This window comes from Spirosoma arcticum (assembly GCF_054779955.1).
The window spans coordinates 1-57,671 of the sequence record NZ_BAAGXG010000012.1 but is presented as its reverse complement, the minus strand read 5'-3'; the positions used below and the strand labels follow the sequence as shown (position 1 = coordinate 57,671).

General features: G+C 55.1%; 54 protein-coding genes (1 of these 54 running past the window's edge). 38 read left to right on the top strand and 16 right to left on the bottom strand.

Annotated elements, in window-relative coordinates:
* From ACYVHB_RS23945 to ACYVHB_RS23925, 5 genes are all read left to right on the top strand, one after another.
* Nucleotides 1-711, top strand: partial view of a class I SAM-dependent DNA methyltransferase gene (locus ACYVHB_RS23945; protein ID WP_461054339.1) — the 3' portion only. Its footprint begins 78 nt before the window's first position; the window shows 711 of its 789 coding nt (coding positions 79-789); the start codon falls outside the window, past its left edge; it ends in the stop codon at nt 709-711.
* Between the two features lie 32 nt (nt 712-743).
* Nucleotides 744-1,334, top strand: a complete 591-nt coding sequence (locus tag ACYVHB_RS23940; protein ID WP_461054338.1) for a riboflavin synthase — start codon at nt 744-746, stop codon at nt 1,332-1,334.
* A 120-nt stretch (nt 1,335-1,454) separates the two neighbouring features.
* Nucleotides 1,455-2,228 (top strand): PASTA domain-containing protein, encoded by a 774-nt coding sequence (locus tag ACYVHB_RS23935; RefSeq protein WP_461054337.1) that lies wholly within the window; start codon nt 1,455-1,457, stop codon nt 2,226-2,228.
* A 33-nt stretch (nt 2,229-2,261) separates the two neighbouring features.
* Complete coding sequence (locus ACYVHB_RS23930; protein ID WP_461054336.1) at nt 2,262-4,100, top strand: T9SS type A sorting domain-containing protein; 1,839 nt, start codon at nt 2,262-2,264, stop codon at nt 4,098-4,100.
* Between the two features lie 13 nt (nt 4,101-4,113).
* Nucleotides 4,114-4,407: a rhodanese-like domain-containing protein gene (locus ACYVHB_RS23925; RefSeq protein WP_461054335.1), complete on the top strand. Its 294-nt coding sequence runs from the start codon at nt 4,114-4,116 to the stop codon at nt 4,405-4,407.
* A 54-nt stretch (nt 4,408-4,461) separates the two neighbouring features.
* Here ACYVHB_RS23925 and miaA read toward each other — a convergent pair whose 3' ends face one another.
* Nucleotides 4,462-5,367: a tRNA (adenosine(37)-N6)-dimethylallyltransferase MiaA gene (gene miaA, locus ACYVHB_RS23920; RefSeq protein WP_461054334.1), complete on the bottom strand. Its 906-nt coding sequence runs from the start codon at nt 5,365-5,367 to the stop codon at nt 4,462-4,464.
* Nucleotides 5,368-5,586: 219 nt separating this feature from the next.
* Between miaA and ACYVHB_RS23915 the strand changes: the two genes are divergently transcribed.
* Nucleotides 5,587-6,204 (top strand): hypothetical protein, encoded by a 618-nt coding sequence (locus tag ACYVHB_RS23915; RefSeq protein WP_461054333.1) that lies wholly within the window; start codon nt 5,587-5,589, stop codon nt 6,202-6,204.
* A gap of 36 nt (nt 6,205-6,240) precedes the next feature.
* On the opposite strand, the gene ACYVHB_RS23910 is transcribed toward ACYVHB_RS23915, so the two are convergent.
* On the bottom strand, nt 6,241-7,050 hold the full coding sequence (locus tag ACYVHB_RS23910) for an outer membrane beta-barrel protein (RefSeq protein ID WP_461054332.1): 810 nt from the start codon (nt 7,048-7,050) through the stop codon (nt 6,241-6,243).
* A 6-nt stretch (nt 7,051-7,056) separates the two neighbouring features.
* Nucleotides 7,057-8,400, bottom strand: coding sequence for an SGNH/GDSL hydrolase family protein (locus ACYVHB_RS23905; RefSeq protein ID WP_461054331.1), 1,344 nt, complete (start codon nt 8,398-8,400; stop codon nt 7,057-7,059).
* 225 nt (nt 8,401-8,625) lie between these two features.
* Between ACYVHB_RS23905 and lysM the strand changes: the two genes are divergently transcribed.
* The 6 genes from lysM (at nt 8,626) to ACYVHB_RS23875 (ending at nt 16,045) form a co-directional block, all read left to right on the top strand.
* The gene (lysM, locus tag ACYVHB_RS23900) at nt 8,626-9,099 is read left to right on the top strand and encodes a peptidoglycan-binding protein LysM (RefSeq protein ID WP_461054330.1); all 474 of its coding nucleotides are present in this window, start codon (nt 8,626-8,628) and stop codon (nt 9,097-9,099) included.
* Between the two features lie 225 nt (nt 9,100-9,324).
* Nucleotides 9,325-10,716, top strand: a complete 1,392-nt coding sequence (locus tag ACYVHB_RS23895; protein WP_461054329.1) for an OmpA family protein — start codon at nt 9,325-9,327, stop codon at nt 10,714-10,716.
* A 17-nt stretch (nt 10,717-10,733) separates the two neighbouring features.
* Nucleotides 10,734-10,997, top strand: coding sequence for a hypothetical protein (locus tag ACYVHB_RS23890; RefSeq protein WP_461054328.1), 264 nt, complete (start codon nt 10,734-10,736; stop codon nt 10,995-10,997).
* Between the two features lie 95 nt (nt 10,998-11,092).
* Nucleotides 11,093-11,974 (top strand): S1 family peptidase, encoded by an 882-nt coding sequence (locus tag ACYVHB_RS23885; protein ID WP_461054327.1) that lies wholly within the window; start codon nt 11,093-11,095, stop codon nt 11,972-11,974.
* A 54-nt stretch (nt 11,975-12,028) separates the two neighbouring features.
* Nucleotides 12,029-12,823: an alpha/beta fold hydrolase gene (locus ACYVHB_RS23880; RefSeq protein WP_461054326.1), complete on the top strand. Its 795-nt coding sequence runs from the start codon at nt 12,029-12,031 to the stop codon at nt 12,821-12,823.
* 18 nt (nt 12,824-12,841) lie between these two features.
* On the top strand, nt 12,842-16,045 hold the full coding sequence (locus tag ACYVHB_RS23875) for a T9SS type A sorting domain-containing protein (RefSeq protein WP_461054325.1): 3,204 nt from the start codon (nt 12,842-12,844) through the stop codon (nt 16,043-16,045).
* 15 nt (nt 16,046-16,060) lie between these two features.
* Here the strand turns inward: ACYVHB_RS23875 and ACYVHB_RS23870 are convergent, their stop codons facing one another.
* From ACYVHB_RS23870 to ACYVHB_RS23860, 3 genes are read right to left on the bottom strand one after another with little or no spacing between them, the layout of a single operon-like run.
* Nucleotides 16,061-16,993, bottom strand: a complete 933-nt coding sequence (locus ACYVHB_RS23870; RefSeq protein WP_461054324.1) for a TIGR01777 family oxidoreductase — start codon at nt 16,991-16,993, stop codon at nt 16,061-16,063.
* A complete protein-coding gene (locus ACYVHB_RS23865; protein WP_461054323.1) occupies nt 16,990-17,754 on the bottom strand; it encodes a thiol-disulfide oxidoreductase DCC family protein in 765 nt (254 codons plus the stop codon). Before ACYVHB_RS23865 ends, ACYVHB_RS23870 begins: the two co-directional genes overlap by 4 nt.
* A 46-nt stretch (nt 17,755-17,800) precedes the next feature.
* A complete protein-coding gene (locus ACYVHB_RS23860) occupies nt 17,801-18,301 on the bottom strand; it encodes a GbsR/MarR family transcriptional regulator (protein WP_461054322.1) in 501 nt (166 codons plus the stop codon).
* A gap of 138 nt (nt 18,302-18,439) precedes the next feature.
* Between ACYVHB_RS23860 and ACYVHB_RS23855 the strand changes: the two genes are divergently transcribed.
* The 17 genes from ACYVHB_RS23855 to ACYVHB_RS23775 all read left to right on the top strand — a co-directional run bounded on the left by ACYVHB_RS23855 (nt 18,440) and on the right by ACYVHB_RS23775 (nt 34,301).
* The gene (locus ACYVHB_RS23855; protein ID WP_461054321.1) at nt 18,440-18,658 is read left to right on the top strand and encodes a hypothetical protein; all 219 of its coding nucleotides are present in this window, start codon (nt 18,440-18,442) and stop codon (nt 18,656-18,658) included.
* Nucleotides 18,659-18,923: 265 nt separating this feature from the next.
* Nucleotides 18,924-19,472, top strand: coding sequence for an enoyl-CoA hydratase-related protein (locus tag ACYVHB_RS23850; protein WP_461054320.1), 549 nt, complete (start codon nt 18,924-18,926; stop codon nt 19,470-19,472).
* Entirely contained in the window at nt 19,432-19,692 is a 261-nt protein-coding gene (locus ACYVHB_RS23845) for a hypothetical protein (RefSeq protein ID WP_461054319.1), read from the top strand. The genes ACYVHB_RS23850 and ACYVHB_RS23845 overlap by 41 nt, the downstream gene beginning before the upstream one ends.
* Nucleotides 19,689-20,189, top strand: a complete 501-nt coding sequence (locus ACYVHB_RS23840) for a hypothetical protein (RefSeq protein ID WP_461054318.1) — start codon at nt 19,689-19,691, stop codon at nt 20,187-20,189. Before ACYVHB_RS23845 ends, ACYVHB_RS23840 begins: the two co-directional genes overlap by 4 nt.
* Before the next feature lie 60 nt (nt 20,190-20,249).
* Nucleotides 20,250-21,557 (top strand): AMP-binding protein, encoded by a 1,308-nt coding sequence (locus ACYVHB_RS23835; RefSeq protein ID WP_461054317.1) that lies wholly within the window; start codon nt 20,250-20,252, stop codon nt 21,555-21,557.
* Nucleotides 21,558-21,634: 77 nt separating this feature from the next.
* Entirely contained in the window at nt 21,635-22,399 is a 765-nt protein-coding gene (locus ACYVHB_RS23830) for a 3-hydroxyacyl-CoA dehydrogenase (RefSeq protein ID WP_461054316.1), read from the top strand.
* A gap of 36 nt (nt 22,400-22,435) precedes the next feature.
* Complete coding sequence (locus tag ACYVHB_RS23825; protein WP_461054315.1) at nt 22,436-22,729, top strand: hypothetical protein; 294 nt, start codon at nt 22,436-22,438, stop codon at nt 22,727-22,729.
* Between the two features lie 12 nt (nt 22,730-22,741).
* A complete protein-coding gene (locus tag ACYVHB_RS23820) occupies nt 22,742-23,611 on the top strand; it encodes an amidohydrolase family protein (RefSeq protein ID WP_461054314.1) in 870 nt (289 codons plus the stop codon).
* Between the two features lie 8 nt (nt 23,612-23,619).
* Entirely contained in the window at nt 23,620-24,627 is a 1,008-nt protein-coding gene (locus ACYVHB_RS23815; RefSeq protein ID WP_461054313.1) for an aminotransferase class V-fold PLP-dependent enzyme, read from the top strand.
* A 9-nt stretch (nt 24,628-24,636) separates the two neighbouring features.
* Nucleotides 24,637-25,215, top strand: coding sequence for a MarC family protein (locus tag ACYVHB_RS23810; protein ID WP_461054312.1), 579 nt, complete (start codon nt 24,637-24,639; stop codon nt 25,213-25,215).
* 62 nt (nt 25,216-25,277) lie between these two features.
* Nucleotides 25,278-25,658, top strand: coding sequence for a hypothetical protein (locus tag ACYVHB_RS23805; protein ID WP_461054311.1), 381 nt, complete (start codon nt 25,278-25,280; stop codon nt 25,656-25,658).
* Between the two features lie 31 nt (nt 25,659-25,689).
* Nucleotides 25,690-26,400, top strand: a complete 711-nt coding sequence (locus tag ACYVHB_RS23800) for a 16S rRNA (uracil(1498)-N(3))-methyltransferase (protein WP_461054310.1) — start codon at nt 25,690-25,692, stop codon at nt 26,398-26,400.
* Entirely contained in the window at nt 26,397-27,056 is a 660-nt protein-coding gene (locus ACYVHB_RS23795; RefSeq protein WP_461054309.1) for a DUF4159 domain-containing protein, read from the top strand. Before ACYVHB_RS23800 ends, ACYVHB_RS23795 begins: the two co-directional genes overlap by 4 nt.
* 102 nt (nt 27,057-27,158) lie before the next feature.
* Entirely contained in the window at nt 27,159-27,971 is an 813-nt protein-coding gene (locus ACYVHB_RS23790; protein WP_461054308.1) for an acyl-CoA desaturase, read from the top strand.
* A 403-nt stretch (nt 27,972-28,374) separates the two neighbouring features.
* Nucleotides 28,375-29,262 carry a hypothetical protein gene (locus ACYVHB_RS23785; protein WP_461054307.1) on the top strand — a complete coding sequence of 296 codons (888 nt, stop codon included), beginning with the start codon at nt 28,375-28,377 and terminating at the stop codon, nt 29,260-29,262.
* A 58-nt stretch (nt 29,263-29,320) separates the two neighbouring features.
* Nucleotides 29,321-32,665, top strand: coding sequence for a SusC/RagA family TonB-linked outer membrane protein (locus tag ACYVHB_RS23780; RefSeq protein WP_461054306.1), 3,345 nt, complete (start codon nt 29,321-29,323; stop codon nt 32,663-32,665).
* 103 nt (nt 32,666-32,768) lie between these two features.
* Nucleotides 32,769-34,301 carry a RagB/SusD family nutrient uptake outer membrane protein gene (locus ACYVHB_RS23775; protein ID WP_461054305.1) on the top strand — a complete coding sequence of 511 codons (1,533 nt, stop codon included), beginning with the start codon at nt 32,769-32,771 and terminating at the stop codon, nt 34,299-34,301.
* A 77-nt stretch (nt 34,302-34,378) separates the two neighbouring features.
* Here ACYVHB_RS23775 and ACYVHB_RS23770 read toward each other — a convergent pair whose 3' ends face one another.
* The 3 genes from ACYVHB_RS23770 to ACYVHB_RS23760 form a co-directional block, all read right to left on the bottom strand.
* Nucleotides 34,379-34,906: a 5' nucleotidase, NT5C type gene (locus ACYVHB_RS23770; protein WP_461054304.1), complete on the bottom strand. Its 528-nt coding sequence runs from the start codon at nt 34,904-34,906 to the stop codon at nt 34,379-34,381.
* Nucleotides 34,903-36,453, bottom strand: a complete 1,551-nt coding sequence (locus ACYVHB_RS23765) for a dihydrolipoamide acetyltransferase family protein (RefSeq protein WP_461054303.1) — start codon at nt 36,451-36,453, stop codon at nt 34,903-34,905. The genes ACYVHB_RS23770 and ACYVHB_RS23765 overlap by 4 nt, the downstream gene beginning before the upstream one ends.
* A gap of 101 nt (nt 36,454-36,554) precedes the next feature.
* Nucleotides 36,555-37,805 (bottom strand): competence/damage-inducible protein A, encoded by a 1,251-nt coding sequence (locus ACYVHB_RS23760; protein ID WP_461054302.1) that lies wholly within the window; start codon nt 37,803-37,805, stop codon nt 36,555-36,557.
* 197 nt (nt 37,806-38,002) lie between these two features.
* On the opposite strand from ACYVHB_RS23760, the gene ACYVHB_RS23755 reads away from it, so the two are divergent.
* From ACYVHB_RS23755 to ACYVHB_RS23740, 4 genes are all read left to right on the top strand, one after another.
* Nucleotides 38,003-38,791: a DUF4197 domain-containing protein gene (locus ACYVHB_RS23755; RefSeq protein WP_461054301.1), complete on the top strand. Its 789-nt coding sequence runs from the start codon at nt 38,003-38,005 to the stop codon at nt 38,789-38,791.
* Between the two features lie 74 nt (nt 38,792-38,865).
* Nucleotides 38,866-39,216: a gliding motility protein GldC gene (gldC, locus tag ACYVHB_RS23750; RefSeq protein WP_461054300.1), complete on the top strand. Its 351-nt coding sequence runs from the start codon at nt 38,866-38,868 to the stop codon at nt 39,214-39,216.
* 9 nt (nt 39,217-39,225) lie between these two features.
* Nucleotides 39,226-40,368: a thioredoxin family protein gene (locus tag ACYVHB_RS23745; protein ID WP_461054299.1), complete on the top strand. Its 1,143-nt coding sequence runs from the start codon at nt 39,226-39,228 to the stop codon at nt 40,366-40,368.
* Nucleotides 40,369-40,559: 191 nt separating this feature from the next.
* On the top strand, nt 40,560-42,206 hold the full coding sequence (locus tag ACYVHB_RS23740; RefSeq protein WP_461054298.1) for an FAD-dependent oxidoreductase: 1,647 nt from the start codon (nt 40,560-40,562) through the stop codon (nt 42,204-42,206).
* Nucleotides 42,207-42,412: 206 nt separating this feature from the next.
* Here ACYVHB_RS23740 and ACYVHB_RS23735 read toward each other — a convergent pair whose 3' ends face one another.
* From ACYVHB_RS23735 to ispG, 5 genes are all read right to left on the bottom strand, one after another.
* Nucleotides 42,413-43,048 carry a hypothetical protein gene (locus ACYVHB_RS23735; RefSeq protein ID WP_461054297.1) on the bottom strand — a complete coding sequence of 212 codons (636 nt, stop codon included), beginning with the start codon at nt 43,046-43,048 and terminating at the stop codon, nt 42,413-42,415.
* A gap of 432 nt (nt 43,049-43,480) precedes the next feature.
* The gene (locus ACYVHB_RS23730) at nt 43,481-44,035 is read right to left on the bottom strand and encodes a tetratricopeptide repeat protein (protein ID WP_461054296.1); all 555 of its coding nucleotides are present in this window, start codon (nt 44,033-44,035) and stop codon (nt 43,481-43,483) included.
* A 67-nt stretch (nt 44,036-44,102) separates the two neighbouring features.
* Entirely contained in the window at nt 44,103-44,453 is a 351-nt protein-coding gene (locus tag ACYVHB_RS23725) for an MmcQ/YjbR family DNA-binding protein (RefSeq protein WP_461054295.1), read from the bottom strand.
* Nucleotides 44,454-44,488: 35 nt separating this feature from the next.
* Complete coding sequence (locus ACYVHB_RS23720; RefSeq protein WP_461054294.1) at nt 44,489-44,677, bottom strand: DUF6728 family protein; 189 nt, start codon at nt 44,675-44,677, stop codon at nt 44,489-44,491.
* Nucleotides 44,678-44,758: 81 nt separating this feature from the next.
* Nucleotides 44,759-46,786, bottom strand: a complete 2,028-nt coding sequence (gene ispG / locus ACYVHB_RS23715) for a (E)-4-hydroxy-3-methylbut-2-enyl-diphosphate synthase (protein WP_461054293.1) — start codon at nt 46,784-46,786, stop codon at nt 44,759-44,761.
* Between the two features lie 253 nt (nt 46,787-47,039).
* Between ispG and ACYVHB_RS23710 the strand changes: the two genes are divergently transcribed.
* Nucleotides 47,040-47,330: a hypothetical protein gene (locus ACYVHB_RS23710; protein ID WP_461054292.1), complete on the top strand. Its 291-nt coding sequence runs from the start codon at nt 47,040-47,042 to the stop codon at nt 47,328-47,330.
* Nucleotides 47,331-47,345: 15 nt separating this feature from the next.
* Here the strand turns inward: ACYVHB_RS23710 and ACYVHB_RS23705 are convergent, their stop codons facing one another.
* Nucleotides 47,346-49,112, bottom strand: coding sequence for an ABC transporter ATP-binding protein (locus ACYVHB_RS23705; RefSeq protein WP_461054291.1), 1,767 nt, complete (start codon nt 49,110-49,112; stop codon nt 47,346-47,348).
* A gap of 235 nt (nt 49,113-49,347) precedes the next feature.
* On the opposite strand from ACYVHB_RS23705, the gene ACYVHB_RS23700 reads away from it, so the two are divergent.
* Nucleotides 49,348-50,901: a DEAD/DEAH box helicase gene (locus tag ACYVHB_RS23700; RefSeq protein WP_461054421.1), complete on the top strand. Its 1,554-nt coding sequence runs from the start codon at nt 49,348-49,350 to the stop codon at nt 50,899-50,901.
* A gap of 91 nt (nt 50,902-50,992) precedes the next feature.
* Nucleotides 50,993-52,099, top strand: coding sequence for a Gfo/Idh/MocA family protein (locus tag ACYVHB_RS23695; RefSeq protein WP_461054290.1), 1,107 nt, complete (start codon nt 50,993-50,995; stop codon nt 52,097-52,099).
* 144 nt (nt 52,100-52,243) lie between these two features.
* On the opposite strand, the gene ACYVHB_RS23690 is transcribed toward ACYVHB_RS23695, so the two are convergent.
* On the bottom strand, nt 52,244-52,984 hold the full coding sequence (locus ACYVHB_RS23690; protein WP_461054289.1) for a hypothetical protein: 741 nt from the start codon (nt 52,982-52,984) through the stop codon (nt 52,244-52,246).
* Nucleotides 52,985-53,146: 162 nt separating this feature from the next.
* Between ACYVHB_RS23690 and ACYVHB_RS23685 the strand changes: the two genes are divergently transcribed.
* Together ACYVHB_RS23685 and ACYVHB_RS23680 are read left to right on the top strand one after the other, a co-directional pair.
* Nucleotides 53,147-56,227: an amidohydrolase family protein gene (locus ACYVHB_RS23685; RefSeq protein WP_461054288.1), complete on the top strand. Its 3,081-nt coding sequence runs from the start codon at nt 53,147-53,149 to the stop codon at nt 56,225-56,227.
* A 6-nt stretch (nt 56,228-56,233) separates the two neighbouring features.
* Nucleotides 56,234-57,535 carry an amidohydrolase family protein gene (locus ACYVHB_RS23680; RefSeq protein WP_461054287.1) on the top strand — a complete coding sequence of 434 codons (1,302 nt, stop codon included), beginning with the start codon at nt 56,234-56,236 and terminating at the stop codon, nt 57,533-57,535.
* Nucleotides 57,536-57,671: the final 136 nt, after the last annotated feature.

The following is a 57,671-nucleotide window of genomic DNA, read 5'->3' as shown; positions in this document are numbered from 1 at the left end:
CGGGTCGAAGCGGCTTTGCAGCAACACTTTGGTAATCGTCGGGACGTCCGGATTCTGGACGCAGGCTGTGGTACGGGTGGCCTGCTGAACTTCCTGCGCCAACGGGGCTACACGGACCTGCACGGTATTGATGGCTCGGCCGATGCGGTCGCCTTCTGTCAGGAACGTGACTTGCCCGTTACGTTGGTAAATCTGGATAAATTCGCTGATTATGCCCCACAAATGCAGTACGACGCTATCGTCTGCAATGATGTGTTTTGTTACTTTAACGACGCCAATTTAACGCGTTTGGCGAATCAGTTTGCCCAACGACTCAAACCAACGGGCGTTTTGATTAGTAATAACAACGCATTTGCCGTGTTTCGGGGACAGCATGATTTGGCCGTGGGTAGTACGCGCCGGTTTGTGCTGTCCGACCTCAAACAGCTTTTGGCACCGGCAGGGCTTTCAGTTCAGGTTGCCACATACTGGAGTCTGGCGCTGGCGCCCCTAATTCTGCTCATGCGGCAGTGGCAGAACTGGCAGTTACGAACGGGTTGGCACAAGCCGGACGAGGCTCACTCGGACGTCTACATGCCCCCCGTCTGGCTCAACGAAACACTCTATCGCGTCGTCCGGGCCGAACAAAAACTGCTTCCCCGAACCCCATTTGGCAGTTCGCTGTTTATGGTAGTCAGTCGGTCAGTTAGTGCTGACGCATCAACTCACTAACTGACCGACTGACCAACTCACTAACTGTACTCATGTTCACTGGAATTATTGAAACGACCGGCCTTGTGTCGGCAATTGAACCGGCAGGCACCAACCTGACCTTCCGCATTGAATCGGTACTGGCGGCTGAATTGAAAATTGACCAGAGCGTCAGCCACAATGGTGTTTGCCTGACCGTGACGAGTGTTGCCAATGACAGCTACACCGTGACGGCCGTTGACGAGACGCTCAAAAAGACGAACCTCGGCCGGATTCAGCGTGGTGACCGCATCAACCTCGAACGTTGCATGCCCGCCAACGGCCGCTTCGATGGCCATATCGTGCAGGGGCACGTCGATCAGACGGGCGTGTGTACGGCGGTGCAGGACGTGGACGGAAGCTGGCTCTTTGATTTTGAGTACGCTGACGAATCCGATAATGTGACGGTTGAGAAAGGGTCCATTTGTATCAACGGGGTCAGTTTAACCGTTTTTAACTCACAACCCGACCGGTTCCGGGTCACGATCATTCCATACACCTACGAACACACCAATTTTCGTAATCTCAAGCCGGGTGACACGGTGAATCTGGAATTCGACATCGTGGGAAAGTACCTCAAAAAAATGCTGGCGGGATACCGGTAAGCAGTTGCGGATTCTGCTACTTTTGTGGAAGTGAGGTCAAAGGAGTAATAGGAATAAGGGGTAAGTAGCCTCTCCTTTACACCTCTACCCCTTACTTCCTACACCTTTTTCTATTGTTGAATGGCTAAAATCAGCACCCGATCCTTTCCTGACCTGCTGATTCACGTCGGCCTTATTCTGGCCTTAGTGACTGCGCTGTTTCTGGCGTTTTTCTTCGTTTACCTGCCCTTCACCACCAACCACGGCCAGACTATCACCGTACCGGACGTAACGCGCCTGAGTCTCGACGAACTGCAAAACATTCTGGACGACCGGAATCTGCGCTACGAAGTCAGCGACTGCACGTTTGTGGCCGGAGCGCAGCCGCTCACCGTCATTCAGCAGTACCCACGGGCCAATATGAAGGTGAAAGAAGGGCGCAAAATTTACATCACCATTACCCGGCGGGTGGCCCCCATGGTGGCGATGCCCCAGCTCGTTAGCCTGACTTTCCGCAGTGCCGAACTGAACTTGAGGTCGCTGGGGCTGGACGTGGGCGATAAAGATTACGTGCCGGACGTAGCCAAAAACGCCGTTCTCCGTCAGTTGTACAATGGCAAGGAAATTGCGGCCGGAACGTCCGTACCGAAAGGGGCTAAAATTGACCTCGAAATTGGCGATGGCTTAGGAAATACGATGTTCGACATTCCCGACGTTGTAGGATTGCAAATTGATGAGGCTGAAGCGGCAATTCGTGGCTCCAACCTGAAGATAGGCACCCGAATTCCCGTTGATGATCCCGAAAAAGAGGTTGGTACGGTCGTTCGGCAACGGCCCGAAGCGCGGTCGGGCGAACGAATTCGGGTGGGCGAAACAATGGATTTGTGGGTAGTAGGACCGGTTGATCCGGATTGATAAACAGCGCGTCCCGCCGGGGCGGGATACTAAATGACACTTGCTTTACCTGATCGGTCGACTATAAACGGGGCCAGACGCTTCCTGGCCGGGATGGCACTCTGTCTTTGCTGTTGCTTTGCCTGGCCCACTCTGGCCCAAACATCGCTTGGTCTGCCGTTCTTCGATGACTTTTCGACCATTACACAGTCGCCCGGCACTGCCCGGCCCGATCCCGCCCGCTGGCAACCCGGCAGTGGCGTGTACCTGAACAATACGATGTCCATCAGTCACCCCACGGTCGGGATGGCATCGTTCGATGGGCTGGCTGCCAACGGCTTGCCTTACGTGCGTAATAACCAGTTTGCGCAGGGCTACACCGACACGCTGGCATCGCTGCCAATCAACCTCGCGGGTCTGGCAGCGGCCGATTCGGTTTACCTGAGTTTTTACTGGCAAAGCCGGGGACTGGGCGAATCGCCCGACGTTGGGGACTCGCTGACGGTGCAGTTTCAGGACCGCACCGGCACCTGGCAAACCGTTTGGCGAATGGAGGGTGGGGTGGTCAATAACAACTTCGTGCAGGCGTTTATTCCGGTCATTTCGGCCGCTTATCTGCACGGTACGTTTGCGTTTCGGTTCCGGGCCTACGGGCGCGAGTCGGGCCCGTTCGACACCTGGAACATTGACTACGTGTACCTCAACCGCGGCCGCTCCCGAAACGACCGGTTTGTGAAAGACGTAGCCGTGCGGCAGCCCCTCAGCCCATTGCTGAAACGCTACACCGCCATGCCCCTGACGCAGTACGTCGTCAATCCAGCCGCCGAAACGGCCGACTCCGTCACAACGGACATCAACAATCTGTTCGATAATTTCAACTTCACCACCTTCCGTTTCACCATACGTGATGAGGTGTCGGGGCGCGTTGTGCAGGACGATCCGCAGACAAACACGACCCTGATTCCGTCGTTGAGTTCGCAGCGGAAGCGCATCCGACCGGCGCCCGTTACTGATTTTGGTACGGCGACGCGGGCGGTGCTGCGCTACAAAGTCGATCTGCTCACGACCGACGACCAGAACCCGTCGATTCCGGGGGTGAACCTCCGCCGAAACGATACGATTTCGACCCAAGCTGTGCTGGACGACTATTACGCTTATGACGATGGTACGTGGGAGTTTGGCCTACAGATTGGGCCGCGCGAGCGGGTAGCCGTGCGCTACATCCTGAACAAGCCCGATGTTATTTCGGGTGTCCGGGCCGTTATCGTGCCGTTTCGTACCAACCAGCTTGGTCAGCCGTTTGTGCTGAGTGTGTTCAGCAACAGCAACGGCCGCCCCGGAACGGCCATTTATCAGAAATCGTTTGCCACGCAGTACGGCCCGTTTCGCAACGGCTTTGTCGACTTCAAATTCGACCGGGGCGTTGCGGTGAGCGATACGTTTTACGTGGGTTACCAGCAGATCAGCACCAGCGACACGACGTTTCTGAGGTTGGGGTTAGACCGGAACAGTCCGTTTGGCCAGCAGATTTTTTACAATGGCGGCAGTAATTGGGAGCAAAATCAGGGTTCGGCTGCGTTGAACATCCAGGGCGCGTTTATGCTCCGGCCCGTGATGGGTGGCACCGCTTCGAGTATCATTACGGCAACACCCGAACCTAAACCATTGACCCCGCTGCATGCTTATCCGAACCCCACAACAGGGCTGATTCAGTGGGATTCGCGCCTGACCCGTTTAGACGTGATGAGCGTTGGCGGGCGGCTGCTGTATTCAATCGAACCCGGACGCGGGCAGCAAACGGCCGACGTGAGTCATTTGCCCGACGGCATGTATCTACTCCGGCTTACTGAAGGTGACCGGGCAGTCGTGCAGAAATTGATTATCTATCACTGACCAACCAACTGATATGGATATTACCGTACAGGAACTAAAAGAGCGCATCGACAAAGGTGAAACGCTCAACCTGATCGACGTTCGCGAACCGAACGAATACGAAGCCGACAACATCGGCGCCACCCTGATTCCCCTCGGCGATTTGCCCTACCGGTTAGATGAACTCGACGGTTTGCAGGACGAAGAAGTAATCGTGCACTGTCGTTCGGGTAGCCGCAGCGCAATGGCCCAAACCGTTTTGGAGCAGAATGGCTTTAACAACGTCCGCAACGTTACCGGCGGCATGTTGGCCTACCGGAAACTGTAGGGAGTAAAGAATGTACAATGAGTAATGTGTAATGAATAATGGCTCTTATGGCACCTAATTACTCATTGTACACTCTCTTGTTATCCGTTCAGTTAAGTTTTCATCCTCCGCCCCAAACCATCGGTAATTGCTCTGGTTACGAAACCACGTTAGTTGGCGCTTGGCGTACCGACGCGAGTTGCGTTTGAGCAGACGAACCATCTCGTCATAGTCATATTCGCTGTTGAGGTAGGGAAATACTTCCTGATAACCAACTGTTTGCAGGGCGGGCAACTGCCGGAAGGGTAGGAGCGAGCGCACTTCATCGATCAAACCAGCCGATAGCATGGCATCCATGCGGGCGTCGATGCGGGCGTAGAGTTCGTCGCGCGGGCGGTCGAGTGCAATCAGCACCGACCGGAAAGGACGCTCGGCCGGTTGTGCCCGGCGAAACGATGAATACGGCTCTCCCGACGTCAGGCACACCTCCAGCGCCCGCGTCACCCGAATGGGATTTTGCAAATCGGCCGTTTGGGCGTAAACCGGGTCCAACCGGCGCAACTCGGTTTGTAGCGACGCCAGACCGTTCTGATTCAAGCGGGTCAGTAGCTGCTGCCGCAGCGCCGGGTCCACCGGCGGCAGGTCGTCAAGACCCTTGCAAACGGCGTTGATGTACAGGCCCGTTCCGCCCGATAAAATAACGACATCATGTTGCTCAAATAATGTTGTCAGCACGGCTAAGCACTCTCGTTCGTAGCGCCCGGCGTTAACGGGGTCCTGTATGCTGTGCGAGTTGATGAAGTGATGCGGTACACCGGCCATCTCGTCGGGTGTGGGTTTGGCCGTACCAATGTTCAGTTCGCGGTACAGTTGCCGCGAGTCGGCCGAGACGACGTCCGTTTGCAGCCGCGTTGCCAGACGAACGCAAAGTTTAGTTTTCCCAACGGCCGTTGGACCGGCTATGACGAGTAACGTTTTCAAAGGAGCGAATACGGGTGTTAACGACGCAAAAATAGCTTCTTCCGGCAGGTTAACAGGAGCCAGTTTTGTGCCCCGTCAGACGAAAAAAGGCCAGAGCGCTCTGTAATGCTCCGTTACCATCATTGGTCATTTTGGGGAGCCAAGTGTAATCCGCTATTAATGTTGAATTAACTATTTTCGGCTTGCCGTCGTTAGTCAAATCAGTATTCCGATAATTCGATGAGAATCAGCGTGTGCTGCGTGTTCATGGGTGCGTTTGGGTTGCTCTCGCTGCGAGGTAACCTGCCCGACTATGCCGGTGGAAATGTGCCCGTGTGGTCACGTCCCATAACGAACTCGCTTACGCTTACCCACGGATTGTACAGTAAATCGCTGCGTTACAACGTGTACACCTTCACGATTAGCGGTGCCGACACCGGGGCTGTTCGTGACCTGACTATAAACGCGTACCGGGGTTTGCTGCTGCTGACCAAGTTTGGGGTCCGGGTCGATGGGGCCGTTGTTAATGCTGAGGTTGCTGATCTGGACAACAATGGTTTTCCCGAATTATACGTCTATTGTACCAGTGACGGCAGTGGCTCATTTGGGCGGGTACACGCGTGGCAATTTCTGCTCGAACGCAAAGCAGATATTACGCTCGCTGGCTGGACACTGCCTAAGGATAGTGGCTATATGGGGCACGACAGCCTGTGGATTGAGCGCGACATTCTGTGCCGCAAGTATCCTATTTACCAGTCTGGCGACGCTAACACCGGGCCAACCGGCGGGACGCGCATGGTGCGCTATCGACTTAAACCGACAGGCCTCAAATTTACGCTTGTCGCGCAGCCAGACTAAGGTGGTATTTTCTGGCAGCGGCCGAGGCATACAGGATCAGAAGATTTTGTATGCCAGCGAAACGGTGGCAATGCCCAGAAAGCCGGTGATGTTATTGTCGTTGTAGACACCCCCAACCGGCACCGCATACCGAATGTCGACGTCTAAGGACTTGACCGGTGAGAAACCCGCCCCCACCTCCAGCGCGTAGGTGAAATCGCTTACTTCGAGAATCCCGGCTTCGAACTTGTTGCGCAGATTCGTAACGCCGTTCGATGCGGGGATGGGTGTTTCGGGGAAGCCAATCGTTGAATTGCCATTGAGTTGCCCGGCAGTGACGCGCTTTGCTTCGGCTTTTTGAACAAATATGAAGTTGGGGCCCGCGTAGGCTCGCACCCGCCCACCCATGAACCGTTTGCCAAACAGAATGGGTACGTCGATGGCTTCCAGCACCGACTCCGAAGTAATGTTGAGCGACGCGTTGATGAGACCCGGCAACACGCTCACGGGCAGCGCGTTGGCAATAATCGGATTGGCATTCACGTCTAAAGTGACATCGGTCTTTTGCTTTAGCACAAATCGGTTGTAGGTCACCTCGGCTTGGATAAAGAACGTACCAACGTTTTTACGCGCCCACAAACCTCCCGAATACCCAAAGCCAATTCCGTTGCTCTTGTTGGTAAGCGCGGGCACTTCAACACCCAACGTGCCAACCTGCTGCGTCGGAATTTTAGTGAAGCCGTGCGTAAACGTCGCTCCCCCTCTAATACCGAACTCAAGACCGGCAGCGGGAGTGGACGTTTGAGCCATAGCGGGCGTCGCGCTCATCAGGAGCAGCGCGGCTAAGGAAAGTTGACTGATTTTCATGCGTGATTATTGCTGCAACAGGACGCGACGGTAGTTGCCGGGATTAACGGGTGGGACGGTTGAGTTGTATTTAGCGTTGATGCTTTTGATAATTTCGTTGGCCATCAGGGCGTATCCGGCGGGCGTCAGGTGCAGGCCATCGAGGCTATAAACGCCCCCCTGTATGTAGCTGCCCGTGTAGGTAATGCCGTTCTGCACCAGACCCGCAGCCGAGGTGATCTGGCCGAGAATTCCGTTTGGATCAACGTAAGCAGCTCCTCTTGCCTCGGCCTGGGCTTTCATAACTCCGTTGAACTCCGCAATTTTTGCATTCAGCGTAGCTACTTCGCCCGCATCCAGCACGTACTGCGTTGGGAGTGGATTAACCGTGCTTAACCCGTAGAGGCCCCTTTGATTACCGGCCGTAACTGTACCAATTTTCGCATACTCCAGCGCGTTTGGCAACATCAGCAAATCGCCCGGCTGCGTGGGCCGAACACCGGTGGTTGTCTGGATGACCAGCGCCGTGGCGACCGGTACCGGATTCACCAATAAGTTGATTTGCGCCACGGCAAGTGGTACCGTCACGGTCGTGAAATAAGGTGAGGCTGTAATGTTGGGAATACCAACGACGACCCCTTTTCTCCCCCCTTCGGCCAACTTATTCATAATGGCGGTGAAATTGGTCGTAAAAATCGCGGTTGGCGTTGGTGAGATGGCACCCCCCGTAGTCGCATACTGAAGCACGTCGTTATTGCCCAGCCAGCACGAGAAAAACGTAGCGCCGTTGAGGTTGTCGCTGGCATACTGGAAATACGTCATTCCTGGATTAGCCAGTAAGCGCTCGAAATACGGGTTTCCCTGCGTAGAGCCGTAACCAACCGTTAATAAGTCAGCCACCCGAATGCCCGGCACGCCGAGGTTCTGATTAGCAGTCGTAAACTTCGTTAACAGTGGCGTACCGTTGTCGGTTGTGCCGCCCCGACCGGCACCCGCTGGTACCTGTGCAATGGAGGTGATAAGGCTGATTGGATTAGCTGGATTCGGTACGCGGATTAGTTTAGCGTACCCCGAACCGGCGGCCTGTGCTTCCGTAAACAGCGGTTGCACAAAATCGCCCCCGCCAACGGTCCTGAACTGTCCAGCCAGAATGTTGGGATACGAATTGAGCTGACCATCGCGGTACAGGCCAGCATCGGCAAAACCGGCCGTCAGCGAGTTGCCAACGGCGACATATTTGGCAAAATCGGCATCGCCTTTCGAGAGCGTGCCCGTGGCTGCGTTGGGGTCAACGTCGGCGTTGGTGCAGGCCGCTATACCAACGAGCGTCGTCAGTAGTAGCCCCCACCGAAATCGTACAGAAAAGTGCATGCTGAATTGAATGATACGTGAAGAAGTTTATCCTAAACGGGTACCTGCAAGAACGTATAAATAACCCGTTTGTGCGGAAGAAGTTGGTTTGTATGGACTAAATAGTAGGGTTGCTCGATTGAAATAACCCTAAACATTCACACCAGCAGCGGGTTGTTTAAGGTGAAAAGGTTGGCGTACCTGCCAATTAGTTATCTCAAGTTTCACTAAAACTATACTAAATCAATGGGCCTTTTATCATTTTTCAAGGGTGTTGGCGAAAAGATTTTCAACAAGGATCAGGTAGCTGCACCAGCCGATCCGGCGCAGGCCGAGAAGGTAGAACCCGTTCGGGCGCAGGCATTACTCGATCACGTAAAACAGCTTGGCTTAGCTTATAACAGTCTGACTGTTAAAACTAAAGGAGACACGGTTACGTTGATTGGTTCGGTGAAGTCGCAGGAGGACGCCGAGAAAATTGCCCTCGCCGTTGGTAACGTAGAAGGCGTTGAAGCCGTAGACAATCAATTAGACGTGGCAGAACCCGCTGCGGAAGGTAAATATTACACCGTGAAATCGGGGGACTCCCTGTCGAAAATTTCGCAGGAAGTGTACGGTGATCCGGCCAAGTATGGCGTCATCTTTGAAGCTAACAAGCCGATGCTGAAAGATCCCGACCTGATTTACCCAAACCAGGTGCTGCGGATTCCGCAACTGTAAAGAAGAGAGTCGTAAAGTCGTAACGGGCCGCCCGAGCGGTCGAAGAACGGGGCCGTCGGTGCGGTCGTAAGTGGCTGACGTAAGTTCTGCTCTCGCGTCAGCCACTTACGACCGCACCGACGGCCCCGTTACGACTTCACGACTCTCTTCTTTACAACTTTCTAACTTAGGTATAACATTCCCCCGGATGGCTGGGTTAACAGCCTATCAACCAACGTAGCAAACATGGCCGTTCATCTATTAACGCTCCTGAAAGAACAGTTTACCCCTGGTGTTATCGACCTGCTTAGTCGGGAACTGAACGAATCGCCTGTCAACACACTCAAAGCTGTTAATGGGTCGCTGCCCACCTTGTTGGGCGGTTTGACCCGGCGGGTTCAGGCATCGGGCGGGGCGTCGTCGATAATTGGTCTGCTGGAGAAAGGGGATTATAGCAGCACACCACTCGATGTTAGCCAGGTGGTCGATGAACACCAGCAAACGGTTGATACCGTCACAGCCGGACGTGGTTTTTTAGGGGAAGTTTTTGGGGATAAACTCTCCGGTACGACGGAATTGATTGGTGCGTACAGCGGAACAAAACCGCAGTCGACTCTGACGATTCTGGGGTTAGCGGGGTCAGTCCTGATGGGTGTGCTGGGGCGACAGCAACAGGAAAACGGCCTGACGGCCCACAATTTATCAACGTTGCTGCTGGGGCAGGCCACCGAGTTCCGGAATGCCGTGCCGGGTGGTCTGGATGGGGTTGGAAACCTGCTGGGTTTTGACGATCTGCAAACGCCCGCCGGGCCGCAAACCGAAGTGCAGGGAGCCGACAATTTTAGCGGCACCATCATTAATCCCAATATTCCGAAAAGCGCCGAGGGCGACCGTCGGCAGGAAAACGTACGGTGGCTTCGCTGGGCCATGGTCGCGATGGGCATACTGGTGGCAGCCCTGATCGTTCAAAAATGCAGCGAAAATCAGAACAGTAACGATGGAATCAGCACTGATTCGACCGCCCGCGTTGAATCCAATGAGGTAGAAGACACGTCAGCCGCTACGAAACAGAGCATCCGGGACGCCAATGGTCAGGTGGCCGATTCCACCGCGCCGGGAGCACTTGGCATCCGCGATTCGTCGCAAACGAGCCGTTCTGAAACGGGTTCTCAAACCGACGCCCCAACCGTTCGGACGCAGGTCGAACTGCCCGGTGGTCGCAAGTTGAGCCTGACCGAAAATTCGTTCAACGCACAGTTAGCCCGGTTCTTAGGCAGCAAACCCAAAAATCCGGAGCGTACGTTTACCTTCGACAACCTGACGTTCGAGACCAATTCGGCCCGCATCACGGCGCAGTCGCAGCCCAACGTTAATGACCTGATCGAAATCATGAAAGCCTATCCCGGCCTGAATATCCGCGTGGAGGGCCACACCGACAATACCGGCAGTGCCGATGCCAACCGCACTCTTTCTCTCGACCGGGCCAGCGCCGTGAAATCAGCCCTGACGGCGGCTGGTGTCCAGTCGGACCGGATAACGACGCAGGGCTTCGGCTCCACCAAACCAATTGCCAGTAATGACTCAGACGCGGGGCGTCAAAAAAACCGGCGCATCGACGTAGCTGTTACAAAAGTCTAACTCAACCAATGAAAACCATGATAAACAAGACCCGAACATCGTTCCAAAATGGGCTGCTGGCCACCATGCTGACCATTGCCAGCCTGTCGCTCCTGAACTGCCAGGGCGAGAAAAAAGAAACCAGCAGCGAATCATCGGCCGCTACGGCCGACAGTTCGTTCATGGGTCGGCAGGGCGACACGCTCAATTCGTCGGCCATGGATGCGCCCCAGCAGGCTCCCGTCGATAGTGTACCGGGGGCGGTGGTTCCGGCGCAGGTAAACGTGAAGGTTAAGAAGTGAAGGCAGCTGGTGAGTCGGTCAGTAGGCGGTCAATGCTTAACTTGCGGCCCTGCTGACTGACCAACTCATTAACTCACCGACTGATACCTGATTTTATGTTTGTTGACGCCATTGAGCGCATTGATCCCTTTACCCGTCCGCTTCATTCCATTGTCCGGCTCTATGGCCACAGTGATGTTGTTCCCGGCAGCGCAACCCTTTTTTTTGTGAACGAACATGGTTGCGCCGTCACCTGCAAACACGTAGCCGAACTCGTTGTTAAAGCCGACACAATTTACCAGAACTACCTGAGTTTTCAGGGTGCCCGCCGGGATGTTCAGCGCGAGAAAGATGCCGCCCAGCGCATCAGCCAACTGGAAGTGAAATTCAAGCTTCAGTCCGAAACCATCATCCGCATCCAGAACTACTTTGTGGGGTGCAGCAACGACGCCAAACTAACCGTCGATCTGCATCCGACGCAGGACCTGGCGCTGCTTCGTTTCGACGGCTACGGTCCATCGCTTTATCGTTCCTACGCCACCTTTCTCGGCGACAGCAGCCGGGTGAAGCCTGGCCGGAGCCTGTGCCGATTAGGCTATCCGTTTCCCGAATTCACCAATTTCCGGTACAATCCCGCCACCGATGACATCGAGTGGACGAACACCGGCCGAATCACCTCGCCCCGCTTTCCTATCGATGGCATCGTAACGCGTCTGCTCAGCGAAAACGGGGGCATCACCGGCATCGAAATGAGCACGCCCGGTCTGCGCGGGCAGAGTGGCGGCCCGCTTTTCGACATCAACGGGCTGATCTACGGAATGCAGTCGGCCACGCGCCACCTCCATCTTGGCTTCGACATCGAGGACCGTGAAGTGATGGTCAACGGGCGCAAACGCAACGTGTCCAACTACCCATTTCTAAACGTCGGTCAGTGCGTCCACGTCGATGTAATAAAAGGTTTCTTGCGGGAGAAAGGCGTCAAGTTTTACGAGGGGTAAAACCACCGGCGATTGGACTTATGTAAAAAGCCCAAACCGCTGTTACTACGCTCTATGAAGCCACTCCTGTTCATTGTCGGTTTTCTTCTGTCAGGAAGCATCCTCGCCCAAACTACCCGCGACCCGCTGTTCACCTCGTTCGACGGCACCCGGATCCACTACGACGTGCTGGGTGAGGGTAAGCCCGTTGTCCTGTTGCACGGGTTCATTACCAACGGCGAAAGCTGGAAACGCGCTCCCGTCCGGCAGGCATTGGCCGACGCGGGCTTCAAAGTAGTAACGCTCGACCTGCGCGGCAATGGCCGCTCCGACAAGCCGCATACCGCCGAAGCGTACCGCGACAATGCGGAGCTAAAGGACGTGTTGGCCCTGATGAAGCACTTGAATTTGACTAATTACGATGTTGTGGGCTATTCGCGCGGGGCCATCCTGACGGCCAAACTGCTGACGATGGACAAACAGGTACACCAGGCCGTGATGGGCGGCATGAGTGCTGACTTTACTGACCCGAATTGGTATCGGCGCAAAAACTTTCACGAAGCCCTGACCAAACCCGGCAGCCACCCCGAGTTGCAGGGGGCCGTCGATTACGCCAAAAAGAGCGGGGCCGACACCGTGGCGCTGGCGCGTATGCAGGAGTTTCAGCCAACAACGAGCCGGGCTGAACTGGGCAAACTCCGGGTGCCGCTGCTGGTGGTCAACGGCGATCAGGACCTCGACAATGGTAACCCTAAAGAACTGGCCGACGCAGTGCCCGGTGCCCGGCTGGTCATTGTGCCGGGAACGCACGGTGGAGCCATGAGCACCCCTGAGTTTGCCAAGGCCGTAGTGAGTTTTCTGAAGGAGTAAGTTTATAATCTGTCTGTTATGAGCAGAAAATTAGTGGTTATACTCCTGTTAGGGCTGGCATCGTCTGCCGCCCGCGCCCAACGCCCGGATTACCAGCAGCTAATGGCCGATCCGGGTGTGCGATACAGCGACGTGAAGCGTGCGTTTGAACAGCAGCGTGAAGCGCGGGAGCGGACGAACCGAAAGGCCGCCCGGAAGGCTCGGCGGCAGGGATTGCCTATCCCCGAATTTGAAGAAAATGAAGACGAAGCAAAGTTTTACTGGTGGGAAGACTGGATAGTGCGCCACCTCGGCCCCGACGGTCGCTACGACCCCGCCCCCTGGCCGCTTGAGTTAAACCGGTTTCGCCAGGCAACTCAGCCAACGGCTTTGGTGGGCAATAGCCACCGGGCTGCAACAACGCGCTGGCGTGAACTGGGACCGTCTGGCTTAACGGCAAACGAAAAGACGAGCGGCAGTGGCATTGGCCGGGTGGGAGCCGTTGCTTTTCATCCCACAAACGCCGGTGTTATCTATGTAGCCGCCCCCGGCCGTACGGGGAGCAGTCACGGGGGCCTTTGGAAAACCAATGATAGTGGCCAAACCTGGCGACCGCTTTGGGACGATGCTTCCAGCTTAGCCCTGACGGACGTAGCCGTTTCGGCCAACAACCCGGAGACCGTGTTCGTAACCAGCAGGTATTACGCCCCCACGGGAGTAGAAAACGGCGTGGCTTCGTACGGATTGCACAAATCAACGGATGGGGGCATTACCTGGGCGTTTCGACCGTTTGGCCTGGCTACTACAGCGAGTGGGCAGGTCATCAGTCTCAACCCAACGGATGATCAGCAGGTGCTGGTAGGGTGTACGTCGGGTTTAGTATATTCGGTGGATGGCGGAAGTACCTGGCAGCGGTCGGTTCTTCCGGCGGGCATTCAACCAGTTTACGTCTGGGATATTGAACGGAAGCCCGACGACCCCGCTGTTATTTACGCGTCGGGAAATGGTCGTGAGCAAGTACTTCAGTCAACGGATGGTGGACGAACGTTCAGCCAACTGACGTTACCCCGTACGGTCTCGGTTGGGACGTATGGCCGGGCCGAACTGGCCGTTTCGGCGGCTGCCCCGGACTTTGTCTACCTGCTGACTACCCAAAACTCCGAACAGCACGGCGGCTTATACCGGCTCAACGCGGCTACCGGACAGGTTCGCGTTATTGAACCAACCGGAGGATCGTTTAGCAACCTGTTAGGCGGTCGGGATGGTACCCAGCTTTCCTATTGCCTGGCCCTATCCGTTTCGCCGGTCGACACCAATGTACTACACATTGGCATGGTACCGCTATTATTGAGTAAGGATGGGGGACGCACCTGGCGTGATCCGGCTACGGAGGTTACCAATGGGCGGGGGCGGGTCCATGCCGACATCACCGGGCTGCGCTACCAGCCGGGCACCAATCGGCTCTTCGTCTGCACGGATGGCGGTTTATACGCGGCTGCGAAGACGGCTCAGCCGGAGCCGTTCACCTTCTTCAACGGCATCGCCACGACGCAGATCTACTTTATGGCCCAGGGTGCTACCCGCTCCGACCAGATTTTGGTTGGAACGCAGGATAACGGCACTAAATACCGCACCGATACTGCTTGGCGGGATGCGGGTGGGGGCGATGGCATGCATTGTTTCTTTGACGACGATAATCCCGACGTGCGCTACATTACCTACCAGCGTGGTGCTCTATTTCGCTTCACACCCCAAAATGCGGCTCAACTAACACCCCCCGGCGGGGAGGGCGAGGGCACCTCATTTTTCACCCCGGTAGCGTTCCATCAGGATACCAAGACGTTACTATTCGGGTCCAGCACACTATGGCGCAAAGACGAACGGAATTATGCTTCGGCGTGGGAGAAGGTACACACATTTACCGATAAAATCAGTAACATTTGGGTCGCTCCGTCGGATGAACAGACAATCTACGTTCGGGAAGCCGACCGATTCTGGGTAACGACCGACGGGGGCCGCACCTGGCAAAAAGTAGTTGAAGGCGGTCAGATCTTTACCGTAACGGTGCATCCGCAGCAACCCAACACGCTGTGGGTGTTCCGGCGCTGGGTCAGCGAGAATCTTAGCTATCTGGCCCGGTCAGTTGATTACGGCCGAACCTGGACCCGTATCAACGAGAACCTGCCACGCGTGGCAGGTCGGGCTATCGTGCACCAGGAAGGCACTCCCGGCGCTATGTACGTGGCGATGGACCAGGGCATCTACTACCGCGACAGCACCACGGCCGGATGGGTACGCTACGGGGACGGACTACCGAACGTACCCGTGTACGATCTTAAAATTGATTACCGGGGCAGCACCATTCGGGCGGCTACCCACGGCCGGGGCGTTTGGGAAGCGGACTTAATAACGCCCGTTGAACCCGTAACTGCGCTTACCGTGGACAAAAACAAGGTCTGCGCGGGGACTACCATGCAGCTAATGTACAACGTGCCGACGAATGGGACTGCGGCTAACCGATACCGGGTGCAACTCTCCGACCACACCGGCTCATTTAGTAATCTGGTTACGCCTGGCTCGTCGGCTACAAACAGGGCTGAGGTACTGATTCCGTCCGAGCTACCTGAAGGCAGGAACTACCGCTTTCGGGTAATGACCAACGCAAATCGGTCCACGGCCGATACGTCTGATTCCTTCGTGGTACAGCGCCCGCCCACGGCTACCCTGTCGGCGGCTGGCAACACCCTCATTGTGCAGCGGGATGACGCAAACGCGCTTCAGCCCTACACGGCGTATGTATCATTGAGCTTCAGTGGAACGCCCCCGTATCAGTACACCCTGTCGAATGGAGTTGTCAGTGAATTGAATTCGTCGGCGGACATTGTTCCCGTTACGTTTACCGAAACAAGCACCTTCACCATTAGCTCGCTTAGCAATGTATGCGGGATGGGATCGGTAATGGGGAGCGCCCGCTTTGTTGTGACCCAGGTGTTGGGGATTCCGCCAGCAGCCAATCCAAGGGTACTTATCAGCCCCAACCCCGCTACGGAACAAACCCTGATTGAGACAACCCTGACGGGGCCGCTGGAAGTTATAGTGTATGACGTGCTGGGTCACGAAGTTATGCGTCGGCGCTTCCGAAGTAGGCTGGAATTAAACCTGCGTTCGTTGCCGAGAGGAGTCTACGTATACCGCATTAGTGGAAACCAAAGCCCAATAGAAGGTCGTTTAGTGGTGCACTAATGGGGACTAACGAACTTAAGTCAGGTCAATTACGGCTTCATCCGCTGTTGAAAAAGCGAATTGAAAACCCGCATCCAGCAACTTCGTTGGCACAACATTCCGGCTTTTAAGCACTAATTCCGTTTCAGTACGCAACAGGACCGCGCCGATTTCGAGCATCCATGCGGTTGCGGGCAGTCCCACCGGTGCATGCAGCGTCCGGCGCAGCAGGGCCATGAAGTCGTGGTTACGGATCGGGTTCGGTGCCGTTGCGTTGACGACACCCGATACGGCGTCGGTAGCGATAGTGAAATCAATGATTCGGACGAAGTCGGTGGCGTGAATCCAGCTCACAAACTGTTGCCCGGAACCCTGCTGCCCGCCCAGCCCTAACCGCACCAACCGGCGCAACACCGGGAGCACACCGCCTTCAGCGCCCAGCACCAGCGAGGTTCGCAGGGCTACTTTGCGGGTGCGGGGCGCGGGGGCGTTCCACAGCGTCTGTTCCCACGCCTGACAAACCTGCTCCGAAAAGCGGTACGGTTGCTGTAGGCTTCCCGTTTCGCCGGTTAACTCGTCCATTGTTCGGTCAAGGCTGTGCCGGTAGACGGTTGTTGAGGCCAGATTTATCCAGAGACTGGGCGGATTTGCGGCCTGCCGGATGGCTTCGCCCAGTACCGCCGTGGAGTGGGTGCGTGATTCCAGCATCAACCGTTTATTTTCGTCGGTATAGCGGCAATCGACCGACTTACCCGCCAGGTTGATAAGTACGTCGGCTCCGTCGAGTTCGGTTGCCCAAGCCGCAAGGGTTTCGCCGTCCCAGTCCACGTACCGAACGCGATCATGATCGGGGTGCGGTTTGCGCGAGAGGACAACGATGTCGACGGGCTGATTCTGCCAATGGTCGATGAGCAGCTGCCCGATGAAACCGGTGCCACCCGCCAGAATGATTTTACTAACTATGTTCATGACAGTATGATGAGCAGGTAGAGTAAGGTGAAACTGGCGCTCAGCCAAGGGTTTAACCCAAGTCGATAAATGCGGATGAAGTGTTGGGTAATTGCCAGTCCACTACCAACAAGCAGACCCATAGGCCAGTTGAAGTAGGCGCTGATTGCCATGACCAGTCCCCCAACCAGTAAACTCATTCCTAAGTGCCCGCAATAATCGAGCAGCGTTTCCCTAAATTCAGGCCGTCTTGTTAGCCAGCTATACAGACTGACCAAGCCAAGTTGCCCGCCCAGCAATGCAAACACTGGCCACTCGAACGGCCCATCGACGGCGTAATGCAGGCCGCTCACTAATCCCATGACCAGTAGCACAAATGCCAGTCGGTAGCTCAAACGAAAGTCGGGTTGCAGATCCAGCAGTTGCCAACGACTGGGTGCCGACGTAATGATAATTCGGCGGTTATACGAAATGAACCCGTAGAGCTTTTGCAGAACAGTTCGAAGCCAGTTTTGGGACAGAAGTTTTGCTATCTGATTACTACGCTGACTAACGGCATAAATCCAGGTGTCAACGCCGTAGAGCGTCTCGCCCCCATCCAAATCAACTAAGGGGATCTCGTGTCTGGCTCGTTGTTGGTCAATACGATTCAGTACAGTATTGTCCGTTAGTTCGTCGTTGCTGATCCGGGTCAAATAACCACTACTATCAGCCGATGTCATCCCCTTCGTATAAAGTCTGCACATCGGGCAACTTGCGTCATAAACAACCAGCTTTTTCATGTAATTAAAATTTCAGAAATAATTGAAATATGTTGGTAAAAAATAATCAGCGAAAAACCTTTAGAAACTGACCCATTAGCCAGTTTTCTTCGGCCTTGATAACTGCGTTGAGCGTATTGTCAGCGAACCCAACTACGCTGCTCAGGCCGGTCATTACGCGCTGGAACTCGGCTGCTTCCGGCGTGTCGGTGTTAATGGCTTTCAGTTCGTTCAGCACCTCAATAACGGGCGTGATTTCCCGGCGACGGCGTTCTTTAGCTACCTGCCGCGCCACTTTCCAGATGTCTTTTTCGGCGATAAAAAACTCTTTGCGTTCACCCGGTTTAAGTTGTTTGTAGATCAGGCCCCAGTCCATCAGGTCGCGCAAGTTCATGCTGGCGTTCCCGCGTGAAATCTGCAGTTGCTCCATCACGTCTTCGGTTGTGAGTGCTTCCGGCGCAACCAGCAACAGGGCGTGAAGCTGCGCCATCGAGCGATTGATGCCCCATTGAGTAGCCAGGGTACCCCAGGTGTGAATGAATTTAGCTTTTGCTTCCGCGAATTCCATGAACCAAAGGTCGCACTTATTTTCCGTACTTTCAAAATATATTGAAAGATATATAAATAGGACTTACGCAAATCCTCAAATCGCTTGAATATGAGGGTTTGCTAAGTCGAGTTTGAGGTATCTACTCAACAAATCGATGTGAACCTGATACATCCTCTTCATGACTTGTCGGGCTTTCATCTGAAGGCAAATCCAGGCATGATAACCCCAAACCAGGTGATTGCCCTGGGCCTGTGCTTGGCGGCATTGGCAGCGTTGCGAGCCGGTGAGTTGTTAGAAACTGCGATGAAAATCTTCAATCTGCCAACGGACCGCCTTTCTATTCTCAGCCACGAAACAGGTTATTGTTTCTCGTAAATTGTTAGTAATCAGCTAATCAATGTCGCTCTTTGGGGCAACTATCCTGAAGAGCCTACCTAAAAAAGAAGCCTGTTTTAATTTTGCCATGTCACGAAAATAAAGGATTGTCAGAGATTGTCTGGAAATTATTTTTTTGTTGCCTGAAAATACCCCCAACCCCCTAAAGGGGGATATACGACCGGAGGTTTTAGCCCCCTTTAGGGGGTTGGGGGTATTTTCAGATAGCTATTCAGGTCGTACCCTATTTACAACTATCTAAAAAATGCTGCCCACAACCCTGCAAACCGATATTTGGGATAACATTCTGCTCGTCAAACTGAACCGGCCCGAAAAACGCAATGCGTTCAACGACGAACTGATTCTGGGGATCGAAACGGTATTTTCCAACGTACCGGCGGGTATCGGATGCGCTATTATCTACGGGGAAGGCAACCATTTCAGCGCGGGTCTCGACCTGTCGGCTCTCACCGAGCGCGACGCCGTGCAGGGCCTGCACCACTCCCGCATGTGGCACCGCGCCCTCGACCGGGTGCAGTTTGGTACCGTACCGGTGATTGCGGTGCTGCACGGGGCCTGCGTGGGCGGGGGACTTGAATTAGCCAGTGCCTGCCACATCCGCGTCGCCGAAACCACCACCTTCTACGCCCTGCCCGAAGGTCAGCGCGGCATCTTTGTGGGGGGGGGCGTCGGTGCGGGTGCCGAAGCTCATTGGCCTCGCCCGCATGACCGATATGATGATGACCGGCCGGGTGTACGGAGCCGAAGAAGGCATGAGTATTGGCTTATCGCAGTACGTGGCCGAACCCGGTAACGGACTGGAACAGGCTATAGAACTGGCCCAAAAAGTGGCGTCAAACGCGGGAATGACCAATTACGCGCTCATGCACATTCTGCCGCGCATTGTGGATTCGGGGCAGGAACAGGGGCTGATGATGGAGTCGCTGACGGCGGCCATTGCCCAGAACGTCCCCGAAGCGAAAGCCCGGCTACAGGAATTTCTGGATGGAAAAGCAAAGAAAGTAGGCCAATGAACACGACCCTCGACCTGAAACAAATGCCCTTCCGGCCCGTAGCGACCCTCACGCCCGACATGGCGCAAACCGTGCGTACGGATGGTACGATTCTGCTCCGCTCTACGCAGCCACTCGCGCCCCACCCGCTTCGAATGACCGGGCGGCTGCTGCATTGGGCCAGCCACACGCCCGACCGGGTGTTTATGGCCCAGCGCGAAAAAAAACCGGTTGGGTCCGACCTGCGGGGTGGTTCAGGCCCCTGGCGGACGCTCACCTACGCCGAAACGCTGGAACGGGTGATGCGCCTTGCCCGCTGGGACGTATCGCCCGAACGACCCATTGCCATTCTGTCCGAAAACAGCCTTGAGCACGGGCACGGGTTGCTAAGTATGGCAGCCCTGCACATTGGATTACCGGTTTCGGTGATTGCCCCGGCCTATTCACTGCGCTCGACTGATTTCGACAAGCTGCGGCACGCCCTGAACCTGCTCACCCCCGGCCTGATTTTCGTGTAGGATGGACAGCAGTATGAGAAAGCGCTGCGAGCCTTAGCGGGTGAAACCGAGGTGTTGGTGGTGGCCAATCCACTCGCAACGGGTACGGTCACGCTGCTGGCTGACGTGCTGAACGCCGAAGCCGACGATTATGACGGGTTCGTGGCCGTCAACGAAGCGTTCGACCGCGTCCGGCCCGATACGGTGGCAAAAATCCTGTTCACGTCCGGCTCAACGGGCCTGCCGAAAGGCGTGATAAACACCCACGAAAACATCTGTACCAACTGGCAGCAGATCACGCAGACGTTCCCCTTCATGGAGAACGGCGAGCTGGTGCTGATCGACTGGCTCCCCTGGAATCACACCTTCGGCGGCAACCATAACTTCGGTCTGACCCTTTACAACGGCGGCACACTCTACATCGACGAGGGTAATCCGACCCCGGCAGGTATCGCAACTACGGTAGCCAACCTCCGCGAGTGCCGGCCGACCATGTACTGCAACGTACCCAAAGGTTTCGCCGATCTGATTCCGTATCTGCGCCAAGACGAAGTGTTGCGCGAGAATTTTTTCAGCCATCTGAAGCTGCTTTTTTACGCCGGGGCCGATATGCCGCAGCATACGTGGGATGCGCTGGAGAAATTAGCCGTGGATACCATCGGCGAGAAGATCGTGATGGCCACCGGTCTGGGCTGCACCGAATCCAGTCCGTCGGCCCTGTTTTCGGCCAAAGCGGGCGGTTTTGCGGGGTTGCTGGGTGTTCCCGTACCTGATTTTGAGTTAAAACTGATTCCCAACGGCGGCAAATTAGAAGTGCGTTACCGGGGCAAAAACGTGATGCCCGGCTACTGGCGCAACCCCGAAGCCACCGCTAAAGCGTTCGACAACGAGGGCTTCTACTGCACCGGCGACGCGCTCAAGTTCGTTAACCCCGCCGACCCCAACGCGGGTATGGTCTTCGACGGACGCATTGCCGAGGATTTTAAACTCGACACCGGTACCTGGGTCAGCGTGGGTACGTTACGGGCCAAACTGATCGAAGCGGGACAGGGATTCTTTACTGATGCCGTTATCACCGGCCACGACCGCGCGTTTATCGGGGCCATTGTTTTCCCGGATCTGCATCATTGTCGTCGGCTTTGCGACCAAGATACGCTGACGCTGGCCGAAGTCAGTCAGCAGCCAACCGTACTGGAAGCCCTGCAAACGGCGTTGGCCGTTCTGGCCAAAATCAATACGGGTGGCAGCGCGAGTCAAATCAGGACGGCGGTTTTTGCCAACTTTGTACCTTCGTTCGACCGGGGCGAAATCACCGGCAAAGGTAGCATCAACCAACGGGCGGTGCTGACCAATCATCCTGAATTAGTGATAAAGATGTATGGTTCCTAGTTTGTGGTTGGCTGACGCACGACTCTTAACGGGGTATTTGTGCGTCAGCCAACCACAAACCACAAACGACAAACGACATGACCCTTACCAACAAAACCTTTCTCATCACCGGTGGCGCATCGGGCTTAGGGCTGGCCACGGCCCAGATGATCGTTGACAATGGCGGCAACGCCGTTCTGCTCGACATTAATGCCACCGCCGGGGAGCAGGCCGAACGTCAACTTGGTCCCAACGCCCGGTTTGTCCAGACCGACGTGACCGACGAAGGCAGCGTACAAAATGCCATTGCCGTTGCGCACAGCCAGTTTGGTGGGTTGCATGGTGCCATCAACTGCGCGGGTATTGGTCCGGCCGAACGGGTTGTGGGGAAAAACGGGCCGCATTCGCTGGCAAATTTCACTAAAACCGTCACGGTCAACCTGATTGGCACTTTCAACGTCATCCGGCTGGTATCGGCCGTTTTGCAGAACAACGAACCGGTTGACGGTGAACGAGGTGTCGTGATTTCAACCGCTTCGGTAGCGGCTTTCGACGGGCAGATTGGGCAGGCCGCGTATTCAGCTTCCAAGGGCGGCATCGTGGCCATGACCCTGCCCATTGCCCGCGAACTGGCCCGGTTTGGTATTCGGGTGATGGCGATTGCACCCGGCATTTTCGAGACACCCATGATGGCGGGTATGTCTGATGAAGTGAAAGCATCGCTGGGGCAGCAGGTGCCGTTTCCGCCCCGGCTGGGCCAGCCCCGCGAGTATGCGGCTTTAGCCAGACACATCATTGAAAACCAGATGCTGAACGGTGAAGTCATCCGGCTGGATGGCGCGATTCGCATGGCGGCTAAATAACGACAAACAAGACTTCTCATAACCCTCAAAATCAACATGATACCACCATTTCGCGCCGACCACGTCGGTAGTTTACTGAGAACACCGGCCATAAAAGAACACCGTCTGAAGTGGAAAAAAGGAGAGATTTCACCCGACGAATTACGCGCCATTGAAGATCAGGCTATTACCGAAACGGTGAAAAGATTAGAGTCGACGGGTATGCAGCCGATCACCGACGGTGAGTTTCGGCGGGCTTATTTCCACCTCGATCGATGCCTTACGAACCTGGGTGAAAACAGGCGTAAAAGCAAAGGCCGGGTTTGTAGACTAAGTTGGAGAATGACTTGAAAACCAGCAATCATGATTGACATTGAAAAAATCGTCGCCGTCGACGTGCATACCCACGCCGAAGTGTCCTGCAAACAACCCCACGACGATTACCGGCCGGAGTTCGATCTGGCGTTTGCCAAATATTTTAAGTCGAGCCACCGACCCACCATTCAGGAGACAATTACGTACTACCGGGAGCAGAATATGGCGTTTGTTATGTTCACCATCGACTCGGAACACGAAACCGGCAAACGACGGATTCCCAACGAGGAGGTCGCCGAAGCCGCGCTCGAAAACCCCGACGTGATGATCGCCTTCGCCAGCATCGACCCGCACAAAGGGCGGATGGGTGCCCGCGAAGCCAAACGGCTCATCGACGATTTCGGCGTGAAAGGCTTTAAGTTTCACCCGACGGTGCAGGGTTTTTACCCCAACGACCACATGGCGTATCACCTCTACGAAGTGATTGCGGGGGCCGGACTGCCGATGCTGTTCCACTCGGGCCATTCGGGTTTTGGGTCGGGCGTGCGGGGTGGGGGCGGGTTACGGCTGGAATATTCTAACCCGATTCACTTGGACTACGTAGCGATTGATTTCCCCGATGCACCGATCATTATTGCCCATCCGTCGTGGCCGTGGCAGGACGAAGCGCTGTCGGTAGCGATGCACAAGCCAAACGTGTACATTGATCTGAGTGGCTGGTCGCCGAAGTATTTTCCGCCCCAGTTGGTGCAGTATGCCAATACGCAGCTTAAAAACCGGATGCTGTTCGGTACTGACTTTCCGCTGATTACGCCCGAACGCTGGCTGAACGATTTCGAGGCAGCCGGGTTTAAAGACGAAGTGAAGCCCCTGATTCTGAAGGAGAATGCCATCAAGATGCTGGGGTTAAGTCGATAAAAACGAGCATGATAACCTTCTACCCCGGTCCGTCGAAAGTGTACCCGCAGGTGGCCGACTACGCGGCCGAGGCCGTGCGGTCGGGCATCGTCAGCCTGAACCACCGGAGCGCGGGCTTCATAGACATCGTCAAAGAAACGGTCCGGCTCCTGCACGAAAAACTGGCCATCCCCGCCGACTACTACGTTGCCTTAGTCTCCTCGGCCACGGAGTGCTGGGAAATTGTGGCGCAGTCGCTGACGGCCGAAACCAGTTTACATCCCTGCGCAGGGGCATTTGGCAAAAAATGGGCTGAGTACGCCTACCGAATTAAACCGCCAACTAACCTCGGTGAGGCCGACGTGCTGTGCATCGTGCAGAACGAAACGTCGAACGGTACGCAGGTGAGCATGACGTCGCTGGCGCAGTTTCGGCGGGAATTTTCCGGCCTCATCGCCGTTGATGCCGTGTCGTCAATGGCGGGCGTCGCCCTCGACTGGTCGCTGGCCGACGTCTGGTTTGCCTCGGTGCAGAAGTGCTTTGGATTGCCGGCTGGGCTGGCCGTCCTGATCTACTCGCCCGACGCGCTGAAGCGGGCGGAGGAAATTGGCGAAAACGCCCATTATAACAGCCTACTGTTTATTCACGAAAATTTTCAGAAATTCCAGACGCCCTACACGCCTAACGGACTGGGCATCTACTGTTTAATGCGGGTGCTGGAACAGATACCGCCAATTGCCGAGGTCGATGCCATCACTAAAAAGCGAGCTGCCGACTGGTATCGGTTTTTCGAGACGAACGACACCGGCTTTGCTCTATTAGTAGATGATCCGGCGGTTCGTTCCAGCACAGTCATTGCCGTTTCTGGTTCAGAAACCAACATCAAGGCCATCAAAACGGCCGCACAGCAGGCGGGCATTACGCTCGGTAATGGCTACGGCGACTGGAAAAACACGACGTTTCGCATTGCCAATTTCCCGGCTATCACCGATGGGGAGATTGAGCAGATTCGTCTGTTTCTGCGGGATTTCCGGTAGGTTTGCACCATGTCATTCAGTTTTAAAGAAATTATTTCTGTTACGCTCATCCTGTTTTCGGTAATCGACGTGGTCGGTTCACTGCCGGTAATTATCGACCTGCGCAAAAAAGTAGGGAAGATTGAATCGGAGCGGGCAACGGTCGTGTCGGGGGTGCTGATGGTCTCGTTTCTGTTTGTTGGCGAACGGATTTTGCAGTTGTTCGGTGTCGACGTGGCGTCGTTTGCCGTGGCGGGTGCCCTGATTATTTTTCTGATCGGCCTGGAGATGATCCTGGGCCGCACCATTTTCAAACCCGACGAATCGACGGGTGGGGCATCGCACATTGTCCCGATTGCTTTTCCCCTCATTGCCGGAGCCGGTACGCTGACGACCATTATCTCACTCCGGGCCGAGTACCAGACCGTCAATATTATCGTCGGCATCGTCATCAACCTGATTCTGATTTACATCGTACTAAAGTCGTCGGAGTGGCTCGAAAATCGGATGGGGCCGGGCGGGCTGGCGGTGCTGCGCAAGATCTTCGGAATTATTCTGCTGGCCATCGCCATCAAGCTGTTCAAAACGAACCTGATTCCCGATTTTTAAGCGATTTCACCCTTTGTTAGGAAATTCAGCGTACTTGCGGGTCTTCCTAAAATAGCCCTTTCATGACCCGTAACTTGCTGCTTGCCCTGCTTGCTCTTTCCCTCGTTGTTGAACTTGCCCTCGCGGGTGGAGCCTTCTTCGCCCGTGTCTTCACGCTTCAGCAGTTTGGAGTAACCATAACGCCCGATACCGCCTTCCTGGGCTACATTGTGGCGTGGCTGCTCTTGTTCGTTTCGCTGGTTTGCGCCCTGGCACTGTACCAACTTTATCAGCGTAATCCCGACTACGCAACGCTCTGCTACCTGCTCGGTTTCTGGTGGATCGGCATTGGTATCGGCATTTACGTCGCCTTCGGTAAACCCGATAACTTGGTGCTCGATTCGCTGAAAGGGCTGTTGATTGTGGTGCTGACGAGCCGCGTCCGGGGGCGAATGGGGCGGTAGCAAGCGAGGACCTGTTATCTTTGCCGGACCTATGCACCTATTCTACCAGCCCGGCGAATCCACCGATCCAAATCCTGCTTCCCACCTTACCGAGGACGATTCACGCCATGCCATCAAAACCCTCCGGTTGGGCGTGGGCGACGTTATTGCCGTAACCGACGGACACGGAAATCGACACGCGGCCGTTATTACCCAGGCCGACAGCCGCCGGTGTGCCTTTCGGATTACCGATACGCAGATGACGTCTCCGCGCCCGTTCTCGGTGAGGATCTGCGTGGCTCCGACCAAAAACAATGACCGGATCGAGTGGTTTGTCGAGAAAGCAGTGGAGGTCGGCGTTGAGCGGATCAGCTTCTTTTTTGGACAGCATTCCGAACGGCGGGTACTCAAACTGGAGCGTCTGGAGAAAATTGCGGTGGCAGCCATGAAGCAATCGCTGCAAAGCTACCTGCCGCAGTTGGATGAGGTAGTTTCGTTTGTTGAACTGCTCAAAACAGTGAACCAGTCTGGGCGGTTTATTGCGCATCTGCCCGACAGTGACGCGCCGGTTCATTTGGTGAAAGCAGCCATGCCCGGCGATCAGTACACCGTCCTGATTGGCCCCGAAGGTGACTTTTCCGGTACGGAAATTGAGCAGGCTGTTTCGACTGGCTTCCAGATGATAACGCTCGGTTCCAATCGGCTGCGTACCGAAACGGCCGCACTGACAGCCTGCCAGATATTAAATTTTATCAACACATGAAAAAGCTACTGCTTACATTATTCATTATCCATTTTGCATTGTCCACCACCCAGGCCCAGTACGCCTACAAAATCGCCAAACTCAAGTACAATGGCGGGGGCGACTGGTACGTCAATAAAACGTCGTTGCCCAATCTGATTAAGTTTGCTAACACGAATCTGCGGATGAATATTTTCCCCGAGGAAGACATTGTGGAGCCGGGCAGTCCCGATTTGTTTGGCTACCCGTTTGTGCACATGACGGGCCACGGCAATGTAACCTTTAGCGGGGCTGATGTCCAGAACATGCGCCGATACCTGATGTCAGGTGGTTTTCTGCACATCGACGATAATTATGGCATGGACAAGTTTGTCCGGCGTGAGATGAAGAAGGTTTTCCCGGAGTTATCGTTCGTGGAGTTACCGTTCAACCACCCCGTGTATCAGCAGCGGTTTAAGTTTGCTACGGGGCTACCCAAAGTCCACGAACACGACGGCAAAGCCCCCCAGGGTTTCGGGCTGATTTACCAGGGTCGACTGGTTTGTTTTTATAGCTACGAGTGCGATTTGGGCAATGGCTGGGAGGATCAAAGTGTGCATAACGACCCCGAACCGGTGCGGCAACAGGCGTTGCGAATGGGCGCTAACTTACTCCAGTACGCCACAACCACAAATTAATTCGGGTATTATTCGGTGAAGGCAAGCCAAACCGCTCTTAATTTCGTTAGTTTTGTAGGAGTATTCTCCGTAAAAGATTTTCAACCTTAGACAACCAATATTGTGATTGTACTGGCCGCGTTCATTGGGCACTGGTATTTGTCCCTGTTCTGCCAAACGTTCTTTCTGCATCGCTACTCGGCCCACAAAATGTTCTCGATGAGCAAATTCTGGGAGCGTTTTTTCTACGCCTTAACCTACCTTTCGCAGGGTTCGTCGTATTTGAGTCCCCGTGCCTACGCCGTGCTGCACCGGATGCACCACGCCTTCAGCGACACGCCCCGCGACCCGCACTCGCCCCACCATACAAAGAACGTGTTCACGATGATGTGGCAGACCAAAAATCTGTACAATGCGGTGTTGCACCGCACACAAACCGTTGAACGTCAGTTTGACCGCAATTATCCGGAGTGGAGCATCATCGAAAAAATTGGCGACTCCTGGATATCGCGGGCGGGCTGGATGGTTGTCTACACCATATTCTACGTCTTCGCGTTCCTTTACTTAGACATGCACTGGGCTTTTTTTCTGCTGCTGCCGGTTCATTTCGTGATGGGACCCGTTCACGGAGCTATTGTTAATTGGAGTGGTCACAAATACGGCTACTCTAACTTCAACAACCACGATAAATCCAAGAATTCGCTGATGTTAGACGTGGTCATGATGGGCGAACTGTTCCAGAATAACCACCATAAGCGTCCTAACTCGGCGAACTTTGGTGCCAAATGGTTCGAGTTCGATCCAACTTTTCCGCTGATCGGCATTTTGCATAAACTGCACGTCGTCCGCTTGCGGCCCGTTAAGGAGAGCCAGCAGGCGCAGCACGAAGTTGGGCACGACCGGTTCGTTGAACAACAGAAAGAGGTAAACGCCTGATGGTTTGTCGTTGACAGCCGGAACAAGGTAAAGCAGTAAAATAGATACACTACGTAAGGAAAGCGGTGTCAGCGAAAGCTGGCACCGCTTTTTTAGTTTGAACCCGGCACATAAGGTACAGTTTCAGGCCGGGGAAATGAAGCTGGTATTAAGTTCACTGTTCGTAAGAAAACAGTTTGAACATGCTACGCTAACGTTCAGGTAATGCTTGTTTGCTTCCTTTGTGCGTCGGTAACGTAGTTGCCAAACCGGGTAAAATCGACCATTAAGCGGCTGTTTCAGGATCGCTGTTCACTGGCAAGCCCCTCCATTCCCTACCTTTTCAAGTTTGCCGGTTTTCTCGTATCAAACGTGGGCTGGTGAGGTATGTACCAACAATTCATCCCGTTTTCAATCAATCTGCATGAAACTACCGGTACTCTTCATCGTTTGTTTTATCGCTTTGTTCCCGGCCTCACCCAAAAATGTTGACCTGAAACTGATTGGCTCATCAACAACGGATTCGCTGGGCGCTTGCCAGGGCGTGAGTTACTTAGATGGCCGGGCCTATCTGTACGGCGATCGTGAGGTGGGCATAATTCGGTCCTACACCATCGACCAGAATACGCTGGGGTACACCGGTCAGGAGATCAGACTAACTGAAGGCGGCAAAGACGTCATCAATCACCCCACCGGCATCGCCTACGGCCGGGCCACGAATGGCCAGCCTACCCGCCCCACCTTCATCGGCAACAGCATCCGTTTGAATCCCGAAGGCACCCAATGGCGGGCCGTTATTTACTCGGTGAACTGGGCGGGGCTGCTCCGTACCGGCACCCTCGACGGCAATTTGCTCAACGTGGTCGAAGACGACGCTTGTATTCAGGGCACCCGGCCGGAGTATGTTCAGGTCGATGGTAACTGGTACGTAGCTACTGCCGATTACGGCAACCGGGCGAATGAGGTACGTCTTTACGACCCCGAACGGCTGACAAAAGCCAAAAAGACCAGTGAGCCGGGGGTGGTGGTCAAGAAGTTTACCTGTTCGGCCTGGGTGCAAAATCTGCACTGGATACCGCAAAAGGGCGTGTTGGTGCTCATCCAAAACCAGATTGAAGGTAGGCGGTGGCGGTTCACGTTTCTGGACTTAAAGAAATCGCTCACCACTGGCCGCGAACAGGTCATCCGCACCATCGACGTCGACAAGGCTGACGAACTTGAGGGGTTTGCGCTCCTGAGCGACGGTAAAACCGGCATCGCTGTCACATCGTCGCGTACCGATAACGTCCATTTTATGGGCCTCGGCTGGTAATATCTGCTACAACCATTTCTAATCTCAACTAACCTGCTTACGTAAACACCCAACAACTATGAATCAATTTTCACCTCGACTAACGAAGCCAATCCGCTTACTGACCCTGCTGACCGGGCTGGCAATTACAGCACCCGTCGCTATCACGTACGCCGGGGAGAGTCCGGTTAGGGAGCACATGCAACGCCTGGCGCGGGTAACGGGCCGGGTCACCGATGAGCAAAATCAGCCGCTGCCCGGCGTTAGCATTGTAGAGAAACAAACGAAAAAAGGAACGGTGACGGATGGCAACGGCCAATTCTCCATCGACGTAGCGCCGGGGGCAAGCCTGGTTTTTTCGTTCATTGGATTTGCCTCGCAGGAAGTGGTAGTCGGGCAACAGGCTGCACTTGCGGTTGTGTTGAAAGAAGAAGTTAACCAGTTGAATGAAGTGGTGGCGGTGGGTTACCAGACGTTGCGAAAAAGCGACGTGACGGGGGCCATTGCGAATGTAAAAGCTCGTGAACTGAATCTCGCTGCCCCAACGCTGGGGCAGGCCTTAGTCGGTAAATTAGCCGGCGTGCAGGTGGCGCAAGTGGGTGGTGCGCCCTATAATACCGCGAAAATTCGGGTGAGGGGTATTGGTTCGATTAACGCCAGTTCAGATCCGCTCTACGTCATCGACGGGTTCCCGGCGGGTAACGACGTGTTCATCAACCCCAATGACATTGAAAGCATCGACATTCTGAAAGACGCGGCTTCGGCGGCTATCTACGGCTCGCGGGCGTCGGGCGGGGTGGTGCTCGTCACTACCAAACGCGGCAAAGACGGTAAGGGTAAACTCGACTATGAATATCAGTTCGGCATTAACCAGTTGGCCCGGAAAGTAAAGCTGCTGAACTCGGCGCAATTTGTGGATCTGTTGATCGACGCCCGCAACAGCACCTACCGCGACCTGATGCAGAACGCCGGGAAGCCGTTCACCAACGCCAACTTCTCGGACCCCAATGCTACGCGGATCGCCAACGTCGGTAATGCCGGGTCGGTCAGCATCCCAACCCAGTTTTACGACTTCGCCAGTCAGCGGGCTATTGCCCCCCAGTACGACACTGACTGGCAGGACGAACTCTACCGCAGCGCGCCCCTGAACCGCCACAACCTCCAGTTTTCGGGTGGGTCCAACGGCGTTCGTTATTTGCTCAGTGCGGGGTATCAAAACCAGCAAGGCATCATTGTCGCTACGAAACAGGAGCGGCTGAACCTGCGGGCCAACATCGACGCTGATCTCAGCCCAAAATTCAAAGCGGGCGCGAGTTTCTTCGTCACGTCTACCAACAACCGCGAGGTGCAGGAAGGCCGCTTTAATCAGGGGCCAATTTTGGGGGCGTTGATTTTTCCGCCCATCTTCCGCGCCTACGACGATAATGGCAACCTGATTAAGAATGAAGCCGCTTCGCAGCAGCCCACGTTTGGGTACCAGACCATCGAAAACCCGGTGGCGCTGGCGCAGGAAACCAATATCACCCGCAAGGGTCTGCGTGGTACGTATAACGGAACCGCCAGTTACGAAATCATTCCCGGCCTGATTGCCCGCGCCAATGTGGGTTTGCAGACCTTCAACGAAAAGTACGAATACTACCTGCCCACGAGCCTAAGCAGTGGCAATAATCCGCCTTACTCGCCCGCGTCTATTGCAGCCGCCCGCGCAACGGCCCAGACGACCACCCTCCAGAACCTGCTCGGCGAGTTCACCGCTACGTACACGCGTCAGTTCGGGCTGCATAACCTGAGCCTGCTGGGGGGCTACACCGCCCAGCGTATTGATGGCGACCGCATCAGCGTCTCGGCGCAGGGTTTTCAGAACGACCGCATCCAGGAGATCACGGGCCGGGGGGCCGACCCAACCAATTTTTTTCTGAACACAGGGAGTGGTGAACTCGCTACCGGGAAATACACCGAAACGCTGCTGTCGTACCTGGCACGGGCGACGTACAGCTTCGACGAACGCTATTTTCTGACGGCGGCTTTCCGAACCGATGGCTCGTCGCGCTTCGGGCCGCTCAACCGTTGGGGTAACTTCCCGTCGCTATCGGCGGGCTGGACAATTTCCAACGAGCCGTTTTACCGCGACTGGCTGGGCGCGGCTTCGACCTTAAAACTGCGGGGAAGCTGGGGCCTGACGGGTAACTACAACATCGGCAACTACAACTTCCTCCAGACGGTTGTTAACCCCGGCGGAGTTATCGTTGGCAGCGGAACCATCCAGTCAGCAGTAGCAGCCGGTCCGGTCAAGGATCAGGCGCTGGGCTGGGAGACCACCTCACAATTCAACGTTGGGCTGGATGTTGGGCTGTTGAACAACCGGTTGCTGCTCATCGCCAATGGTTACCTCAGCAACTCCTACGACCTGCTCTTTAATCAGCCAGTCTCGGCCATTTCGGGCACGTCGGCGATCCTGACCAACCTCCGCGACTCACGCATCCGCAACCGGGGGATCGAGTTGCAGCTTGATGGGCGGGTCGTTTCGACCCAGGATGTGAAGGTAAATTTGAGCGGTAACATTGCCTTCAATCAAAACCGTGTGCTGAACATGGGTGGCTCGAACGCCATTTATTCGGTAGGAGCCGAGCGCCAGTATATAACCCACACCACGCAGGAAGGCTATCCGGTCGGTTCGTTCTACGGCTTTAAGGTAATTGGCATGGTGCGCGAGTCGGATGTGGCGGCCCTCGCGGAGGATAACGCCAATTATAATTCGGCCACGCAGCGGTTCAAAGATGGGTACGTACCGAAAGGCCCGGCCCGCTCCACGGCGTCGAGCAATCCACTCCGCCCCGGCGATCTGCTGTTCGAGGATGTGGACGGCAACGGCGTGGTCAATGATGCTGACAAGCGCGTAATCGGTACGCCTTATCCGAAATTTACCTATGGATTCTCGGCCACGGCCAGCTATAAGGCGCTCGATTTTAACGCGTCGTTCAACGGTATTCATGGCAACCAGGTGCTCGATGGTCAGGACTATTACGTGTTCAACATGGAAGCATCGGGCAACCAGTATGCCATCGTGAACGATCGTTACCGGACAGAGGCCCAGTCGGGCAACGGGCAGGTCTATCGGGCATCGCGGGGCGGTACGCAGTCGAACAGCACCCGATTATCGACTTTCTACCTGCAAAACGGATCGTATTTCCGCTGTGCGAACCTGACGCTGGGCTACAACCTGCCTGCGTCGCTGCTGAGCCGGGTCAAGGTGAGTGGTTTGCGCATCTATGCAAACGTCAACAACGCGTTCACGGTCACGAAGTATAAAGGCTACAACCCCGAAGTCGATTACACGGCGGGTGTCAATCTTACGCCGGGCGTAGACTACGGCATGTATCCGCTGGCCCGTGGCTACAACATCGGCGCACGGATTAGTTTTTAATGAAAAATGATTAATGAATAATGTAGAATGCCATTCGGTGCAAAGTCCTGACGCAGTGCATTATTCATTGAACATTATTCATCGTACATTAAAATCTAAGATAATGAATCCAACCTACATCCGAATTCTATTTTTAAGCGCTGTGCTTTCGATGGCATCGTGCAGCCAGGAATTTTTAGTGGAGACTGATCCAAATGCGGTGGCCGCTGAGGGATTCTACCAGTCCGAAAACGACGTGTTGCTGGGCCTGAATGGGGCCTATCAATCGCTGCGCAACAGTAACGGCCTGGCCGAGGGCAGCGGCCTGTACGCTGAACAGCGCTCTGACAACACGGGTACCAACGACAATCAGTCGAACGCGGGCGAGCCATTTCAGTTCAATGACTTCTCGCTATTGGCGAGCAATACATATCTGAAAAGTCACTGGCTGGCCCTTTACCAAATCGTGACGCGGGCCAATCAGGTGCTGGCCGGGATGGAGGACGTGACGTTTGCCAAACCTGAAACGAAGGCGCAATATCAGGCCGAAGCCAAATTTATCCGGGCACTGGCCTACTTTCATCTGGTCCGCAAATGGGGCGACGTGCCGCTCGTAACCCAGCCGCTCAACTCAGCCGAGGCCGTGCGGGAAAATACGTTTCGGGAAAAGAAAGAAACGGTGTACGCCCAGATCGTGGCCGACCTGACCGAGGTTGCCAACAGTTCGCTGCCCGATGTGCAGCCGGTGGCGCAGAAAGGGCGCGCGTCAAAAACCGCCGGAAACGCGCTACTGGGACAAGTGTATCTGACGATGGCAACGACCCTTGACCAGGCCACCCGGACCGCCAACCTGAATCAGGCCAAAACGTATCTGACCAACGCCTACAGCAAACGGACGTTTGGTACGCTGAAGGAAATTCTATACGCCGATGTGTTCGATGTGACGAAGAAATCGACTAATCCCGAAATCATTTTCCAGATCGTTTACCGGCAGGGCGATGTCAACTTCGCATCGACCATCGCGGCTAACAATCAGGCGCAGGGCGAAACGATCAACTCGCTTCGTGTAACTACGGGCGCGGGCGGCAATGTAACGCCCGACTTAGTGAAAGATTACGAAGAAGGCGATACGCGGAAGGACTACTCGATCAAGTTTGCCAACGCGGCTAACGTCAAGGATTATTTCATTACCAAATTCCGCGATGTAAGTTCAGCTGCGACGACCAACGGCTGGGGCGGCAACGACTGGATTCTACTTCGCTACGCCGACGTAATTCTGATGCTGGCTGAAGTAAACCTGTACCTCGGCGACGAACCGTCGGCCATTGGTTTTCTGGATCAGGTGCGGGAGCGGGCCAAATTGCCGCTCTACGCCGTTGCGAGAGCGAACCCGGCTTACAGCGCGAAATACCCGACGCTCAAATTAGCTATTCTGCACGAACGGCGCGTGGAACTGGCATTCGAAAATCACCGCTGGTTCGATCTTCTGCGCTCATTCTCCCCGGCAGAATTGGTGGCCTACATCCAGGCCAAACCCCAGGCCGATTTCGGTGCGGCCAAAGTGTCGAACTTTGGCCCGAAGGATTACTCCTATCCAATTCCGTTTGACGAAGTGAAGCTGAACCCGGAGAAAATGTACCAGAATCCGGGGTATTAAAAATACAGTTTGTAGTTTGTTGTTGATGGTTCAATGCTGGAATCACGAACCACCACCAACAAACTACAACCTTGAGACTACAGCAGCACCTTTGCCACATCCTGCCACGATTTCACGCGCCGGAATTCCCGGTCGTCGCGGTTGTGGAGCGCGTCGAACAGCAGGCCTTGTCCCTGAAACGTGCGCAGGTTGCGGGGCATATCGTCAATCAGGTAAGCCGTGTTCAGGATACTTTTATCGCCCATGAACACGTAGTTGCGCCACGAGATGGCTGGAAAATGCTCCTGTAGCCAGTCCCACTTCTCGCGGAGTGAATTTGGGAACTCCTGTGCGGCCGTAGCAATGAAAATATCATACTTTTTCATCAGGCTGGCGATCACATCCTGTGCGCCTTCCATCACGGGAATATCACGAAAGAAGCCGGGTTCGTACACCTGCCGGGACAAGGTTCTGTATTCGTCTTCGTCGAACAACTCGTGAAACGATTTCTCTTTCAGTTCTTCGAGCGAGTAGCGGGGCATCTCACCCGCCAGATAGAGTTGAATGAATTTGCCGTGGGTATCGGCCATGACGTCGTCCATGTCAATGGCAATGCGTTGTTTCATAAAGTCCGATTTATATCAAATTGCTCTAAATAATCAGCGACGCGCCGGACGAACTGCCCCCCCAGCGATCCGTCTACTACGCGGTGGTCGTAGGAGTGCGAGAGGAACATCAACTGCCGGATGCCGATGAAGTCACCCTCGGCGGTTTCGATAACGGCTGGTTTTTTGACGATTGCTCCAAACGCCATGATCGCCACCTGCGGCTGGAGGATGATGGGCGTACCCATGAGGTTGCCAAACGTGCCGATGTTTGAGATCGTGTAGGTTCCACCGGTCAGGTCGTCGGCGGTGAGTTTGTTCTCACGGGCGCGTTTGGTCAGGTCATTGACTTTTTTGGTCAGGCCGATAAGGTTGTACTGATCTGCGTTGTGAATGACCGGCACAATCAGGTTGCCACTCGGCAAGGCTACCGCCATGCCGACATTCACTGGCTTCTTCACTAAGATCGTGTCACCTTCCACCGAGACATTGATCATTGGGAAGTCTTTGATAGCCCGCACGATGGCTTCAACAAAAATCGGCGTGTAGGTTAGGTTCTCGCCGGTTTGCTGTTTGAACTGATCTTTAATGCGCGTTCGCCACTGCACGATAGGCGTCAGGTCGGCCTCGACGAACGAACTGACGTGGGGCGAAATCTGCTTCGACTCCACCATCCGCTGCGCAATCATCTTCCGCATCCGGTCCATCTGCACAATGTCGGCCTGCCCGTTTACTGAGCCGTTTGCGCTACCGTTGGTTTGTGGTGCAAACTGCGTTTTAACCGGGGGCGCCGACGCTACGGCTGGCTGAGTGGCGGGTGTTGTTTCAGTCTGCGCGGGCGTGGCCGGAGTGATACGCCCTTCGGCCCGGTCCTCTACATAAGCCAGTATGTCTTTTTTGGTGACGCGGTTGTCGGCTCCCGAACCGGCAATGCGGTCGAGTTCATCTCGGGAAATACCTTCCTCTTTGGCGATGTTCAGCACCAGGGGCGAGTAGAAGCGGTCAGGAAACGTAGTAACGCTGTCCGCCAGTTCAGTTGGTGAAGCGGCTACGGCCTTGTTCACGGGTATCGGCCGGTACGCCGGAGCGGCACTGCGGCTGCTCATCGCTGAAATACTCGTTTCCAACTCCCGCGCAGACTCCGAAATGGTGACCTCATCGACCATTGTAGATTCGGTGCCCGTGGATTCGGTCACAGCCGGAACGTTGGCAATGTCACCGATGCCCACCGGTGTCTGATCGGCGTCGGTTAGTTCAGTTTCCGGCGTTGTGTTTTGGGTGGGAGGGACCTTTGCAGGCACCGGCTGCGTCTCGCTGGAAACGGCTTCTTCGGTTTCGATGCGGGCGATGGGTGCGCCCACGGCCACTACGTCGCCGTCGCGGACTAATACCTCTTTCAGAATCCCATTATAGGGAGCCGGAACTTCGGTGTCTACCTTGTCGGTCGCTACCTCCAGCACCGACTCGTCGGCTTCGATTCGGTCGCCGGGTTGCTTAAGCCACGCGATGACCGTGCATTCCATTATACTCTCGCCCATTTTGGGCATTACCATGTCGATGAGTGCCATAATTTTAGTCGTAAGTCGTGGAAGTCGTAAATCGTAGAAGTCATAAGTAGCGGAGGTCATTATTCACTACTTACGACTATTATGACTTACGACTTTTGCGACTAATTTAAAATCTCTTCCCGCAGCATGTTCAGTACGTACGTGGCGGTGAGTTGAATATTTTGATCGCGGTACTGGCCCAGCTTGAGCAGTCGTGTGACCGTGCGTTTGTCGGTGGCGCAGGCAATCCAGACCGTGCCGACGGGCTTGTCAGCCGTGCCGCCGTCCGGTCCGGCAATGCCGCTGGTAGCGATGCCGATGCTGGTGTTCAGCACGGTACGGACGCCCTCGGCCATCTGCCGGATCGTTTCCTCACTCACGGCTCCGTACTGAACCAGCGTGTCGGGCAGTACGCCCAATTGCTTTATCTTGATGTCGTTGCTGTAACTAACGATGCTGCCCTGAAAGTAGGCCGACGAGCCGGGCACTTTTGTGATTTGGGCCGATACGTAGCCACCGGTGCAGCTTTCGGCAATACCCAGCGTCAGCTTTTTATCGATCAGCAACCGGCCGATGACCGTTTCGAGTTCGTCGTCATCGAAGCCGAATACGTTTTTTTCGATGAGCGGCATAACCTTCGCGACCTGTTCGGCCAGTTCACGGTCGAGGAGCGTGTCATCCGTTCCTGTAGCGGTCAGTCGCAGTCGTACCTGTCCAAAGTGGGGGAGGTAAGCCAGTTTGATGTGGTCCGGCAGAGCGTCTTCCCACGCTTCGATGCGCTCGGCCAGGAATGATTCGCCAATGCCGATGGTTCGGATCATCTTGTGCTTGATAATGGGCATCTCGAACGTCTCGCGCAGCTTGGGCAGAATCCGGTTCGTCATCAGGTGCTTCATCTCGAACGGTACGCCCGGCAGCGAGACGTACACTTTACCCAGGTGCGAAAACCACATGGCTGGTGCGGTGCCCCAGTCGTTCTGTATGTAAACGGCGTTGGCGGGCAGGTCGGCCTGTCCCCGGTTGAGTTCGGTCATTTCCCGGCCCCGCTTCTCGAAAAAGCTCGTCACCAAGGCCAGCGCCGTTTCGTTGCGCACCAGGTCTACGCCAAAATAAGTACAAAGCGTTTTCTTGGTGATATCGTCTTTGGTGGGTCCCAGCCCGCCCGTAATGATAATAACGTCGGCGCGTTGATGGGCTTCGTCAAGAATCTGCAAAATAGCGTCGGTCTGGTCACCCACCGACGATTTGCGGACGGTACGGATGCCAATGTTGGTCAGTTCGGTGCTGATCCACTGCGTGTTCGTGTCGGTGATCTGCCCGAACAGAATTTCGTCGCCTATCGTGATTACTTCGGCACGGATGGTGTTGGTCATTGAGTTGATGAAGAATGAACCGCGCGGGCGGCCCCGAATGTAAAATGTATAATGGGTTCAGGCAGGCGGCTGTTTGTGTGCAGCGCAAGAATTATTCATTACCCATTTTACATTATCCATTAAATGTTGTCAAAAGTACGAAAAAACGATTTGAGCCGGTTGGCCGTTACTATAGTCGTTAACCTGAATTATCTGAGATGAACAAAAAGATCATATTGGCCGCTCTGGTGGCGTTTTCACTAACCACTACACTACAGGCGCAGGACACCACGGCCCGCCCAGCGCCCGATACGACCACCCGCCCCCGGTCGTCCGGTGGGTTCTTCGGTAAAGTGTTAGATGCTGTTACGAAACCCGCTGGTGGTGGCACACTGGGTGCGCTGTCGAGCAGTGACATTGCAGCGGGTCTCAAAGAAGCCCTGCGCGTCGGCATTAGTAAAGGAGCCGATCAGGCATCGGTCACGGACGGCTATTTCAAAAACGCGCTGCTACGCATTGCGGTCCCGCCCGAAGCGCAGAAAGTGGTGACCCGGCTGCGTCAGATTGGGTTTGGTCCGCAGGTCGATAAGTTTGAACTGTCCATGAACCGGGCCGCCGAGGATGCCGCTAAAGTGGCTAAGCCGGTGTTTATCAAGGCCATTACGTCTATGAGCATCGGCGATGCGGTGAGCATTTTGCGGGGGCAGAACGATGCCGCTACGCAGTACCTGCGCCGGACGTCGGGCCAGCAGTTGGTGACCGAGTTTACGCCGATCATCGACAGTACGCTGAAGAAAAACAATGCTACCCGTTATTACAACGACTTAGTGACGCGCTACAACAAACTGCCATTAGTACAGAAAGTGAACCCAAACCTGACCGAGTACGCGACGGGTAAAGCGGTTGATGGGCTGTTCATTCTGGTGGCGCAGGAGGAGCAAAAAATTCGGGAGAACCCGGCCGCCCGCGTATCGGACCTGCTGAAACGAGTGTTTGGCAGCCGGTAACAACGCACAATGTGCTACGTCGCACGGCATAAATTCGTACTTTTGAGGAGCCAATTGGCTCCTTTTTTGCTTCTATGAAAAAATCAGACATTCATTTTGCCGTTGAGTTAGATAACCACAACGTACCCGAAAAAATATACTGGGAAGCTACCGACAACCCTAACGAAGGACTCAGCGACACGCGGGCCATTGCCATTGCCCTCTGGGACCATTATCACAACAGCACCCTAAAAATCGACCTCTGGACGAAGGAAATGGAAGTTGTGGACATGAAGCGCTTTCTGATCGAGATGATGAGCGGCATTGCCGACACCGCTATCAACGCCACCGGCGACAAACGCATGGCCACCGACATCGAAAATACCTGCCGCATTTTAAGCAAGCGGCTGGAAGAGGAAATCAAGGAACAAAAGCAACAACAGTAGTACAGGGTTATGAAAACCATTCTTTTAGTAATTCTCGTTGCCCACGCGGCACTGGCCCAAAAAGCCGGTATCCAGTTCCGGCCGACACCTATCGAAACCGTATTCAAAGAAGCCCGGCGACTTGGAAAACCGGTGTTCGTGGAAGTTTTTTCGCCCACCTGCCACACCTGCCAGAGTTTCATACCAACGCTCGCCGACAGCCGGGTCGGGAAGTTTTACAATAGCAAATTCATCAGCACGAAAGTTGACATCGCGCAACCATCGACGCAGGCGTTTTTGACGAAGAATCGTCTGTTTGTGCCGTCGCTGCCCCTGTTTCTGTATTTCGACCCGCAGCAGAACTTAGTGCATTTCGCCATGAGCAACAACTCGACCGATGAGGTGATTCGCCACGGCACCAACGCCCTGAATCCGCAGGCCCGCAGCCAGACCATGAAGGCCCGCTACCAGCAGGGCGAACGGTCGGCCAATTTCCTGATCGACTACGCCATGCTCAGCCGCGTCACCAAGGATACCCTGGCTAACATTGCCGCCATGAACGACTACGCCCGTCAGCAGTCGCCCGCCACGTTTGCCAATCAAACGAACTGGTTAGCGATGCAGAAACTCGTGCTGGACTTCGAGAATCCGATGTTTCAGTACATGCTTGGCCATCTGGAGCAGTACCGCAAAGCCTACGGAGTCGATCTGACGGAGCAGGTAGCTGAAAATATCCTGATGTCGTCGCTGTTCAGCAGCCGGGGCACTCTGTATCCGGTCGCCAAAATCCTGCAGGTACGACAGGATTTGGTGAAAGCGGGCATCGACCAAAAAGTAGCCGCCAACCGGACACTGCTGCCCGAAGTGAACGCGTACTTCCGAGCCGGTCAGACGGCTAAAGCGGTTGAGCGGATGGATAATCAGGTAAACACCAACCAGTTGTCGGTGCCCGAATACCTGTACATCAGCCGACTCTTCAACCGCAACAGTCCCGATGCTGTCGATGCGCCCACCGTGGCCAAATGGGCGGGCAAAGCACTCGCCATGCGACCACCCGCCAAAGAGCAGGCCGACCTGTACAACGAGTTAGCCGAAGCCTATCGCCGGGGTGGCCGAATCGCCGATGCCCAGAAAGCCGCTCAGAAAGCGAAAGAGTTAGCTTCGACCCGGTAATTCGCTGGCTACAGTTAAAGATCCTGCAAAATGCTCCCTGCTTGTCATAAGCAGGGAGCATTTTTTCTGTAATCATTCTGGGATTCTTACTGGTACGTTGACTACCCTGAAAAAGCTATTGAGTAACTACGAAACGGCATTTTGCTTTTAATCAAACACATTTCTAAACCCAACTGCATCAGCGGTCCGACATGAAACGTATCACTTGCCTTTTATCATTCGCTGCCCTTTTTTCGACATCTGTTTTTGCCCAAAAAGCCGCTGTTCGCCGGGCTGATGTCATTATTTACGGTGGCACGTCGGCGGCTGTTACGGCGGCTGTTCAGGTTAAACGAATGGGTAAGACGGTCCTGATCGTGTCGCCCGACAAACACCTCGGCGGACTGTCGTCGGGTGGGCTGGGCTTCACTGACACGGGCAATAAAGAAGTGATTGGCGGGCTGTCGCGCGAGTTTTACCAGCGGCTCTATGCGCATTACCAGAAAGACGCATCGTGGAACTGGCAGAAACAGAGCGAGTACGGTAACAAAGGACAGGGAACGCCCGCTATCGACGGGACTAACCGCACCATGTGGATCTTTGAACCCCACGCGGCTGAACAGGTTTTTGACGATTTCGTGAAAGAAAACGGCCTGACGGTTTACCGCAACGAATGGCTCGACCGGTCGGCCAATGGCATTCAGAAGAAAGGGAACGCTATTCGCTCATTTCGGACGCTGACAGGCACGACGTACGAAGGGAAGATGTTTATCGACGCCACCTACGAAGGTGACCTGATGGCACTGACGGGCGTCCGCTATCACGTGGGGCGGGAAGCGAACAGCGTCTACGGCGAAACCCACAACGGGGTGCAGGTCGGTGTTTTTCACCACGGGCATCACTTCAAAACCGACGTTAGCCCCTACAAAATAGCGGGTGATCCGAAGAGTGGTTTGCTGGCGGAGGTGTCCGACCAGCCGCCGGGTGAGAACGGGGCGGGTGACGACAAGATTCAGGCGTACTGCTTTCGGATGTGTTTGAGCAATCACCCCGACAACCGCATTCTGTTTGCCAAACCGGAAGGGTACGACCCGGCTCGGTATGAGCTGCTGGCGCGGGTGTTTGCCAGTGGCTGGCGCGAAACGTTCAATAAATACGACCCCATCCCGAACCGCAAAACCGACACTAACAACCACGGCCCGTTCAGCACCGACTACATCGGCAAAAACTACGACTACCCCGAAGCTACCTACGAACGCCGACGCGCCATCATCCGCGACCACGAGCGCTATCAGAAAGGCCTGATGTACTTTCTACAGAACGACCAAAAAGTGCCCGCCGACGTCCACGAGGCCATGCAACAGTGGGGTCTGCCAAAGGATGAGTTTACGGACAATGGTGGTTGGCCGCACCAACTCTATATCCGCGAAGCCCGGCGCATGATTGGCGAGTTTGTAATGAAAGAGGCTGACGCGCTGGGTAAAACCACCGTGCCTAACCCAGTTGGTATGGGGTCCTACGCGCTGGATGCGCACAACGCTCAGCGGTTTGTGAAGAAAGACGGGTTTGTGCAGGATGAAGGCGACATCGGCGTCCACCCCGACAAGCCGTACTCCATCGCGTACGGCTCAATTTTGCCCAAAGAAAGCGAATGCCGCAACCTGCTGGTGCCCGTTTGCGTGTCGAGTTCGCACATTGCCTACGGGTCGATCCGAATGGAGCCGGTGTTCATGATTCTGGGGCAGTCGGCGGCAACGGCTGCGGTGCTGGCCATCGACAATAAGGTATCCCCGCAACGACTACCCTACGCCAAGCTCCGCGATGCGCTGCTTAAAGACGGGCAGCGGCTGGCTCTTTAGATAGTTATGCAGTCAGGGAGTTGGACAGTTAATGAGTTCAGTTGTGCGTAAGGTAACTCACTAACTGTCCGGCTCTGTTTACTGTAGACGGAGACGGGGGTTGATAAGTCAGGTTCCGGAACGGTCAGCGTCTCCGGCAGCAATATCCTTTGATCAACCCCCGTAATGCAGAAGCTATAGGAAACTACCCAAACCACCGGACCCGCTCAGGCCGTGCGCTCAATGACAAGCTGTTTAAGGGCTTTCAGAATGCGGAAAATGTCGAAGAGATCATCCGTCAGGGCTGAATAGTCAGAACTGATGCAATAGGTTTGGCCGGTTAGGGTCATGAAGTTCCAGTCGCGCCCGTTCACGTAGCAACCGTAGATAGGCTGTTCCAGATTGGCGCTAAGGGCTTGCCCGGCCAGCATCGCGGCCAGGGTTTGTGCCGCTGGATGACCTATGGGTTCAATATCTCGTTTGAACTCGTGAAACGCGAAAAACGGAATCTCCGGCTCACGGAAACCACTGGCAACGAAGGCATCCGGTCGGCCATAAAGTTCGATTTCGCTAATGGTGGCCCGGAGAGGTCGTTGGGCAAAAAGATTGAATTTCCGGCTCGTGAAGCGCACTAAGGCAAAGACTGGGCCGATGAAGTTCAGGCTCAACTCCTGCTCGTTCCAGTGCAACACGTTCAGCGTCAGTGGCTCTTGGAAATCGCGGAGTTCGCGTCGTTCGTGGTCACTCAGGTCAACAGGCATCGCCAGCCAGTGCGTCAGGGCTGGCTGGCCGAATTCCTGAACCAGCCCGAATGTCTTTTCCAGGTACGTCAACGTACAGTCGGTGAAGGCTTTTGATTCCATGACGGTCGTTTCTTGATTTCGCCCCAAAGATACCCGTTTCGTTTTGTGTCAGCCACGGCATTCGTCTCTCGGCAACTACCACTATGACCCGATTGCCTTATATATTATTTGTTGATGCTGTAGCGTTGCTCACGCATATCGCCCGGCGACGTGGCTAAAACCCGGTGCGCGGCTGTTGCCGTCGCCATCTGGATATTTGCTACGGTTTGTTTGCATGACCCAAGATAATTTAATTTGTCCACTCAATCCGGTTGCGTAGCTTCAGCTATCAGGATGCGTTCAGATTCCCGCAACGGTTGCCCTACGCTAAAATCCGGGAGGTGCTGGTTAGAAACGGGCAACGGCTAACCCTTTGAACAGTCGGTTCGTCGGTGAGTTAACTGGAGCGTAAGCTAACTCACCGACTGACCATCTCTTTCTGGTCAACTGCTGTTACTTGTCCTGATAAACTGGCCGGGTAAACGGCGGCTGGAGGAGAAGGTGAAACGAGTTTTCGTCGCCGAGGGAAACGGCCCGGCGGAGGTCGCTTTCGGCCTGGGGTAGCTGCCGGACCTGAATCCGGGCGAGTGCCCGCCAGCGGTAGGCGTCGGGCTGTTCATCGCGGAAGTGCCATACCGCCTTGTCGAACTCCCGGAACGCGTTGTGGTATTCTTCGATCTGGTAAAACGCAATGCCCCGGTCTAAGTAGCAGTCGGCCAATGTGTTGTCGCGGCTGATTGCCTGCGTGAGATCGTAGATAGCCGAATAGAAGTTTTCCTGCGCTAAGTGACACTTGCCCCGGTAGGCGTAGGCAACGGCCGATTTGGGATGTTGCCGAACGGCATCATCGAAATACGGATGTGCCTCGTCGAGTTGCCGTTTGGCAACCATCTCAATTCCTTTCCTGAATCGCTTCTGGTCTTTTTCGGACTGTGTATCATGATCCATCAGATAATACCGAATGGTTAAATACAGCACAAACAGCAGACTCAACAGCGCAATTTCCATAACCCAGCCTGATTTCCCTATCCTTGCGAATTTACAAACTTTTAACCCGTTCAGGCAAGCGACGTACTTAGATTAGTTCGTCGCGAACGACTTTTGATAATCCTTTTTTTACTAACTCGTAGGAGTGGTCGATCCATTCCTGTACGTCATGCCAACGAACGCTGCCGTCGATGGTAACTGTATTCCAATGCGTTTTATTCATGTGAAAACCCGGCTGTACGGCCTCAAACTGATCTCGTAGTTGCACGGCTCGTTCGGGATCGCACTTCAGGTTAATAGTTGTCGGGCGGCTTTCCGTATCGAGTAAGGCAAATATTTTATTACCCACCTTAAACACCAGCGTTACCGTATCGAAGGGAAACGACTCAGTAACGCCGGGTTTAGCAACGCAATATTCTCGTACCAGTTCAATATTCATCGCAGCAGATCATCGGGACCGTTCTGCGAATATACTCAACGCGTACAAGCCCGAAAAATCATTACACCAATACAAAACACAAACATGACAATGGAAATGCGATTAATGCCGTGCATCATCCGCAGATTCACATTGGTTGGGTGATTGGGGTCGGGTTTACGAAATACGCGCAGGAAGTACGCAAACACGGGTCCAATTTTGAGATAATCCAAAAAGCGATTCATAGGCGTTATGGACGGAAGCCACATTACGCGACTGTTAACGAATCCGTCCTGATTAATCAACAAATTTTACGCCCTGTTCAGTCAAAATGTTTCGACTTTTTCCGGTTCAATCCACCGGCTGTCTTCCCGAATCAGATTAATTAGTTCATCAACGGCGCGGTCGGCAGGAACTGACTTCTTAATGACCTGCTGACCACGGTACAGTGCTATCTTGTCGCGCCCAATGCCAACGTAACCATAGTCAGCGTCGGCCATCTCGCCGGGTCCGTTTACGATGCAGCCCATAATGCCAATTTTGACGCCTTTGAGGTGATCCGTCCGCTGGCGAATGTGGGCCGTCGTCTCCTGTAGATCAAAAAGCGTACGGCCACACGACGGGCAGGAGATGTACTCGGTTTTGGTGATACGGGTTCGGGCCGCCTGCAAAATGCCAAACGCCAAACCGTTCAGCCGCTTCAGATCGTCGGGTGTCGACGCGGCATCTGCTGATAGCATAATACCGTCGCCCAGCCCGTCGATCAATAAGCCACCCACGTCGGTAGCGGCATACAGCGGTACGTCTTCAGTCGCTATCCCGCCACTGCGGGACAGACTGTCTGGGTAGCCGCGCTGCATCACCACTGGCACGGTTAAGGTTGAATTTATCAGTTCAACAAACAACCGACGCAGTTCAGGCATGGCGTGGGCGTTGTCGGTTGAAACAAGCAGCACCACCGTCCGGTCGTTGCGCAGGCGGTTGATTAGTGAAGGTGACAGATCCGATAGGGTAAGCCGGACAAAATTCAGCCGGGTACTGCGCGGATGTTGGGTCACGTACTCGGCTGCGGTCATCGCCGGAAAGGTGTTGGCCTGATCCGGGGCTGTTGACCAAACCGACCAGTCCATAATCTCCTTCAGGCCGTTGGGCAGCATAAACTGCGCTGGGTGCGACCCCGTGTAGATGTAATCGGCGCCGAGGTCGTTCATGCGCCACTTGTCGGGCACGGGCAAATAAAAATGGCCGATGGGCGGCAACACGTCGTTGTTCGTGACGGGTACGTGACTAAAATCGGCGATAACGCGCGGCACGTTCTGACCGCCGAAATTAAGGACTTCATGCGTTGCCCGACGCACGTACTTAAACGGGTCGATGGGGTACGTCGTTACGGTTGGGATGGGTTTGCTTTCAGCCGCCCGATTCGTGTAGCGGTCGATGAGGGCGCTGGCCACGGGGGCTTCGCGCTCCGGCTCTTCGGTGAGCGACACGCGGACGGTATCGCCAATGCCATCTTCGAGCAGCGTACCAATGCCCAGTGCCGATTTGATGCGGCCGTCTTCGGCTTCGCCCGCTTCCGTCACGCCGAGGTGCAGCGGATACGGTTTCAAGCCTTCCTGATCCAGTCGTTGTACAAGCAGCCGGTAGGCCTGCACCATCACCTGTGGGTTGCTCGACTTCATCGACAGCGTGATGTTGTAATAGTTCTCATCTTCGCAGATCCGTAGAAACTCCAGCGCCGATTCCACCATTCCAACGGGTGTGTCGCCATAACGGCTCAGAATCCGGTCCGACAGCGACCCATGGTTGGTGCCGATGCGCATGGCCGTGCCGTACTCTTTGCAGATGCGAATCAACGGCAGAAACTTGGCGCGAATCCGCTCCAGTTCAGCCGCGTAGGCCGCATCGCTGTAGTCGATGTACTCGAAGCGTTTGCGGTCAGCGTAATTGCCGGGGTTGATGCGGACTTTTTCGACGATGCGGGCCGCGAGTTCGGCCGCGTTGGGCGTGAAGTGAATATCGGCTACGAGGGGCGTGGTGTAGCCCCGCGCCCGCAATTCCTTCCTGATGTTTTCTAAATTCTGCGCTTCTTTCACGCTCGGTGCCGTGATGCGAACGTACTCGCAACCGGCCTCGATCATGCGGATGCTCTGCTCCACCGAACCCAGCGTATCCATGGTGTCGATGGTGGTCATTGACTGCACCCGAATTGGGTAGTCGGACCCCATCGGTACGTCACCGATGGTAACCGTAACCGTTTTCCGGCGGATGTACTCTGTTAGCGATGGTGTGTACAGCACCCTTGGATTGGGGGATGTGATGGTGGTAGACGGGGAGAGCAGCGAATCAGTCATACAAAGGTCGGCGGGGCCGTTTCACGGGGACGATTGTCACAGCAAAGGTACGGAAAAAGCGATTCTGCGTCCGGCCACCCCCATACCCGGAAAACGTTGGGGCTTCGGGAAGGGTTCGGTTCTGAGCGGGGAACCGCGCACCACCAAGATACCTTAACCGTCTGCATTGAAAAAGCCCAAAAGCTGAATCATAAACGACGTGTTGTGTCGTTCATACGGTTGCAACCTCATAATCATAATGCCCAAAATAGCCATGAGAACGAATGTATTGAGTGCTTTGTCTTTTTGCTTGTTGCTCTCTGTCAGCGCCTATGCGCAGCACAGCACCACTACTACGGAGCAGGAAGCGCGTCGGCAGGCCCGTACCCAGAAAATTGAGAAGTCGAAAACTGAACTGAAAGAGATCGGACAGGATGTGAAGGAAAAAGCCAAAGTCGTTGGTGAAGTGGTCAGCACCGAAGCCCAGAAAGCGGCCGAGGCCATCGAGCGGAAAGCGGAAGAACGAAAAACCAAACGCGGCACCGCCCGTCGGGATACACTATGAGTGACCAATGATACATCACACGGCAGCATCGACCACATCTGTCTTGCGTTCGCCGATCTGTTGCCGCCACATCGCGTAGTACAAGCCTCTCTGCGCGACTAATGCTTCGTGGTTGCCGGTTTCGACAATCTTGCCCCGTTCGAGCACAAAGATGGTATTAGCGTGCAGAATGGTGGACAGTCGGTGCGCTATCAAAATCGTGATCTGCTCGTTCAGGGCCGATACGCTCCGTACCGTGTCCGTGATTTCTTCCTCCGTCAACGAATCCAGCGCCGAGGTCGCTTCGTCAAAAATCAGCAGACGCGGATGCCGCACCAGGGCGCGGGCAATGGACAGACGTTGCTTTTCGCCCCCCGACATTTTCACCCCGCCTTCGCCGATGGGCGTGTCGAGACCCTTTTCAGAGCGGGCCAGCAGGTGGTCGCAGGCGGCTTTGTCTAAAGCATCGAGCATCTCGGCCTCAGTCGCGTCGGGTTTAGCGAAGAGCAGATTTTCCCGGATCGTCCCGGCGAACAGGTGCGTATCCTGCGTGACAAACCCAATTTGCCGACGCATGGGGTTGAACCTCAGGTCTTTGGTGGAAATGTCGTTGTAATAGATTTCGCCACCTACGGGCCGGTACAGCCCGACCAGCAGCTTCACCATCGTGGATTTGCCCGAACCCGACGGCCCCACAAAGGCAATGGTGTCGCCCAGCGCAGCCTCGAACGATACCCCATCAATGGCGTTCTGACCGGCTCCTTTGTGGCGAAACACCACGTCGGCGAAGCGCAGATTCTCAATAGGACCCACCTCCACCGCTGATTCCGGGTTGCGTTCAATGGGTTTTTCCATCAACTGCGCAAAGCTGCTCAGACCCGCTTCGGCTTCGCGATACGCCAGAATAATGTTGCCCAATTCCTGCAACGGGTTGAAGATGGCGACTGAAATGAACTGCATCGAAATCAACTCGCCGGTGCTGAGCACGTTGCGGAAAATCAGCCACAGCAGCGTAAACAGCACCGATTGCTTGAGAACGTTCAGCGTGGTGCTTTGCCAGAACGACAGCAGCCGTACCCGCCGGACCTTGAACATCTCCAGTTCAAAGATGCGTCCCGTCTGGGCTTTCAATCGGCGGATTTCGGAAAACGTCAGGCCCAGGCTTTTCACCAGTTCAATGTTGCGGAGCGACTCTGTAATGACGCCTGACAGCAGGGCGGTTTCGCGGTTGATAGACCGTTGAGTGGTTTTGATCTGCTTGCTAAGCAGACCCGTCAGCCCACCCAGCAGTAATACGCCGATCAGAAATACCGGTACCAGCGCCCAGTGTTTAGTAACAGCGTACCAGATTAGAAAGCCCATGCCCACCACCGATGAGAAGAGGACATTGACGAACGAATTAATGAACTTCTCGGTGTCGGTACGGACTTTCTGAAGAATCGACAGCGTGGCACCGCTACTTTGATCGCCAAACTCCTGGTACGATAGCCGTAACGTTTGCGTCAGGCCATCGTTGAAAATGTCGGTGCCAAACTTCTGGACCACCAACCGCGTCATGTACTCCTGAAACGCTTTGGTGATATTCGACAAAATAGCCACACCAATTGCTAATGCCAGCAGCCACAATACGCCGTTGATTTTCTCGGACTCGGTTTTCCGGCCGGGGTTGGTGGCGTATTCGTCAATGAGTTTGCCGAAGATGATCGGATCGACCAGTGCCAGAATTTGGGCAACGCCAGCCAGTAGTAGGGCCAGCGCGGCTAACCAGCGGTACGGATACAGGTATTTCCAGATGACAGGCATGGGTGGGAAGGGATTTAATAGTAAACCCGTGGTGGAAAAGAGTGTTTCTGGGGCAGCTAACGCATCTGAGATTTGCCCGTTTTTTTGTATATTTGTTTCCAAACAATCGGATCGCCGTAGCGACGGTCTGCTGGCCGGGAAATTAAGGTCAGCGTTTCTTCACTCTCTTTAAGCTGTTACCTTGACATTTTCCGAATTTAACCTCCACGACGACCTGCTGGCCGGCGTGGACGCCATGAATTACCTGAAGGCTACGCCTGTTCAGGAAATGGCCATCCCCAAAATACTCGCCGGTCGCGACCTCATCGCCAGTGCGCAGACCGGCACCGGCAAAACAGCCGCCTACCTCATTCCCCTGCTTGACAAAATCTCCCACGCCGACCACGACCACACCAGTACGCTCGTTCTGGTGCCAACGCGTGAATTAGCCAAACAGATTGATGAGCAGGTTGAAGGCTTCGGCTACTTTGTGCAGGCCAACAGCATCGCCATCTACGGCGGGGGCAAAGGCGATGACTGGGACAAGCAGCGCAAGGCGCTCGAAACCGGGGCCGACATCATCATCGCAACGCCCGGACGACTGATGGCCCACATGCAGTTAGGCTACGTCAACTTCGACAAAATCGACTACCTCGTGCTTGACGAAGCCGATAAGATGCTCGACATGGGCTTCTCGGACGACATTATGTACATCGTCGAGAAAATTCCCGTCAAGCGGCAGACGCTGCTGTTTTCGGCGACGATGCCCAACAAAATCCGGGAGTTTGCCAAGCGTATTCTGACCGACCCGGAAGAGATTCGGCTGGCGGTGTCTAAACCAGCCGCCGGGATCGACCAGCAGTTTTATTTGGCCTACGATAGCCAGAAACTACCCCTGCTGGCTCATTTGATTCAAAATAGCACCACGCCGGTGCAGAGCATGGTGCTGTTCACCTCGCGCAAATCCGAAGTAAATGGCATCGTGCGGGCCTTGAGCAAATTAAATTACGAAGCCCGTGGCATCAGTTCCGACCTGGAGCAGGACGACCGTGAGGTGGTGCTGCGCGATTTCAAAAACAAAGCCTTCCCGATTCTGGTGGCCACCGACGTGCTCTCGCGCGGCATCGACATCGACAACCTGACGCACGTTGTCAACTACGACATTCCGCGCGACGCCGAGGATTACGTGCACCGGATTGGCCGTACCGCGCGGGCTGCCACCACGGGTACATCCATCACGTTTATCAGCGATCAGGACCAGAATCGTATCGTCAATATCGAAAAACTCATCGAGCGCGAGATCGACAAACGATCCGTGACGGAGGACCTGGGCATGGGTAAGTCGCCCGTGTTCGATCCAAAACGATTTAGTGGTTTGCGCGGCAAAGGTGGACCGGGTGCCGGTCGGGGAGGACGCGACGGCGGCAACGGCCGGGGCCGCTCCGATGGCCGGTCTGCGGGATCGGGCCCCCGTGGCGACGGTCGCGGGCGCGATGGACAGCGCAATGAATCCCGTCGAAACGATAGTCCCCAAACCCCCGGAGTCGACCCACGCCGTTCCGAAAATGGGGCTGCACCAACGGGCGACCGGCCCAACGGTCGTGTCCACGCTGAGCGTCGCTCCCGCCCGGAAGGTGTTGCACCGACGATTGAGTCAACGGCTACTGGCATCGCCAGTCCACCCCATCCGATCAATGCGGATGGATCAGTGGCGGACAAGCCCAAACGCCGGAAAAAGCGTCGGCGTGGCCCCAAAGACGGAGGCCGCGAAGCCGGGCAAAATCAGCCAGTAGCGCCTGTCGGCGAGTAGACATACGAAGGCATTTACCGGCCAGCACAAAAGCGATTTTGTGCTGGCTTTTTTGTGTTTATTTGTCAACGTACGAATCGCCTAAGAGCTCATGTCTGTTCTCATCACGCGCCGAATGTCGTTACAAACCCTGTCGCTGACCATCGGTGGGTTGCTGGCTCAGCCAGCGCATCTGTTGGCTGGGCAACCCGCTCCCAGGAAATTGGGTGTCGCGCTGGTGGGTTTGGGAAATTATGCTACCGTCCAACTGGCTCCGGCCCTGTTAGAAACGAAGGACTGCTACCTCGCGGGCATCGTGACGGGGTCGCCGGACAAGGCCAAAACGTGGGCTGCGACTTATAATATTCCGGCGAAGAACATCTACAATTACCAGACCTTCGACCAGATTCGGAATAACCCCGACATCGACGTTATTTACGTGGTGCTGCCCAATTTTATGCACGCTGAATATACAATTCGGGCGGCTCAGGCGGGGAAACACGTCATCTGCGAGAAACCGATGGCTATGAACGCAGCCGAAGCCCGGCAGATGATTACGGCCTGCGAAAAAGCGGGTGTGCAATTATCCGTCGGCTACCGGCTCTACTTCGAGCCGCACCACCTGGAGATGCGCCGGTTAGCCGCCGAAAAACAGTTTGGAGCCGTTAAGGTCATTGAATCGGGACTGGGCTTTACCGTGCCGGGACCAAATTCGTGGCGGTTAGACAAGAAAATCGGTGGGGGCGGGGCTATCATGGATTTAGGCGTTTACGCCATTCAGGGTGCCCGGCGAACCATCAACGAAGACCCGATCAGCGTGACGGCGCAGGCATTCACGTTCGACAAAGTGCATTTCAAAGACATTCACGAGACGGTATTCTGGCAGTTTGAATTTCCCGGTGGCACCGTTGCCCATTGCAGCACCACCTATTCATCTTACGTCGACCGGCTCTATGCAACCTGTGAGCGGGGCTGGTTCAAACTCGAACCCTCGTTCAACGCCACCGGTGCGCAGGGCGTTACGAGTCGCGGCCCTATTGAGGTGCCATCGCCCAGGTACCAGCAGATTGCGCAGATAGACGCTTTTGCGCAATCCATTCGGGCGAAAACCGTGCCCATCGCGTCGGGTGAAGAAGGCTGGAAAGACATGAAGCTGATTGGGGCCATTCTGCAAGCTGCCGACACAGGTCGGAAAATCAGCATCGACCTACGGGCGTAGCGTTAGGTGTATTGAGAGATTAGGTTGTGGTCCCCGTCGCTGTGTCCTCACAGCGACATATGCGTCAGCGAGGTCTGCCTGCCGGACAGGTCGCTGTGGGAACACAGCAACGGGGATACAACCTAATCTCTCAATACGCTACGTTTACAATCCGTTATAATACGCTACCACGGCTATCAGACCCGCTCTGCTCTTCAGGTCGGGTTTGTCCTTTTTCAAATAAGCTTCGATCTGATCTCTTCGGTCGCTCATCAGATCGAGCAGGGCTTTTTTGGTGGGCGAAAACTTAGTAGCCTGCCTGTTCTTCGCTACGTACCAATCCGTTTTCTTCACAATCTCGTCGTCTTTGGTACCCACGTTCAGGGCCATGTTGTAATTGGCCCGCCGGACGTAGACCGATGGGTGTTGCAACAGGTCCAGTTTTCCCGTTGCGACCTGTTCAAATAAACCCGACAGCGCATCGGCGTCGCCCCGGTACTCGCGTACATTGATGTACCGGCTGCTGGTGCCGACCCGGTTGTTCATGTCTACGTACCGAACGGTCGACGCTTTAGCCACCCGAATATCCTGGGCACCGGTTCGTACGTCAACTTCGTTCGCCATCAGATCGAGACGGACGGGCACACCCGCCAACGAGTCGGTGGTGGCGTTGAGTTTGCCGTAGAATTTCACGTTGCCCGCCTGCCAGACCGTATCGACATAGACGTTGCCGATGACTTTTCCGGCTGGCCCTTTAAGGCCGAACAACACACCTGAGCCGGGAATGCTCAGGTTGCCGAGGTTGATCCGGTCGCGCGTCGTCTGAGTCATAACTTCTTCCTGCTCCTGCGAACGGGCAACGGTTGTCACGGCAAGAATGAGACTAAAAACAAATAGCAAGCGCATGGTGCAGTGTGCATAAGTAGCTCAAATAAACGATTTTTCTGGTTAGCTAATACGCTCGTCTAACTCGACACGTACAAAATCTTCTTTGGACGAACGACCCGAAGACGCCCTGTTTTACGTATTTTTGGCGGTTAGTACCCAATCATCAATTCTCTATTTTTCATGACAAGACATCTTCTCACGGGGCTGTTTGCTATTAGCCTGACGTATGGGGTTATGGCTCAGGCGACTTTCCCACGCAATGGTGTTTACGACGAGCGGCCGGGGCTATATGCCTTCACAAACGCCACGATCATCGTTGACCCGCAAACCACGCTCCAGAATGCTACCCTGCTTATCCGAAACGGCCGCGTCGATGCCGTTGGTACCGGCGTCAGCTTGCCCGCTGGAACAGTGGTAGCCGATTTGAAGGGCAAACGTATTTATCCGGCTCTGATCGACATCGACTCCGACTACGGGATGCCGGAGGTGAAACGTGCAGCGGGTAGTTTCCGCTCGGCTCCGCAGCTTGAATCGAACAAAAAAGGCGCGTATTACTGGAATCAGGCTGTGCAGCCCGAAAATGATGCCAGTCTGCTGTTCAAAGCCGATGATAAAAAGGCGGATGAACTGCGCAAAATGGGCTTCGGAGCCGTACTGACGCACCCGCACGACGGGGTAGTGCGCGGTACGGGCGCGCTGGTGACTTTGGCCGATGACCGAGAGAATATGGTTGTGCTGAAGCCCAACGCCACGGCGCATTACTCATTCAGCAAGGGCAGTTCGGGGCAGGCGTATCCCAACTCGATGATGGGGTCGGTGGCGCTGCTGCGACAGGCGATGTACGACGCCGACTGGTACAAACGGGCCGGAAACAAAGAACAAGCTAACACCTCGCTCGATGCGCTGAACCGGATTCAGTCGCTGTCCGCCATCTTCGACGCGGGCGATAAACTTGGTATTCTCCGGGCTGACAAGATCGGCGACGAGTTTGGGGTTCAGTACGTGATGCGCAGTTCGGGCGACGAATACCAGCGGATCGACGAGATCAAAGCAACCGGCGCGTCGCTCATTGTTCCGCTCAACTTCCCGCAACCGTACGACGTGGAAGATGCCTGGGATGCCGACAATGTATCAATGGCCGAGTTGAAACACTGGGAAATGGCCCCGATGAATGCGAGTCGGCTGGCGGGCGCGAACATCCCGTTTGCGCTGACGACGGCGGGCCTGAAAAACAAGGCTGATTTCTGGGCGAATCTCCGCAAAGCCATCGAAAACGGCCTGACCGAACAAAAAGCACTGGAAGCGCTGACGACCGCCCCCGCCCGACTGATGCGGGCTGACAATCAGGTGGGTACGTTGCAAAAGGGCCGTGTGGCGAATTTTATTATCACGTCGGGCAATTTGTTCGGAGTCGACAACGTAATTTACGAGAACTGGATTCGTGGTAAGCAGTACATCGTCAACCAAAAAGATGCAGCCGACCTGCGCGGTACGTGGAATCTGACCATCGGCGACCGCACGAATCTGAAACTAAACATCACCGGAAAGTCAGCCGATAAGCCGGAGTACCAGATCGTGGCCGACACGACCAAAATCACGCCGAAAGTGGCGGTTAGCGGTGATCTTGTTTCAATTCAGGTGCAACTCGATAAAAAACAGCCAGCCCAAACAACGCGCTTAACCGGTTACCGGACCAGCCCAACCAACCTCCGGGGTGATGGCGAAACCCCCGACGGCAAGCGCGTAACGTGGTCGGCGGTCCGGGCTACCGATTCACCCGTATCCACGTCGGCCGTATCCACAAGTGCAGTCAGTTCAACAGTAACGAGTTCAACGGGGGTAGCCTCTTTACTAGCCAGTGCCACGGCTGTATTGTATCCTTTTGTGGGCTTAGGTAATGCCCGTAAGCCAGTGCCGCAGACGATGATGATTCGGAACGCGACGGTCTGGACCAACGAGAAAGAAGGCATTCTAACCAACACGGACGTATTTATTACGGGCGGTAAAATCTCAAAAATTGGTAAGAATCTACCCGTTCCGGCGGACATTGCCGTGTTCGATGGTACCGGAAAACACCTCACCAACGGCATCATCGATGAACATTCGCACATTGCGCTGCTGTCGGTTAATGAAGGCTCGCAGTCGAGCACGGCCGAGGTGCGCATGGGCGACGTGGTGGACTCAGAAGATGTCAATATCTACCGGCAGTTGGCGGGGGGCGTCACGACCTCGCAGTTGCTGCACGGCTCGGCTAACGCCATTGGCGGTCAGTCGGCGATCATCAAACTTAAATGGGGCGAGTCGCCGGATGCGCTGCTGATTAAAGGGGCCGATGGCTTCATTAAGTTTGCGCTGGGCGAAAACGTGAAGCAGGCCAACTGGGGCGACGCCAACCGGATTCGGTTTCCGCAGACGCGCATGGGCGTGGAGCAGGTATACATGGATCATTTCATGCGGGCGAAGGAATACGCCAAAACGTGGTCAGCTTACAACGGTTTGAACGCCAAGCAGAAGGCAACCGCCGTGGCCCCGCGCCGGGATATTGAACTCGACGCATTAGCTGAAATTCTGGCGGCCAAACGCTTCATCACCTGCCACTCCTACGTGCAGTCGGAAATCAACATGCTCATGCACGTAGCCGATTCGTTGGGTTTTAAAGTCAACACGTTCACGCACATTCTGGAAGGGTATAAAGTAGCTGATAAGATGGCGAAGCACGGCGCGGGTGGCTCGTCGTTTGCCGACTGGTGGGCCTACAAAATGGAAGTCCACGACGCCATTCCGTACAACGCGGCCCTGATGCACCGTCAGGGCGTGACGGTGTCGATCAACTCCGACGACGCTGAAATGGCCCGCCGACTGAATCAGGAAGCAGCTAAAACTGTTGAATACGGAGCGCTGACCGAAGAAGAAGCCTGGAAGTTGGTGACGCTCAACCCGGCTAAACTGCTACATTTAGACAGTCGGCTGGGTAGCATTCGCGTTGGGAAAGACGCCGATTTGGTGCTTTGGAACACCAGCCCATTAGCTATTTACGCCCGGCCTGAAAAGACGATCATCGACGGAGCTGTTTATTTTGACCTGAGCACCGAAGACCGCAAGCGCGATGCGCTACAGGCTGAACGTGCCCGCCTGATTCAGAAAATGCTGACAGCCAAAGCGGGTGGCTCCCCAACTACCAGACCCGGTTTCCGACGGGCGCGGATGTGGCACTGCGAAGACATTGAAGGCGTAATGGCGGAAGGGGAGGAGCAAAAATAAAACACGATGAAGAAACTACTAACAACCTTACTCACCCTCGCATCGCTTACGGGCGTTGCGCAGAACCCCGCTCCGGCGAAACCGCAGGCCCGCGCTACGGCCCTGATGAACGGCATCATCCACGTTGGTAATGGGCAGGTAATTCCTAATGGCGTTATCATCTTCGAGAACGGCATCATCACGACCGTGGCCGACGCGACAATCGTCCGGCTGGATATGACCAATCTGGAGGTAGTCAATGTAGCAGGCAAGCACGTGTATCCCGGCATCATCTCGCCCGCGTCGACGGTGGGTTTGCAGGAAATTGCGGCCGTCCGGTCGACGGTGGATATGCAGGAAATTGGCATTCTTAACCCCAACGTCCGGGCGCTGATTGCCTACAACACCGACTCCGAAATCATCCCAACCATCCGCAATAACGGTGTGCTGCTGACGCAGGCGACCCCGCAGGGCGGCACCGTGTCGGGGAGTTCGAGCGTGATGATGGCCGACGGCTGGAACTGGGAAGATGCCGTGCTGAAGAAGGACGACGGCATCTGGCTCAACTGGCCCGGCTACTTCGCCCGTGATTTCAATATCGACGATTTCACGGCCACGATTAAGAAAAACGAAAAGCGCACCGAAGCCATCAGCGCGTTGCAGGCCACCTTCGCCGATGCCAAAGCCTACGCAGCCCTGCCCAACCCGGCGCAGATGAATCTCCGGCTCGAATCCATGCGTGGTTTGTTCACGGGCAAGCAGAACCTTTACCTGCGGGCCGACTACGGCAAGGACATCATCGAAGCCGTCACGTTTGCCAAATCGTTCGGTATTCCGAAAGTGGTGATCGTAGGCGGGGAGGAAGCCAACCGCGTCGTCACGTTCCTGAAGGACAACAACGTATCGGTCATTCTGAGCGCGTTGCACCGCTTGCCCAACCGCGAAGACGAGGACGTGGACCTGCCGTACCGGATGCCGGGCATTCTACAAAAAGCGGGCATTCTGGTTGGCTTGAGCTACGCCGATGAGTGGTGGCGGACCCGCAACCTGCCGTTCTTGGCCGGGACAGCCTCCGGTTTCGGCATCAGCGACCGGGAGGAAGCCCTGAAACTAGTAACGTCGAACACCGCCACAATCCTCGGCATCGACGCCCTGGTGGGGACGCTCGAAAAAGGCAAACACGCTACGCTGTTTGTCTCGGCAGGCGACGCCCTCGACATGCGCACGAACGTAGTGGAGCACGTCTTCATCCGGGGCCGCACCGTGGACTTAGACGACCGGCACAAACGGTTGTATAAGACGTACAAGGAAAAGTATCAGCAGAAGTGATTTTGACTTCGTGCATCGTTGTTAGATTGGGAAGTCTGTCGCACATTCACATTTGCAGTGCATAAAACTCATTCTGAGCAAATTCAGCCGGGCTTAGATAGCCCAAAGTTTTGCGAGGTCGTTGATTGAGTTGATC

Excerpts from the sequence above, each read along its gene's own strand:
- ACYVHB_RS23820 (WP_461054314.1), top strand. The coding sequence starts at position 22,742 with ATGATTGACATTGAAAAAATCGTCGCCGTCGACGTGCATACCCACGCC.
- ACYVHB_RS23755 (WP_461054301.1), top strand. The coding sequence starts at position 38,003 with ATGAACAAAAAGATCATATTGGCCGCTCTGGTGGCGTTTTCACTAACC.
- ACYVHB_RS23910 (WP_461054332.1), bottom strand. The coding sequence starts at position 7,050 with ATGAAAATCAGTCAACTTTCCTTAGCCGCGCTGCTCCTGATGAGCGCG.
- ACYVHB_RS23780 (WP_461054306.1), top strand. The coding sequence starts at position 29,321 with ATGAATCAATTTTCACCTCGACTAACGAAGCCAATCCGCTTACTGACC.
- ACYVHB_RS23905 (WP_461054331.1), bottom strand. The coding sequence starts at position 8,400 with ATGCACTTTTCTGTACGATTTCGGTGGGGGCTACTACTGACGACGCTC.
- ACYVHB_RS23840 (WP_461054318.1), top strand. The coding sequence starts at position 19,689 with ATGAACACGACCCTCGACCTGAAACAAATGCCCTTCCGGCCCGTAGCG.
- ACYVHB_RS23940 (WP_461054338.1), top strand. The coding sequence starts at position 744 with ATGTTCACTGGAATTATTGAAACGACCGGCCTTGTGTCGGCAATTGAA.
- ACYVHB_RS23725 (WP_461054295.1), bottom strand. The coding sequence starts at position 44,453 with ATGAATATTGAACTGGTACGAGAATATTGCGTTGCTAAACCCGGCGTT.
- ACYVHB_RS23815 (WP_461054313.1), top strand. The coding sequence starts at position 23,620 with ATGATAACCTTCTACCCCGGTCCGTCGAAAGTGTACCCGCAGGTGGCC.
- ispG (WP_461054293.1), bottom strand. The coding sequence starts at position 46,786 with ATGACTGATTCGCTGCTCTCCCCGTCTACCACCATCACATCCCCCAAT.
- ACYVHB_RS23845 (WP_461054319.1), top strand. The coding sequence starts at position 19,432 with ATGAGTATTGGCTTATCGCAGTACGTGGCCGAACCCGGTAACGGACTG.
- ACYVHB_RS23690 (WP_461054289.1), bottom strand. The coding sequence starts at position 52,984 with ATGCGCTTGCTATTTGTTTTTAGTCTCATTCTTGCCGTGACAACCGTT.
- ACYVHB_RS23875 (WP_461054325.1), top strand. The coding sequence starts at position 12,842 with ATGAGCAGAAAATTAGTGGTTATACTCCTGTTAGGGCTGGCATCGTCT.
- ACYVHB_RS23730 (WP_461054296.1), bottom strand. The coding sequence starts at position 44,035 with ATGGAAATTGCGCTGTTGAGTCTGCTGTTTGTGCTGTATTTAACCATT.
- ACYVHB_RS23705 (WP_461054291.1), bottom strand. The coding sequence starts at position 49,112 with ATGCCTGTCATCTGGAAATACCTGTATCCGTACCGCTGGTTAGCCGCG.
- ACYVHB_RS23935 (WP_461054337.1), top strand. The coding sequence starts at position 1,455 with ATGGCTAAAATCAGCACCCGATCCTTTCCTGACCTGCTGATTCACGTC.
- ACYVHB_RS23740 (WP_461054298.1), top strand. The coding sequence starts at position 40,560 with ATGAAACGTATCACTTGCCTTTTATCATTCGCTGCCCTTTTTTCGACA.
- ACYVHB_RS23915 (WP_461054333.1), top strand. The coding sequence starts at position 5,587 with ATGAGAATCAGCGTGTGCTGCGTGTTCATGGGTGCGTTTGGGTTGCTC.
- ACYVHB_RS23765 (WP_461054303.1), bottom strand. The coding sequence starts at position 36,453 with ATGGCACTCATCGACATGGTAATGCCCAAAATGGGCGAGAGTATAATG.
- ACYVHB_RS23695 (WP_461054290.1), top strand. The coding sequence starts at position 50,993 with ATGTCTGTTCTCATCACGCGCCGAATGTCGTTACAAACCCTGTCGCTG.
- ACYVHB_RS23870 (WP_461054324.1), bottom strand. The coding sequence starts at position 16,993 with ATGAACATAGTTAGTAAAATCATTCTGGCGGGTGGCACCGGTTTCATC.
- ACYVHB_RS23885 (WP_461054327.1), top strand. The coding sequence starts at position 11,093 with ATGTTTGTTGACGCCATTGAGCGCATTGATCCCTTTACCCGTCCGCTT.
- ACYVHB_RS23795 (WP_461054309.1), top strand. The coding sequence starts at position 26,397 with ATGAAAAAGCTACTGCTTACATTATTCATTATCCATTTTGCATTGTCC.
- ACYVHB_RS23860 (WP_461054322.1), bottom strand. The coding sequence starts at position 18,301 with ATGGAATTCGCGGAAGCAAAAGCTAAATTCATTCACACCTGGGGTACC.
- ACYVHB_RS23880 (WP_461054326.1), top strand. The coding sequence starts at position 12,029 with ATGAAGCCACTCCTGTTCATTGTCGGTTTTCTTCTGTCAGGAAGCATC.
- ACYVHB_RS23810 (WP_461054312.1), top strand. The coding sequence starts at position 24,637 with ATGTCATTCAGTTTTAAAGAAATTATTTCTGTTACGCTCATCCTGTTT.
- ACYVHB_RS23890 (WP_461054328.1), top strand. The coding sequence starts at position 10,734 with ATGATAAACAAGACCCGAACATCGTTCCAAAATGGGCTGCTGGCCACC.
- ACYVHB_RS23865 (WP_461054323.1), bottom strand. The coding sequence starts at position 17,754 with ATGAAAAAGCTGGTTGTTTATGACGCAAGTTGCCCGATGTGCAGACTT.
- ACYVHB_RS23685 (WP_461054288.1), top strand. The coding sequence starts at position 53,147 with ATGACAAGACATCTTCTCACGGGGCTGTTTGCTATTAGCCTGACGTAT.
- ACYVHB_RS23735 (WP_461054297.1), bottom strand. The coding sequence starts at position 43,048 with ATGGAATCAAAAGCCTTCACCGACTGTACGTTGACGTACCTGGAAAAG.
- ACYVHB_RS23720 (WP_461054294.1), bottom strand. The coding sequence starts at position 44,677 with ATGAATCGCTTTTTGGATTATCTCAAAATTGGACCCGTGTTTGCGTAC.
- gldC (WP_461054300.1), top strand. The coding sequence starts at position 38,866 with ATGAAAAAATCAGACATTCATTTTGCCGTTGAGTTAGATAACCACAAC.
- ACYVHB_RS23805 (WP_461054311.1), top strand. The coding sequence starts at position 25,278 with ATGACCCGTAACTTGCTGCTTGCCCTGCTTGCTCTTTCCCTCGTTGTT.
- ACYVHB_RS23785 (WP_461054307.1), top strand. The coding sequence starts at position 28,375 with ATGAAACTACCGGTACTCTTCATCGTTTGTTTTATCGCTTTGTTCCCG.
- ACYVHB_RS23700 (WP_461054421.1), top strand. The coding sequence starts at position 49,348 with ATGAATTACCTGAAGGCTACGCCTGTTCAGGAAATGGCCATCCCCAAA.
- ACYVHB_RS23930 (WP_461054336.1), top strand. The coding sequence starts at position 2,262 with ATGACACTTGCTTTACCTGATCGGTCGACTATAAACGGGGCCAGACGC.
- lysM (WP_461054330.1), top strand. The coding sequence starts at position 8,626 with ATGGGCCTTTTATCATTTTTCAAGGGTGTTGGCGAAAAGATTTTCAAC.
- ACYVHB_RS23775 (WP_461054305.1), top strand. The coding sequence starts at position 32,769 with ATGAATCCAACCTACATCCGAATTCTATTTTTAAGCGCTGTGCTTTCG.
- ACYVHB_RS23680 (WP_461054287.1), top strand. The coding sequence starts at position 56,234 with ATGAAGAAACTACTAACAACCTTACTCACCCTCGCATCGCTTACGGGC.
- ACYVHB_RS23770 (WP_461054304.1), bottom strand. The coding sequence starts at position 34,906 with ATGAAACAACGCATTGCCATTGACATGGACGACGTCATGGCCGATACC.
- ACYVHB_RS23850 (WP_461054320.1), top strand. The coding sequence starts at position 18,924 with ATGCTGCCCACAACCCTGCAAACCGATATTTGGGATAACATTCTGCTC.
- ACYVHB_RS23925 (WP_461054335.1), top strand. The coding sequence starts at position 4,114 with ATGGATATTACCGTACAGGAACTAAAAGAGCGCATCGACAAAGGTGAA.
- ACYVHB_RS23830 (WP_461054316.1), top strand. The coding sequence starts at position 21,635 with ATGACCCTTACCAACAAAACCTTTCTCATCACCGGTGGCGCATCGGGC.
- ACYVHB_RS23760 (WP_461054302.1), bottom strand. The coding sequence starts at position 37,805 with ATGACCAACACCATCCGTGCCGAAGTAATCACGATAGGCGACGAAATT.
- ACYVHB_RS23825 (WP_461054315.1), top strand. The coding sequence starts at position 22,436 with ATGATACCACCATTTCGCGCCGACCACGTCGGTAGTTTACTGAGAACA.
- ACYVHB_RS23745 (WP_461054299.1), top strand. The coding sequence starts at position 39,226 with ATGAAAACCATTCTTTTAGTAATTCTCGTTGCCCACGCGGCACTGGCC.
- ACYVHB_RS23800 (WP_461054310.1), top strand. The coding sequence starts at position 25,690 with ATGCACCTATTCTACCAGCCCGGCGAATCCACCGATCCAAATCCTGCT.
- ACYVHB_RS23710 (WP_461054292.1), top strand. The coding sequence starts at position 47,040 with ATGAGAACGAATGTATTGAGTGCTTTGTCTTTTTGCTTGTTGCTCTCT.
- ACYVHB_RS23895 (WP_461054329.1), top strand. The coding sequence starts at position 9,325 with ATGGCCGTTCATCTATTAACGCTCCTGAAAGAACAGTTTACCCCTGGT.